This window comes from Luteimonas changyuni (assembly GCF_039548395.1).
Classification (GTDB): domain Bacteria; phylum Pseudomonadota; class Gammaproteobacteria; order Xanthomonadales; family Xanthomonadaceae; genus Luteimonas.
In genome coordinates this window covers 1-57,671 of record NZ_JBCLUZ010000011.1, presented here as the reverse complement: position 1 = coordinate 57,671, position 57,671 = coordinate 1, and the positions used below count along the sequence as shown (strand labels likewise).

The window sequence follows — 57,671 nt, the reverse complement described above, 5'->3', positions numbered from 1 at the left end:
CGGCAGGCCGACGCGGATGTCGTGCCAGTCACCATCGCGCGCCCAGCGGTATTCCGCCTGCAGGTACGCGGCGGCAAGGCGCTCGGCGTCGGCGTCGGAGACGGGAGGCAGGGGCTTCGACATATCCCGGATTTAACGCCAGTCGGAGGCCTGCGTAAACTCGCGTCTCACCGGCAGCGGCCGGATGCGGAGGACATGCGGATGCCGGGTACAAAACTCCCGAAGGTGGGGACGACCATTTTCACCGTGATGTCGCAGCTCGCGGCGGAGCACGGTGCCGTGAACCTCGGGCAGGGCTTCCCCGATTTCGATGTTCCGGCGCGCCTGGTCGATGCCGTCGACCGCGCGATGCGCGCCGGACACAACCAGTACCCGCCGATGACCGGCGTGGCCGCGCTGCGCGAGGCGATCGCCGACAAGACCGCGGCGCTGTACGGGTATCGCCCGGACCCGGACGCCGAGGTCACGGTGACCAGCGGCGCCACCGAGGCGATCTTCAACGCCGTCCACGCCGTGGTCCGCGCCGGCGACGAAGTGGTGGTGCTGGACCCGGCCTACGACTGCTACGAGCCGGCGATCGACCTTGCCGGCGGGCGCGCCGTGCACGTGCCGCTCGACCCGGCCACGTTCGCCCCCGACTGGGCGCGGGTGCGATCCGCGATCGGCCCGAAGACGCGCATGCTGATCGTCAACTCGCCGCACAACCCCTCCGGCGCGATGCTCGACGCCGACGACATGGCCGAGCTTGCCGCCATCGTCGAGGACAGCGGCGTCTGGCTCATTTCCGACGAGGTCTACGAGCACATCGTCTTCGACGGCGCGCGCCACGAGTCGGCGCTGCGCTGGCCGGCGCTGCGCGCGCGCGCCTTCGTGGTGTCGAGCTTCGGCAAAACCTACCACTGCACCGGCTGGAAGCTCGGCTACTGCATCGCACCGCCGGGGCTGTCGCTCGAGTTCCGCAAGGTGCACCAGTACAACGTGTTCTGCAGCTTCGCGCCGGCGCAGCATGCGTTCGCGGAGATGCTGCGCGAGGAGCCGGAGCACTACCTCGGACTGGGGGCCTTCTACCAGTCAAGGCGCGACGCGTTCCGCCAACAGCTGCTGGGCACGCGGCTGCGGCCGCTGCCGGTGCCCGGCGGCTACTTCCAGCTGGTCGACTACTCCGAAGTCAGCGACCTTGCGGACGTCGAGTTCTGCCGCTGGCTGACCATCGAGCACGGCGTCGCCTCGATCCCGCTGTCGCCGTTCTATGAAACCCCGCCGCCCGGGCAGCGCCTGGCACGGCTGTGCTTCGCCAAGACGCAGTCCACGCTGGATGCAGCCATCGAGCGCCTCACCCACCTGTAGGAGCAGCTACAGCTGCGACCGCGACGCCGCCCCGCGGCCATCGTCGCCCGCGGCGTCCGGGCAGACTAAGATCGGGCCATGGACAACCTGCGCATTTCCCTGGTCCAGGGCGAAACGCTCTGGCACGACCCCGCCGGCAACCGTGAGTACTACGGCGGCCTGATCGCATCGCTGCGCGGCATCACCGACCTGGTGCTGCTGCCGGAAACCTTCACCAGCGGCTTCAGCAACGATGCCATCGACCAGGCCGAAGGCATGGACGGGCCGACCGTGCAGTGGATGCGCGACCAGGCCGCGACGCTGGGCGCGGTGGTAAGCGGCAGCGTGCAGCTGCGCGACGGCGGCGATGTCTACAACCGCATGATCTGGGCCGCGCCCGACGGCGGCCTGCAGCACTACGACAAGCGCCACCTGTTCACCTATGCGCGCGAACACGAGCGCTACGCCGCCGGCCGCGACCGCCTGGTGGTGGAGCTCAGGGGCTGGCGGATCAATCCGCTGGTCTGCTACGATCTGCGTTTCCCGGTGTTCGCGCGCAACACGCTCGACGCCGATGGCCGGCCCGCCTTCGACCTGCAGCTGTACGTGGCCAACTGGCCCGCCGCGCGCGCCTATGCCTGGAAGACGCTGCTGCGCGCGCGCGCGATCGAGAACCTCTGTTACGTGGCCGGCCTGAACCGCGTGGGGCGCGACGGCAACGGCCTGGCCTACAGCGGCGACAGCGCGGTGATCGACTTCCTGGGTGCACCGCTCAGCGAATGCGCCGACGAGGAGGTCGTGGTGACCACGACCCTCCTTGCCGACACGCTGGCTGCCCATCGCGAACACTTCCCGGCGCTGCTCGACGGCGACGCCTTCAGCCTCGCGACCGGCTGACCTTTTTCAGGCGCCGCGTCGCCCGCCGCCGCCGCCGCCGCGGGGGCCGCGATTGCCGCCCGGACCCGCACCCGCGGGGCGACCGCCGCCCGGGCGTCCACCCGCGGGGCGTCCAGCGCCAGGCTTGCCACCACCGGGCCTGCCGGCGCCGCCCGGCTTGCCGCCGGGCCTGCCCGCACCGCCAGCTCCACCGGGCCGTCCAGCGCGACCTGCGCCCGGGCCACGGGGGCCGGCACCCGGCGTTGCGTGATCGGAGGGGAACGACGGTGCCTTGCCATACGGATTCCCCGCGCGGGCGGGTCTTCCCGCGCCACCCGGGCGTCCGCCGCCGGCCGGCTTGCGGCCAGCGGGCTTGCCTGCGCCCGGGCCGGCGTTGCGGTGCCCGGTCGGGCCGGTGTCGACGCCATCGGGCACGTACCAGCTGCGGAACGCGGCCGGGTTGCCCTCGGGCAGGGCGCGCTTGTCCTTGCGCTGCTTGAGCGGATTGTTCGACTGTCGCGCGGCTGCCTCGCCGGTGACCGTGAGGCCGCCGGATGGCTTGCGCGGTCCGCCGCCACGACGGCCGCGGTCCTCGCGCACGTTGTCGAAGCGCCGCAGCTCGCGGCCTTCGTCGGCCGTGCTGTGGCCACCGACGTAGCCCTGGCTGCGGTGCTCGCCACCCACCTGCACGGTGGACTTGGCCGCCCGGCGCTGGCCGATCACCGGCAGCAGGGTCAGTGCGGCCGGTGCGCCATCCTCGAGCCCGAGCTTGCTGCGCAGGGCCTGGACCTTGTCATCCACCAGCTCCTGCGACTGCCCGCGCAGCAGCGGCTGCGGCAGCTCGACCGGTCCGTAGCGGACGCGCTTGAGGCGGCTGACCTGGCAGCCCTGCGACTCCCACAGGCGGCGCACTTCCCGATTGCGGCCTTCCTTCAGCAGCACCTGGAACCACTCGTTGGAGTCAGTGCCGCCGATGCGCTTGATCTCGTCGAACTTCGCCGGACCGTCGTCCAGCGCGACGCCGCGCTTGAGCACGTCGACGATGCTTTCCGGCACCGTCTCCTGGCCTTCGGGCGCACGCACGCGGCAGACGTACTCGCGCTCGATCTCGAACGAGGGATGCATCATCGCGTTGGCCAGCTCGCCGTCGGTGGTGAGCAGCAGCAGGCCGGTGGTGTTGATGTCCAGGCGGCCGATCGCGATCCAGCGCGCGCCCTTCAGCGCGGGCAGCGAATCGAAGATCGTGGGCCGGCCCTCGGGATCCTCGCGCGTGGTGACTTCGCCCTCGGGCTTGTTGTAGAGCAGCACGCGCGCCGGCTCGGTCAGCGCGCTGGCAACGAAGCTGCGGCCGTCGAGGTCGACGCGGTCACCGCCGCCGATGCTCATGCCGACCTGGGCGACCTCGCCATTGACCTTGACCAGGCCCTCGGCGATGCGCTGTTCCAGCGCGCGGCGCGAGCCCAGGCCCGCCTGTGCGAGCACCTTGTGCAGGCGCTCCTCCATGCGCGGGGCGTCGGCCGTGGTGGCGGTGTCGGTGGTGCGCTTGAGCGACAGCTTGCGGCCGCCCGTCTTGTCTTCGGTCATTCCTGTTCCACTCCGATGCTGTCGCCGTCAACGGCGAGGGCATCTTCTTGTTGTGCCGCGTCTTGCGGCAGGGAGGATGCAGATCCAGTGGAGTCCACGGTGTCTGCGTCTGGTTCGGTTGGGGTTTCTGTTTCAAGTTCGATGTCGCCGACCGGCATCGCGCCGTCGTCGTCGTTTGCTTCCGGTTCGAAGCGCAGCTGCGGCTCGAGTTCGCCGAAATCCTTCAGCTCCGACAGCGGCGGCAGTTCGTCCAGGCGCTTGAGGCCGAAATAGTCGAGGAAGCCCTTGGTGGTGCCGAGGAGCTCGGGCCGGCCCGGCATGTCGCGGTGGCCGACGACGCGGATCCACTCGCGCTCTTCCAGCGCCTTGATGATGTTGCTGTTGGTGGCGACGCCGCGGACCTGTTCGATCTCGCCGCGGGTGATCGGCTGGCGGTAGGCGATCAGGGCCAGGGTCTCGAGCGTGGCGCGGGTATATTTCACCTGGCGCTCGGTCCAGAGCCGCGCGACCCAGGCGTGGACGTCGGCCTGCACCTGGTAGCGCCAGCCCGAAGCGACCTCGACCAGCTCCACGCCGCGCCCGGCGGATTCATCCTGAAGCGCCGCGAGCGCCTGCGCCACGGCGCCTTCCGGCGCGGGCTCGTCCAGCGGGAACAGGCCGTTGAGCTGCACCACGGTCAGCGGCTGGCTGCTGGCCAGCAGCGCGGCCTCGACGATGCGTTTGATCAGTTGTGGATCCATGTGCGTCCTGTTGCGGAATGCGATGTGTCAGCGCGCCGGGGCGCCGTTGTTCGCGGCGGTGCCTTCGTCGTCGAACTCGCTGGACAACTCCAGCGGCCGGTCGTCCTCGCGGACCAGGGCCAGCGATTTGACGTAGATCGGACCAAGGGCTTCCTCCTGCACCACCTCCAGCAGCTGCTCCTTGGCGAGCTCGAGGATCGACAGGAAGGTGACCACCACGCCGAGCCGGCCTTCGCGCGCTTCGAACAGCTGCTCGAAGCGGTGGAAGGCGCCATCCTCCAGGCGGGCGAGGAGTTCGCCCATGCGCTGGCGCACGCTCAGTGCCTCGCGCTTGATGGCGTGGCCGGTGAACAGCTCGGCGCGCTTGAGCACGTCGTGCAGGGCCATCAGCATTTCGCGCAGGTCCACCGCTGGCGGCAGCCGCACTTCGGCGCGCTCGGGGACGTGCGCGCTGGCAACGCTGGTGTCACGGTCCAGGCGCGGAAGGGTGTCGATGTCCTCGGCAGCCTGTTTGAAGCGCTCGTACTCCTGCAGCCGGCGGACCAGGTCGGCGCGCGGGTCGTCCTCGAGGCCTTCATCCGCCGGAGGCCGCGGCAGCAGCATCCGCGACTTGATCTCGGCCAGGATCGCGGCCATGACCAGGTATTCGGCCGCCAGTTCGAATCGCAGCTCCTGCATCACGTCGATGTAGGCGACGTACTGGCGGGTGATCTCGGCCACCGGTATGTCGAGGATCTCGAGGTTCTGGCGGCGGATCAGGTACAGCAGCAGGTCGAGCGGACCCTCGAAGGCTTCGAGGATGACCTCGAGCGCGTCCGGCGGGATGTACAGGTCCTGCGGCACCTGCAGCAGGGGCTGGCCATGCACCATCGCCAGCGGCATTTCCTGCTGCAGCGGACGGCTCCCGGACGCAGGGGCGTCGGGCGCTGACATGGCGGCGGTGTCTGAACCGGCTTGGGTCATCGGGTCGCGGCCCCCTCCGGGCCACTGGAACTGTGGGACGTCACGCACCCGGTCCTGATATGGAACCGCGGAATACGTCTGTGCAGCGAAAGCCGCGGGTAGTGCAGCCTGACCACTCCACCCGGGCGCGACGGCAGGACCGTGGCGGCGCGTGGTGGCAGTGAAGTCGTGGGCGGGCCGGTGGGGGCAGGACGGGCCGGGATCGCACCGCCCCTGCGTTCCTGCAACCGGAACCGCGGCTCAGGGTACGGGCAGGCAATATCGATTGTCCAGCCCAGAGGGGCCGCGGCTTCATCGCCGGTTGCGGCTAGGATGGCGGCCATTGCCGCGAGTGGAGCGAGTTCGATGTGGTATGCGATCGAAGGGCGTGACGGTGCCGACGTGCTGGACAGGCGTGCCGCCGCGCGCGAAGCGCACCTTGCGCGCCTGCACGCGCTGCGCGACGAAGGCCGCCTGCTGCTGGCCGGCCCGTGTCCGGCAATCGATTCCGAAGACCCGGGCCCGGCCGGTTTCACCGGCAGCATCGTAATCGCGGGCTTCGAGTCGCTCGAGGAGGCGCGGGCCTGGGCCGATGCCGATCCCTATGTCGCCGCCGGCGTCTACGCGAGCGTCGAAGTGCGCCCGTTCCGGCGCGTGCTGCCCTGAGCAGCCGCCGCGTGCGCATGGTCGCCTGCGCGGGCCGCCGGATCGGAAAGCCGCCGCGGCGCAGCATGCGCGGCCTTTGCGGTAGCTGGATGTAAACGTTTACATTTGATCCGTCCAGCACAGGCAAGGGTCGATGGCGGTCACGATCAAGGACGTCGCGCGCGAATCCGGGGTGTCGGTGGCGACCGTGTCGCGCGCCATCAACGGCCACGACAACGTCGCCCCGGCGGTGCGCGAGCGCGTACTCCGGGTGGCGCGGGAGCTCGACTATGCCCCGCACCAGGCCGCGCGAGCGCTCAGCAGCCGGCGCACGCACACCGTGGGCGTGGTGCTGCCCGACCTGCACGGCGAGTTCTTCTCCGAGCTGATCCGCGGCATCGGCCAGGTGGCGCGCGCCAACGGCCTGCACCTGCTGGTATCCAGCGACCATGGCGAGCCGACGGAGCAGGGCGCGGCGCTGCAGGCGATGCGCGGCCGCGTCGACGGCGTGCTGGTGATGGCGCCGACCGACGAAGGCTCGCGGTTCCTGGCCCGTCATCTCACCCCCGCGCTGCCCGCCGTGCTGATCAACACCGTCGACCCCGGGGGCACCCGGCCGGCCGTGGGCGTGGACGGCTACGGCGGCGCGCGGACGATGGTCCGGCACCTGGTTGCCAGCGGCCATCGCCGGATCGCCTTCGTGTCCGGGCCTGCCGACAACCACGATGCCCGCGAACGCCGGCGCGGCTACGAGGACGAGCTGGCCGCGAGCCTTCCCGGCAGTACGCCACACGTGCTGGAAGGAGACTTCAGTGAAGCGTCCGGGCTCCATGCCGCCGGCCGGCTGCTTGCCGGCGCCAGCCGTCCCGACGCCGTGTTCGCGGCCAACGACGCGATGGCGGTCGGCTGCATGCGCGGACTCGTCGATGCCGGCGTGGCGGTGCCGGCCGACATCGCGCTCGCAGGCTTCGACGATATTCCCTTGGCACGCCATCTCCAGCCTGCGCTCACCACCATGCGGGTGGACATCGCCGAGCTGGGGGGCAGGGCGCTGGAGGCGCTGCTCGAGCATCTGTTGACCGGTTCCGGGGCCGCGGAGCCGGCTGCGGCACCGGCTGCGCTGTCGCCCCGCCTGATCGTGCGCGCGTCCACCGCGACCGCGCGTATTCACGCCGTCGCCCGCGACGGTTCCTGAACATCCGGAGACGGCGGCTATCGCCGGTCGCTCATCGTAGACCGCCCTGGGAGGGGACACACCATGACATCGAACCACAACCACCCGCGGAGCCGACACCCGGTCATTTCACCGCGGCGCAGCCTGCTGTGCTGCGCGCTTGCGGCTGCGATGCTGCTGTCCGCGCCGGCCCTTGCCCAATCGACCGCCGCGACGCTGCGCGGCCAGGTCCTGGTCGATTCGGCTCCCGCGACAGAAGCCACGGTGACGGCCACCAATACCGCGACCGGCCTGACGCGCAGCGTTGAGGCCAGCAACGGCAGCTACAGCCTGGCCGGCCTGCCGCCGGGGCCGTACCGGGTCGACGTGGTCGCCGGTGGCGACACCAGCAGCCAGGAGGTGTCCCTGCGCATCGGCCAGACGGCGACCCTGGACCTGCAGGCGGGTGGCCTGGCCGAAGCCGCCCCGTCAGGCGAAGCGACGGAGTTCGACACCGTCGTGGTCACCGCTCCGCCCATGGTTGAAATGCGCACCTCCGAAGTCGCGACCTACGTGTCGCAGCGGCAGATCGAAGCGCTGCCCCAGGCGTCGCGCAACTTCCTCGCCTTCGCCGACACGGTGCCGGGCATGATTTTCGAAACCGGCTCCGATGGCTCCAGCAAGCTGCGCGGCGGATCCCAGAGCTCGAACGGCATCAATGTCTTCATCGACGGCGTGGGCCAGAAGAACTATGTGCTGAAGGGCGGTGTCAGTGGCCAGGATTCCAGCAGCGGAAGTCCGTTCCCGCAGCTCGCCATCGGCGAGTACAAGGTCATCACCTCGAACTACAAGGCCGAGTACGACCAGATCAGCAGCGCCGCGGTCACCGCGGTGACGCGCTCGGGCGGCAACGAGTTTGAAGGCAGCTTCTTCCGCGACTACACCTCCGACAGCTGGCGCTCGCGAACCCTGCGCGAAGAGGCGGACGGCGCGAAGGTGCCTTCGAGCGAGGAGCAGTACGGCGCCGCGTTCAGCGGTCCGATCATCCAGGACCGGCTGTTTTTCTTCGTCACCTACGAGGCCAAGGAGATCGACCGCCCGCGCGACGTCCGCATCGGGGATACCGCGTTCAATCCCGCGCACCTGACGCCGGAGCTCGCGGCGAACCTCGGGTCGTACATCGCCCCGTTCCAGCAGGACATGTATTTCGGCAAGCTCACCTGGTATGCCAACGACGACCACATGGTCGATCTGTCGGTCAGGCGCCGCGACGAAGAGGAGCTGCAGGGGATCGGCGACGGCCCGAACACGCCGTCGTACGGCTCCAGCAAGATCAACGACAGCACCCGCATCGACCTGCGCTGGCAGTGGACGGGTGACGACTGGTTGAACGACTTCCACCTGACGTCCGAGGACGACTACTGGAGCCCGCGGCCGATCACGATCGGCCCGGGCCTGGACATCCGCAACACCCTGGTCAACCAGGTCGATGGCAGCACCATACTCAACCTCGGCGGTGGCCGCGATTACCAGAACAAGGGGCAGAAAGGCTATTCGCTGCAGAACGATTTCACGTTCACCGGATTCGAGGCGCACACGCTCAAGGCCGGCATCAAGTTGAAGTCCGTGGATGTCGAATCACTGGAGCAGCAGCCCTACAACGCCCAGTACCGGGTGGACTACTACGAGAACCTGGAAGCGGGACGCACCAGCGTCGATGCGTTCGTGCCCTGGCGGGTGGAATTCGGGGCGCCACTCGGCGGCGAGGACCGCGCGGTGAAGTCGAACAACAGGCAGTTCGGCATCTACCTGCAGGACGACTGGCAGGTGAACGACAAGCTGATCCTCAACATGGGACTCCGCTACGACTACGAGGAGACGCCGGCGTTCGAGGACTTCGTCACTCCCGCCGATCTTGCGGCTGCGCTCAGGGCATGGCCCAACCTGCAGGGCCCGAACGTGGACTACGACATCGAGGACTACATCAGCAACGGTCGCAACCGGAAGCCGGACAAGGACAACTGGGCGCCGCGGCTGGGATTCTCGTATGACCTCTTCGCCGACCAGCGCCACGTGCTGTTCGGCGGCATCGGGCGGTCCTATGACCGCAACCTGTTCGACTACCTGGCGTTGGAACAGACCAAGAACACCTTTCCCGGCTACACCTGGTTCTTCGATACGCCGGACCATGACTGCTCGGCAGCCGGGCCGACCTGCCTGGAATGGGATCCGTCCTACTACGACATCCAGAACCTCTACTCGCTGGTCGCCGACAGCCCCAACCTGGGCGCCGAGGTCAACCTGATCAACAACGACCTCGAGACGCCGTATTCGGACCAGCTCAGCATCGGCATCCGCAACAGCTTCACGCTCGGCGGCCGGGACTGGAACACGTCGACCACGCTGGCCCACGTGCGCAGCTACGAGGGCATCCTGTTCACCCTGGGCAACCGCTGGCCGGACGGCAGCTTCCGCGACCCCGCCAATCCGGACGCGACCTGGGGCGGCCAGCCCTGGGGCCAGCCGATCCCGGGCTACGGCACCTTGATCATCGCCGACAACGGCATCGAGACGAAGTTGAACTCGCTGCTGTTCTCGCTCGACAAACCATTCACCCGTGATTCGCCCTGGAGCGTCACCGTCGCGTACACATACAGCGACGCGAAGGAGAACCGCTTCAATGCGGCCAATGCGGACGAGCACTACCTCTTCGATAGCCCCGACCTTGACGGGCAGCGGTTCCTGACCGCGGTCGGCGTCCCGAAGCACCGCCTGGTCGCGACCGGCATCGCGGAGTGGGCGGGCGTCACTTTCTCCAGCAAGCTGACCCTGGCGAGCCCGTCGCCAAAGGATTCGGTCAACTGCTACAACGTCGACGTTCCCGGCAACTGCTACTTCGACGAGTTCATCCCCGATGGTTCGATCGGGTTCAAGCAGTTCGACGTCGCCATCCAGAAGGTGTGGGAGACCGGGACCGACATCAGGTTCCGTGTCCGCGGCGACTTCATCAACGTGTTCAACTGGCAGAACCACCTCGACTACAACACCGGCCGCGGCGACCCTGGAAATCCGAACCCCGAGTTCGGCCGGCGCAGCGGCAACGGCACCGTGTGGCCACCGAGGATGTTCAAACTGTCCCTTGGCTTCGACTGGTAGGAGCCGATCAAGGCAATGCGAGCTGTCAGATTCCATCGTTTGAAATGTGTGCTGCCTTTGCTTGCCGTCCTGCTGTTTGCAGGCTGCGGGCGGGAGGCGCCGGAGTCCGAGGTATCACCTCCGCGGCCGGGGCCGATCGAGGAGGTGGTGGTGACCGCGCCGCCTCCCGATGCCGTGGCGCCGGCGGCGGCCGGGCAGCTGCCGCCGCTGTTCGACGACATCGAGAAACGCACCTTCCAGTTCTTCTGGGACACCACCGACGAGCGCAACGGCATGACGCCCGACCGCTTCCCGTCGCGGCCCTTCGCAAGCGTGGCGGCAATCGGCTTCGCGCTGACGGCGTACCCGATCGGGATCGAGAACGGCTGGATCAGCCGGCGGCAGGCGGTGGACCGGACCCTGCTGACGCTGGAGTTCCTGCTCGAGTCGCCCCAGGGGCCGGAAGAGACCGGCACCATCGGCCATCGCGGATTTTTCTACCATTTCCTCGACATGCGTACCGGGCATCGCTACGAGCCCTGGGTGGAGCTGTCGAGCGTCGACACCGGGCTGATGATGCTTGGCGTGCTGTTCGCGCAGAGCTACTACGACGGCGACGGCCCGCGCGAGCAGCGGATCCGCGAGGTCGCCGACGAGCTTTACCGGCGCATCGAGTGGCCCTGGCTGCAGCAGCGGCCGCCGCTGATCTCGATGGGCTGGTATCCGGAACGCGGCTTCATCGAGCATGACTGGACCGGCTACGACGAGGCGATGCTGGTCTACATCCTGGCGCTGGCCTCGCCCACGCACCCGATCGGGCCCGAGGCGTGGGACGCGTGGACACGGACCTACGACGACAGCTGGGGCATTTTCCAGGGCCAGGAATACCTCAGCTTCGCACCGCAGTTCGGCCACCAGTACACGCACGCCTGGATCGACTTCCGCGGCATCCGCGACGCCTACATGCGCGGCCGCGGCATCGACTATTTCGAGAATTCGAGGCGTGCGACCTACGCCCAGCGCTCGTACGCGATCGAGAACCCGATGGGCTGGAAAGGCTATGGAGCCGATGTCTGGGGTTTGACCGCCAGCGACGGGCCGCAGCGAACCGACGAGCTATACCAGGGCGTGGTGCGCGAGTTCCGCCACTACAGCGCGCGCGGTGCCGGCATCGCGGTCGCGTTCGACGACGGCACCATCGCACCGACGGCCGCGATCGCCTCTCTGCCCTTCGCGCCCGAACTGGTGGTCCCGGCCACCCTGGCGCTGGTGGAGCAGCACGGCGACTACCTGTATTCAAGCTACGGCTTCCTGGATTCGTTCAATCCCAGCTTCGAGTACGACATCCCGCTGAAGACCGGACGCATCGTGCCGGGCAAGGGCTGGGTGGCCAGCGACTACATCGGCATCGACCAGGGGCCGATCCTGATCGGGATCGCGAACCACCGGCGCGAGTTCGTGTGGAACGTGATGAAGCGCAATCCCTATATCCGCGCAGGCCTGGAGCGCGCGGGCTTCACCGGCGGCTGGCTGGCGGAGCTGCAGGCGCAGGATGAGGAGGAGGCCCGGGAGGACGCGGAGGCGCGGGCGCTTGAAGCGTCGGACACCGACAGCGCGAAAGCCACGGGCGCAGGCGCGGCGGGCCGCAGCGCTGCGGATTCCGGTGCGGGCGTGGAAAGCCGCCGCGATGTGCCGGCGCGCGCGCCACCTTCGCCGCCCGCGGACTGACCGGCGATGCCACCCATTCGCGCCGGCCTTGCCATCGTCCTGTTGTTGGCGGCAGTGGCCGGCCTGGCGGCAGGCTGCGCGCGCCAGGCTGCCGACGGCCCGACCACGATCCGCTTCTGGGCCATGGGGCGCGAGGCCCAGCTGGTCGCAGCGCTGCTGCCAGACTTCCAGCGCGAGCATCCCGACCTGCGCGTGGAGCTGCAGGCGATTCCCTGGAGCGCGGCGCACGAGAAGCTGTTGACCGCCTATGCCGCCGACGCGATGCCCGACCTGCTGCAGCTGGGCAACACCTGGATCCCCGAGTTCGCGGCGCTGGACGCGCTGGAACCCCTGCAGGAGCGTATCGACGGGTCCGATGCCATCGCCCCGGATGACTACTTCCCCGGCATCCTGGACACCAACGTCGTGGAGGGCAGCGTGTTCGGCGTGCCGTGGTACGTCGACACCCGGCTGCTGTTCTACCGCAAGGACATCCTGCGCGACGCGGGCGTCGCCGCCCTGCCACGCGACTGGGACGACTGGGCGGCGGCGATGGCCGCGGTCAAGCGCCACGTCGGCCCCGGGCGCTACGCGATCCTGCTGCCGCTCAACGAGTTCGAGCCGCAGCTGTCGCTCGCATTGCAGCAGCCCGACCCGCTGCTGCGCGAGCGCGGCACCCGCGGAAACTTCGACAGCCCGGGCTTCCGCAGCGCGCTGGCGTTCTACGCAAGGATGTTCGACGAGGGTTGGGCGCCGGTGCTGTCGGAAACCCAGATATCCAACGTCTGGGACGAGTTCTTCCGCGGCTTCAATGCCTTCTACCTGTCCGGCCCCTGGAACATCCGCGAATTCCGCAGGCGCGCACCTGTGGAGCTTGCGGACGAGTGGGGCACGCTGCCGCTGCCGGGTCCCGACGGTCCGGGCGCAGGGATCGCGGGTGGCACCAGCCTGGTGCTGCCGCGTGGCGGTGCGCATGCGGACGCGGCCTGGAAGCTCGTTGAATACCTCTCGCGGCCCGGCGTGCAGCGCCGGTTCCATGCCATGAGCGGCAACCTGCCGCCGCGTCGCAGCACCTGGGAGCATCCGGATCTGGCCAATGACCCCTTCGCCGCCGCCTTCCGCGACCAGTTGGAGCGCGTGCGGCCCACGCCCAAGGTGCTGGAGTGGGAGCGGATCGCCCAGGAGATGCGCCTGGTGACCGAGCGCGTGGTGCGCGGCGGGCTGGCGCAGGACCAGGCCGTGCGCGAGTTGGATGCCCGCGTCGATGCCATCCTTGCCAAGCGCCGCTGGATCCTGGCGCAGGAGGATGCCGATGCGCGCTGATGCCGCCGGCTGGATCTTCGTGGCGCCGGCGCTTCTGGTGCTGGGCCTGTTCTTCGCGCTGCCGGTGGCCTCGGCGCTGCTGCTGAGCCTGACCGACTTCGACCTCTACGCGCTGGCCGATCCGGCAAACCTGCGCTTCGTCGCGCTCGACAACTACATCGACCTGCTGCGCACGCCGATCTTCTGGAAGGCGTTGTGGAACACGACCTACTTCGTGGTGGTCGGCGTGCCGCTGTCGATCGCGGTGTCGCTGGCCGCGGCCCTGCTGCTCGACTCGCAGCTTGCGCGCGCCAGGCCTTTCTTCCGCACCGCGCTGTTCGCGCCGGTGGTGACCACCCTGGTCGCGGTCGCGGTGATCTGGCGCTACCTGTTCCACACCAGCTACGGCCTGGTGAACTGGGCGCTGGGGCACATCGGCATCGGCCCCGTCGACTGGCTGGGCGACCCGCTGTGGGCGATGCCGACGATCATCGGCTTCGCGGTCTGGAAAAACTTCGGCTACAACATGATCATCCTGCTCGCCGGCCTGCAGGCGATCCCGCGCGAGCTTTACGAAGCCGCGCGCATCGACGGCGCCTCCGCCTGGCGGCAGCTGGTGCACATCACCCTGCCATCGCTGGGGCCGGTGCTGCTGGTGGTGGCGGTGATCACGGTGTCGGGCTATTTCCAGCTCTTCGCCGAGCCCTATGTGATGACCCGCGGCGACCCGCTGCAGTCGACGGTGAGCGTGCTGTATTTGATGTTCGAGGAAGGCTTCAAGTGGTGGAACCTCGGCCGCGCGTCGGCGGTGGCGTTCATGCTGTTCCTGGTGATCCTGGGCGTGACCACGCTGCTGCTGCGCGTCGGGCGCAGGCGGGACCTGGTATGAGCCGGCCGGTCGGCGGCAGGCGCCTGGACACGCTGCTGGTCAACGGTGCGCTGCTGCTGTTCGCGCTGCTGGCGCTGGCGCCGCTGGCGTGGATGGTCTCGGTGTCGTTCATGCCGACGGGCGAAGCCAGCCGCTTCCCGCCGCCGCTGCTGCCCGCCGCGACCACGCTCGACAACTACCGCGAGCTCTTCGCGCGCACCGGCTTCGGTCGCGCCTTCGCCAACAGCCTGGCGGTGTCGCTGGCGATCACGCTCGGCTCGCTGATCGTGAACACCACTGCAGGCTACGCGTTTGCCAAGCTCCGCTTCCGCGGCCGCGAGCGCCTGTTCCAGGTCCTGCTGGCGGCGCTGGTGGTACCGGCGCAGGTGGCGATGCTGCCGCTGTTCCTGCTGTTGAAGGAGCTCGGCCTGGTGAACAGTCTCGGCGGCGTGGTGGTGCCGGCGCTGGCGGGCGTGTTCGGGATCTTCCTCGTGCGCCAGTACGCGCGCTCGATCCCCGACGCGCTTCTGGAGGCCGCGCGCATTGACGGCGCCGGCGAGCTGCGCATCTTCGTGCAGGTGGTGCTGCCGATGCTGAAGCCGGTGCTGGTGACGCTTGCGATCTTCACCTTCATGGCGGCGTGGAACGACTTCATGTGGCCGCTGATCGTGCTGGCCGAACAGCAGCAGTACACGCTGCCGGTGGCGCTCGCGGCGCTGTCGCGCGAACACATCATGGACGTCGAGATGATGATGGCCGGCGCGGTGGTCACCGTGCTGCCGGTGCTGTTGCTGTTCCTGGGACTGCAGCGCTGGTACATGCAGGGGCTGCTCATGGGCAGCGTAAAGGGTTGAGGAGGATGTGCGCGATGGGTGTGCGGAGCGGAAACCGGTGGCCCCGGGGCCGGGTCGGAGCAGTGCTGCTGGCGCTGGCGGCGTTGGCAGGCTGGTCCATGGCGATGCCGGCCTTCGCCCAGGAGGCGTTGACCACGCGCCTGCTCGACGGCTTCGACGATCCGAGTGCGTGGAGCGTGGTGGCATCCGACCAGGTCGGCGCCGAGATCCGCGCCATCGATGGCGAAGAAGGTCGTGGCCTGTGCCTTGACTACGACTTCAACGGCGTCTCCGGCCACGCCGGCATCCAGCGCGCGCTGCCGCTCGAGTATCCCGGCAATTACCGCTTCGACCTGCGCCTGCGCGGCGATGCGCCCGCCAACGACCTGCAGTTCAAGCTGGTCGACGCCAGTGGCGACAACGTGTGGTGGGTGAACCGCACGGACCAGGAACCGCCGTCACGCTGGACGCCGGTGCACTACAAGGCGCGGCACATCGTGAAAGCCTGGGGACCGGATCCGGATCCCGTGCTGCGCGCCAGCGCGAAGCTGGAGTTGGTGGTCTACAACCGCGTCGGCGGCCGCGGCTCGGTGTGTTTCGACCAGCTCGTCTTCAGCGAGCTGGCGCCGACCGACGACAGCCCCCTGGCTGCAACTGCGCTCGGCACCGCGGGAGACGCCGCTGCCATTGTCGACGGCGATCCCGCCAGCGCCTGGCGCGCCCCGGTGGCCACCGGCGGGCAGCGCCTGGTGCTCGACCTCGGCAGCGTCCGCGAGTTCGGCGGCCTGGTGCTCGACTGGCTGCCCGCGGCACAGGCCTCGCGCTACCGCATCCAGCTGTCCGCGGACGGCATGGCCTGGGCCGGCGTGCGCGAAGTATCCGGTGGCGACGGCGGCCGGGACTGGATCGCGCTGCCGGAGTCCGAAGCGCGCTACGTCGCGCTGGACCTCCTGGCCGGCGCCGGCCCGGAATTCGCGCTGGCCGAAGCCACGGTGAAGCCACTGGACTTCAGCGCCCACCCGAACGACTTCGTGCGCGCCGTTGCCGCAGACCTGCCGCGCGGCCGCTATCCGCGCGGCTTCAGCGGCGAGCAGCCGTACTGGACCATCCTCGGCCTCGACGGCGGCCTGCAGCAGGGCCTGATCGGTGAGGATGGCGCGGTCGAAGTGGCCCGCGGCGGCTTCAGCATCGAGCCCTTCGTGATCGCCGACGGCCGCCTGGTGTCCTGGGCCGACGCCACGCCTCGGCAGTCGCTGCAGGACGGCTACCTGCCGATCCCGAGCGTGGACTGGCGGCACGATGGCTTCTCGCTGCGGGTCACCGCGTTCGCCGCGGGCGATGCGGCGCGCTCGCAGCTGGTGCTGCGCTACCACCTGGCCAACACCACGGGCCGTGCGCAGGAGCTGCAGCTCGCGCTCGCCGCGCGGCCGCTGCAGGTGAATCCGCCGGCGCAGTTCCTCAACACCCTGGGCGGCGTCAGCCCGATCAGCGGCATTGCGGTCGACGGCGGCATGGTGTCGGTGGCCGGCGTGCCGCGGGTGTTCGCCAAGCAGGTGCCTACTGTCTCGTTCGCCTCGGCATTCGACGCCGGCGACGCGGTGCAGCACCTCGCCGCCGGAAAGCTGCCCTCGACCACGCGCGTGGTCGACGATCCCACCGGCCTGGCCTCGGCGGCGCTGGTCTACCGCATGAAACTGGGGCCGGGCGAGGTCGGCAGCATCGACGTGATGGTGCCGATGACCGGCGGCAGCGGCCCGGCGCGGCGCTGGTGGGATGCGGAGGAGCTGCAGCACCGGGTCGCGGCGGAGTGGCGCGGCAAGCTCGACCAGGTGCAGCTGGACCTGCCGCCGCAGGGCCAGGCGCTGGCCGACAGCCTGCGCACCGCGCTCGCGCACATGCTCGTTTCGCGCGTCGGTCCGCGGCTGCAGCCGGGAACGCGCTCGTATTCGCGCAGCTGGATCCGCGACGGCGCGATGATTTCCGAAGGGCTGCTGCGGCTGGGACGTGCCGACGCCGTACGCGATTACGTGGACTGGTACGCGCCTTTCCAGTTCGACAACGGCAAGGTGCCCTGCTGCGTCGATGACCGCGGCAGCGACCCGGTGCCGGAGAACGACAGCCATGGCGAGCTGATCTTCAATATTGCCGAGTACTGGCGCTACACCGGCGACGACGCCTTCCTCGAGCGCATGTGGCCGCACGTGCTGGCCGCCTACGAATACATGGATGTCCTGGCCCTGAGCGAGCGCACCGAGGCCAATCGCGCCCTCGACCCCGCCTTCTACGGAATGATGCCGGCCTCGATCAGCCACGAGGGCTATTCGGCCAAGCCGATGCACTCGTACTGGGACAACTTCTGGGCGCTGCGCGGCTACAAGGACGCGGTGCAAGTGGCCGGGGCGCTCGGGAAAGACGCCGATGCCGCGCGCATGGCCGCATCGCGCGACCGCTTCCGCGCCGACCTGTTGGCTTCGCTGGATGCGGCTGCCGCCCGCCATGGCATCGACTTCCTGCCCGGCGCGGCCGAGCTGGGCGATTTCGACGCCACCTCGACCACCATCGCGCTGGCGCCCGGCGGCGAACTCGCCAAGCTGCCGGCCGACCGCGTGCGCAACACCTTCGAGCGCTACTGGCGCGAGTTCGTCCAGCGCCGTGACGGCCTGCGCGAGTGGGATGCATACACGCCCTACGAATGGCGCAACGTCGGCGCCTTCGTACGCCTGGGCTGGCGTGGGCGCGCCTGGGAGGCGGCGCAATGGTTCCTCGACGACCGCGCGCCGCCGGCCTGGAACCAGTGGGCCGAAGTGGTGACGCCGACGCCGCGCACGCCGTTCTTCCTCGGCGACCTGCCGCACGCGTGGGTGGCCTCGGATTTCGTGCGCTCGGCGCTGGACATGTTCGCGTATGCGCGCGAGTCCGATGACAGCCTGGTGCTTGCCGCCGGCGTGCCCGCTGACTGGCTCGACCAGGGTGTCGGCGTGCGCGGCCTGCGCACGCCGCAGGGCACGCTCGCCTATTCGCTGCGACGTACGGAGGACGTGCTGGTGCTGGAGCTTGCGGACGGGCTCGAGCTGCCGCCCGGCGGCCTGGTGTTGCCGTGGCCGTGGCCCGATGGCGCGCCGGGAGCCACCACGATCGATGGCCGTCCGGCCACGTGGGAGGCCGGTGAGCTGCGCATCATGCAGGTCCCGGCGAAGATCGAGATCAGCGGCGCGGGACGCAGGCCCTGAGGCAGGTCCGCAGCGACGGGGCGCGATGGCTCAGGGACACCAGAGGATCCGCAGCGGCGCCCCAGGCGTGAGGAAGGCCATGCGCACCGGGAACTCCATCGGGTCGTCGCCGTTGAGCACGCGGTCGAGGAGCTCGCGCTTGCGCGCACCGCGGATCAGCAGCAGCCGCGTGTGCGCCGGCGCCAGGCCGGTGGGCGTCAGGCTCACCCGGCGCGTCCACGGGCCGGCGCCCGGGCAGCCGCTGGCATCGACGGCAACATAGGGCCGGGGCGAGGCGAGGGCGTCGGCCAGCCCGATCATGTTCGGGAACAGCGAGCCGACGTGGCCGTCTTCGCCCATGCCCAGCACGACGATGCCGGCCGGATGGGCGGCGTGCATGTTCGCGATCGTCACCGCTTCCTCGATGCTTCGCCCGGGCCGGGTGATCGACTCGAAGCGCGCGGCCTCGGCGTGATCGGCAAGCAGCGACTCCCGGACCAGGCGCGCGTTGCTGTCGGGTTCGTCGGGCAGCAGCCAGCGTTCATCGACCAGGGCGACATCGACCCGGTCCCAGCCCAGCGGCGCGCGGGCGAGCGCGGCGTAGACCGGTCCCGGCGTGCGGCCACCGGACAGCAGCAGCCGCGTCCTGCTTTCGGATTCCAGGCTGCGGCGCAGGGCCGCGGCCAGGGTCACGGCCGCCGCCCAGGCCCACTGCGTGCTGTCCTGGAACGCCTGGAACTCGACGCCGGCGCGCAGTTGGACGCCTCCGTTGGCGCCGGTGGCACTCATCCCGCGGCTCCTTGGCGCTGGCTGGGAAATGCATGCATGCCGGGCGCCGGGGTCCTCTAGTAGGGGAGCGGATCGGAGAGCGTGCGCCCGTTGCTGGCGATCACGTCGGAATACCAGCGCGCACTGTCCTTGGGCGTGCGCTCCTGCGTGCCGTAGTTCACATGCACGATGCCGAAGCGCTTCGAGTATCCGAGCGACCACTCCAGGTTGTCCAGCAGCGACCATGCCATGTAGCCGCGCACGTCGACACCGGCGTCGATCGCGTCGTGGATCGCGGTGATGTGCTTGCGCAGGTAGTCGATGCGCAGCGGGTCGCGTATGCGCCCGCCTTCGGCCACCGTCTGGTCGAAGAAGGCGGCGCCGTTTTCGGTGATGTAGACGGGCAGGTCGCCGTAGGTCTGCTTGAACCACAGCAGCAGGTCGGTCAGGCCCTGCGGGAACACTTCCCAGCCGGTCTCGGTATAGGTGCCCAGCGGCTGCCGCACCACGGCGGTCTTCAAGGGATAGCTGTCGCCGGCGGCGGTCACGCTGCGCGTGTAGTAGTTGATGCCGACGAAATCCAGCGGCTGCCGGATCAGTTCGAAGTCCTCCGCCGGCCAGTCCGGCCAGGCGTCGCCGAAGATCTCCGCAAGCTCCGGCGGGTAGTGGCCGAGCAGGGCGGGGTGCAGGAACTGCTCGTTCATGTAGGCATGCGCGCGGCGCACGGCGGCGGCGTCTTCGGCCGAATCGCTGGCGGCGTACTTCGGCTCGATGTTCACCACCAGGCCGATCTCGTGCTTGCCTTCGGCGCGATAGGCCTGCACCGCGGCGCCGTGCGCGCGCATCAGGTTGTGCGCGGCGATCGGCGCTTCGTAGCGACTGCGATGGCCAGGCGCGAGCGCGCCGTGCAGGTAGCCGCCGTCGGTGACGACCCAGGGTTCGTTGATCGTGGCCCACTTCTTCACCCGGCCGTCGAGCGCGCGGTAGAGGGTGCTGCCGTATTCGGCGAACCAGTCGGCGCAGTCGCGGTTGAGCCAGCCGCCGCGGTCATCGAGCGCCGCGGGCAGGTCCCAGTGGAACAGCGTGGCCAGCGGCTCGATGTCGTTGGCCAGAAGTTCGTCGACCAGGCGCGAATAGAAGTCCAGGCCCTTCTGGTTGACGCGGCCGGTGCCCTCGGGATGGATGCGCGACCAGGACACGCTGAAGCGATAGGCCTTCAGCCCGAGCTCCCGCATCAGCGCGACATCGTCCTTCCAGCGGTTGTAGTGGTCGCAGGCGACGTCGCCGGTATCACCGTTGAGGGTCATGCCCGGCGTGTGCGCGAAGCGCGTCCAGATGCTGGGGCCGGCGCCGTCGGCCAGCGGCGAACCCTCGATCTGGTGGGCCGCGGTGGCGGCACCCCAGAGGAAGCCCTCGGGGAAAACCAGGTCTCTTGCAGCGGTGGAATCGGACATGGGGCAGGGGCTCTGTGGGCTGATCGGCGCGCAGGAATGCGTTGAAAACGGTTACATTGCGAGGATAACGCACAGCCCCCGCAGCCGCACGACGGGGATACCCGGAGTGACGATGGCGCAGGTCAGGCTCGAACACGTCCGCAAGGTCTATCCCGACGGCTTCATCGCCGTCCACGACGCCAGCTTCGAAGCCGGCGACGGCGAGCTCCTTGTGCTGGTCGGACCGTCGGGCTGCGGCAAGTCGACCCTGCTGCGGATGATTGCCGGCCTGGAGACGGTCGACGGCGGCACGATCAGCATCGGCGACCGCGTGGTCAACGACGTCGCCCCGCGCGACCGCGACATCGCCATGGTGTTCCAGAACTACGCCCTGTACCCGCACATGAGCGTGGCCGGGAACCTGGCCTTCGGCCTGAAGCTGCGCGGCATGGACAAGGCGGCGATCGCGGAGCGGGTCGCGGGCGCGGCGAAGACGCTGGGGCTGGAGGACATGCTGGAGCGCAAGCCGGCGGCGCTTTCGGGCGGCCAGCGCCAGCGCGTGGCGCTCGGGCGCGCACTGGTCCGGCAGCCGCAGGTGTTCCTGCTCGACGAGCCGCTGTCCAACCTCGACGCCCGCCTGCGCGCGGCGATGCGGGTGGAGATCGCGCGCCTGCACCGCAGCCTGGGGACCACGATGGTCTACGTCACCCACGACCAGGTGGAGGCGATGACCCTCGGCCAGCGCATCGTGGTGCTCGACGGCGGCCGCATCCAGCAGGTCGACACGCCGATGGCGCTGTACGAGCGGCCGGCGAACCTGTTCGTGGCCACGTTCCTGGGCAGTCCGGCGATGAACGTCATTCGCGGCCGCCTGGTGTCGGTTGACCGCGCGCCCGCGCTGGTGGCCGCTGGCGATCTGCGCCTGCCGCTGCCCGGGCTGCGGGTGCCCGGCGACTGGGAGGGCCGGGAGCTGGACGTGGGCCTGCGGCCCGAGCACCTGCTGCGTGCGGACGGCGCTGCAGCGGTGGATGCCGGTACTCGAGGCGAGGCGGACTTCGAGGCGCGGGTGGAAGTGGTGGAACCGGTGGGCAGCGAGGTATTCGTGAACCTGGAGCTGGCCGGGCATGCGCTGGTGGCGCGGCTGCCGCCCGGTGACCTGCCGCGTCCGGGGGAGTTGCTGTCGCTTCGGGTGGCGGTCGGGCAGCTGCATTTTTTCGATATCGACGATGGGCGCCGATTGGACCCGATGCGGCAGTCCCAACACCTTTGAACGGGTCTCCTCCCGACAGCGGGGAGAGAGCCGCACCGCCAGCTCGGGCCTGATCCCGCTGAAGCGGCGCATCCCGACCCTGTGCCTGTGGGAGCGGCTATAGCCGCGATCGGCGACAGCGCCAGGCAGGTTGCCGCGGCGCTCGTAGACCGCCTTGCCGCAACTGCCGGGAAACCAGGAAGCCAAGAAGCGGGATGTTTGGCGGCACTGCGGCACGATGCCTGCTGCCGCTCATGTCCCCCGGCTCCGGCCTTGGGCCGGAGCCTCCTCCTTGACTTCCCGTCAGCAGGCATCGCACTACAGGTCGTTACGCTGTCGGCTGCCGGATGCAGGGTGGCCGCCGCTGCCGCGTAAGGGCGACCGCTCTTGATCTTCGTCCCGAAGTAGAAAGACGCCACGGCCCGTCCCGTGCACAGGGGGTGTGCGTACAGCCGGCCATGGATGGCCGGCGGCCGGCCTTGGGAGCAGGATGCGGACAGGCCGGGGGAGCACACCCCCTGTGTGCGGGACGGGCAGCGCGGACCGCAACGGAGGTTCACGCCGCAACAAACTGGCCCGGCGCTGTCGCTGATCGCGGCTATAGCCGCTCCCACAGGGGTCGGGTTGCGCCGCTTCAACGGGATCGGGGCCAGGGCGGCGTGCGAACCTTCAGTTGCCGGCTCCAGGGCCGGCTCCAGGGCCGGCTCCAGGGCCAGGGCCGGGGCCGGGGCCGGGGCCAGGGCCGGATCCGGGGCCGGCACCGGGCGGCGGCTCGCGCAGGCGCATGAAGCGTGCGAAGCGCGGCAATCCATTGATGGTCAGGCCGTTGTAGCGATAGGTCACCAGGCTGCCGAGCGGCGGCGGCGTGCCGCGTTCGGCGTCGCTGAGACCGCTGCCGAGGCGGAAACGTGCGCCGTCTTCGCGCTCCACCAGCAGGGCGCCGACCATGCCGGCGTACTTGCCGCGACCCGGCAGGTGCGCGACCACGCGGGCTTCGGCGTCGTCGTGCGGCTTGAGCTTCAGCAGACCGTCGCTGCGGCCGGACGTGTAGTGGACATCGCGGTGCTGCAGCATCAGGCCCTCGCCGCCGGCGTCGAGCACTGCGCGCAGGCGGGCCTGCAGCTGTCTGTCGTCAGCGACCCGGGACTGCGCCACCGGCCGCAGCCAGGGGGCAGTGTCCGGACCGGCGAGCGCGCGCATGGCCTGGACCCGCAGTTCGAAGGGCCCGGCATGGGCCGGCAGGTCGAACACGAGGAAGCGCATCGCGCGCCACGGCGCGTCATCGGCCGGCGGATTGCGTACCAGGCTGCTGGCCTCCTCGAAGCGGCCGCGGCCCAGCCACAGTTCGCCGTCCATCGGCTCCTCGGGCCAGCCCGCGGTGAACCAGGGCGGCGCGTCCACCGGCAGGCCGCCGCGCGTCCACAGCCGCCGACCGTCCCAGCGCCCGCGGACACCGTCGAGCTTTTCGCTGACCCAGTACTCGGAGACCGGGTGCGCGGTGCCGAGCTTGATCCCGGCCGGCGGCGTGGTCGCATGCATCAGCAGTGCGCGGGTGTCCTGCATGGCACGCGGCGGGGTACCGCTGTCCCGCGCCGGGAGTGGCGACGCGGCGCAGATCGCAGCCAGGGCCAGGGCCAGGGCAGACGCGCGGAATCCGGACGCGGGCCCGGTGGATGGAGCGGGGGGCAGGGCGTGGTGAGGTCTCATGGGCACATCGTCACCCCCGGGTCGCGGGGCGGGCATCGGCGCCGGTCGCGGCCTGCCATCAGTGCAGGCCCCGCGCAACCGTAGGGTCCGCGGTCGGCGCGGAGTCCGCCGGCCGGCAGCGCCGCAGACCTGCCCGGTCGCGCCTGCGGCGGCCTGGAAGCGCCCGGTCCCGCCCGCCGCCTGCCGTTATACTTCGGTCGATGCGGCCCGGCGCCGCATTCTTCCTGTCCGTCCCTGCAACCGACCGCCGCCACGGCCCGCCCGTGCGCCGCCGAGGCAACCGACCGCCGCATGCGCCTGTCCACGATCAAGCTCTCCGGCTTCAAGTCATTCGTCGATCCGACCACGCTCCACCTGCCGACCAACATGACCGGCGTGGTGGGCCCCAACGGCTGCGGCAAGTCGAACATCATCGACGCCGTGCGCTGGGTGATGGGCGAAAGCTCCGCCAGCCGCCTGCGCGGCGATTCGCTGACCGACGTGATCTTTTCCGGCTCGACCTCGCGCAAGCCGGTCTCGCAGGCGACCGTCGAGCTGATCTTCGACAACAGCGACCACACCATCACCGGCGAGTTCGCGGCCTTCAACGAGATCTCGGTCAAGCGCCTGGTCTCGCGCGATGGCCAGAGCAACTACTACCTCAACGGCGCCAAGTGCCGCCGGCGCGACATCACCGACCTGTTCCTGGGCACCGGCCTGGGCCCGCGCAGCTACTCGATCATCGAGCAGGGGATGATCAGCCAGATCATCGAGGCCCGGCCCGAGGACCTGCGCGTGTACCTGGAGGAGGCCGCCGGCATCTCCAAGTACAAGGAGCGGCGCAAGGAAACCGAGACCCGAATCCGCCACACGCGCGAAAACCTCGATCGTCTCAATGATCTGCGCGAAGAGGTCGGCAAGCAGCTCGGCCACCTCGCGCGGCAGGCGCGCCAGGCCGAGCAGTACACCGCCATCCAGGCCGAACGCCGGATCCGCGAGGCCGAGTGGAAGGCGCTGGAATTCCGGGCGCTGGATGCGAAGCTGACGCGGCTGCGCGAGGGGCTGTCGCAGGAAGAAACCCGCCTGCAGCAGCTGATCGCCGAGCAGCGCGAGGCCGAGCGCGCGCTTGAAGAAGGCCGCGTGGAGCGCGAGGACGCGATGGAGGCGCTCAACCGCGCCCAGGCGGCGGGCTACGAGGTTGGCGGCACGCTGGCGCGCATCGAGCAGCAGATCGCCCACCAGCGCGAGCTGTCGCAGCGCCTGCTGCGCGCCCGCGAAGAGGCCGAGGATGCGATCGCCGAGCTGGCGCAGCACATCAGCGGTGACGAGGAGCGACTGGCGATCCTGGAGGAGTCCGTCGCCGAGGCCGAGCCCGCGCTGGACGCCCTGCGTGAAAGCGACGAAGCCCGCCAGGACGCCCTGCGCGAGGCCGAGGCCGCGCTGGCCGACTGGCAGGAGCGTTGGGACGCCCACAGCCGCGAGTCCGCCGAGGCCGCGCGCGCGGCCGATGTCGAGCGCACCCGCGTCGACTACCTCGACCGCCAGTCGCTCGACGACGACCGCCGCCGCGGCGTGCTGTCCGCCGAGCGCGCGGGCCTGGACCTGGACGCGCTGGCGGAAGCCTTCGCAGGCGTTGCCGAAGAACACGAGACGCAGAAGCTCGCGCTGGAAGGCCTCAACGAAGGCCTGGACGTGCGCAAGCAGGCCGCGCTCGACCTGCAGGACCAGCAGCGCGCCAGCCAGCAGGAGATCTCCGACGTCCGCAAGCAGGCGCAGGAAGCCCGCGGCCGGCTGTCCTCGCTCGAGACCCTGCAGCATGCCGCGCTCGGGCAAGAGCAGGGCGCGGCCATGGCCTGGCTGCGCCAGCACGGTCTGGATTCGGCCACCCGCGTGGGCGAAGCGCTCGAGGTCGAGGCCGGCTGGGAGAACGCGGTCGAGGGCGCGCTGGGCCAGATGATCGAAGGCGTGCTGGTCGAAAACCCGGAGGCGCTGGTCGACGCGCTGGCCGATCTCGGCGACGGCCGCCTTGCGCTGGTGTCGTCGGCGCAGGCCGCCGGCGGCGAGGCCGCGTTCGCGCCCACTTCGCTGGCCGCGCGCGTGCGCGGGCCGCTGGCGATCCGCCGGCTGCTGTCGCGGCTGCACGTGGCCGACTCGCTGGCCGAGGCCCGCGAACTGCAGGCGCGACTGGATCCGGGTGATTCGGTGATCACGCAGGATGGCGAGCGCCTCGGCGCCGGCTGGCTGCGGGTGCTGAGATCGGGCGCCGCGCGCCAGGGCGCACTGCTGCGCGAGCGCGAAATCCAGGCCCTGCGCGAGCGCATCGAAACGCTGCAGGGCCGCGAAGCGGAACTGGAAGAAGCGCTGGCCAGCGGCCGCGAGCGCCTGCTTGCGGCCGAACAGGCGCGCGAGGACACGCAGCGCCAGCTGTACCACGCGCATCGCAGCGTGTCGGAGCTTGCCGGTCGGCTGCAGGGCCAGCAGGGCCGGCTGGACGCCGCCCGCAACCGCATCGAGCGCATCGATGCCGAACTCGTCCAGCTTGGCGAGTCCATCGCCGGCAGCGGCGAGCAGGCGCGCGAGGCGCGCGGCGTGCTCGAGCAGGCGGTGTCGCGCATGGCCGAACTCGAAGGCGCGCGCCGGGAGTTCGAGGCCGAGCGTGCGCGCCTGGCCACGGCCCGCGACCAGGCCCGCACCGCGGCGCGCGAATCGCGCGAACAGGCCCACGCCCTGGCGCTGCAGCTGGAAACCCAGCGCACCCAGGCCAGCGGACTGCGCCAGGCCCTGCAGCGCATGGGCGGCCAGCGCGGGCAGCTCGACAGCCGCCTGGGCGAGATCAGCGCGCAGCTGGCAACCGGCGACACCCCTGTCGATGAGCTCGAACAGCAGCGCCAGGCCGCGCTTTCCCAGCGTGTCCACGCCGAAGAGGTCCTGGCGCAGGCGCGCACCGCGCTCGACGGGGTCGATGCCGTGATGCGCGGCAACGAACAGCTGCGCCACCAGCGCGACGAGCAGGCGATCGCCCAGCGCGAGGCCATCGCCCAGCGCCGCCTCGACCAGCAGGCGCTGGTGATCCACGCCGAACAGCTGACCGCCGCCGTGGTCGAGGCTGGCTTCGTGCTCGACGACGTGGTCTCGGGCCTGGCCGACGACGCCGAAGCCGGCGCCTGGGGCCGCATGGTCACCGACTTCGACGCCAAGCTGCGCCGCCTGGAGCCGGTCAACCTGGCCGCGATCCAGGAGCATGCCGAAGCCGCCCAGCGCAAGGAATACCTCGACAGCCAGGACGCCGACCTGACCTCGGCGCTGGACACGCTGGAGGACGCGATCCGCAAGATCGACCGCGAGACACGCGGCCGCTTCAAGGACACCTTCGACCGCGTCAACTCGGGCGTGCAGGAGATCTATCCGCGTCTGTTCGGTGGCGGCCACGCCTACCTGGAGCTCACCGGCGAGGACCTGCTCGACACCGGCGTCGCGATCATGGCGCGGCCGCCGGGCAAGCGCGTGTCCAACATCTCGCTGCTGTCCGGCGGCGAGAAGGCAATGACCGCGGTGGCGCTGGTGTTCGCCATCTTCCAGCTCAACCCGGCGCCGTTCTGCCTGCTCGACGAGGTCGACGCACCGCTGGACGAGGCCAACGTCGGCCGCTTCAGCGCGCTGGTCACCGAGATGAGCGAGAAGGTGCAGTTCCTGTTCGTGACCCACAACAAGTCGACGATGGAGGCCGCGAAGCAGCTTTCGGGCGTTACCATGCGCGAGCCCGGCGTCAGCCGGCTGGTGTCGGTCGACCTTGCGGAAGCCGCACGCCTGGTCGGCGCCGCCTGAACCAACAAGGGAGAGCACGATGAGCGACGTTTGGCTGCTGCGGATCGGGATCCTGCTCGCGGGCGTCCTGCTGTTCGGCGCGATCTGGTACTTCGGCACCAGGCCGCGCAGTCCGCAGGGACGCCGCGTGCCGGCCAGGTCCACGCCGGCGGCGCGCGAGGAGCGCCTGGAGCCGACCCTGGGCGCGCAGCTTGAGCGCGAACTGGGCGAGGGTGGCGAGACGCCGGTCGATGACGCCGTGCAGGCCGAGATGGACCTGCTCGACGGCGCCGTCGGCGGCACCGCCGGCGCGACCGTCAGCCAGTACGGCCAGCGCGTCAGCGACGACTTCGACAAGATCGTGACCCTCTACATCGCCGCGCGCGCGGGCCACGTGCTGCGCGGCCCTGACATCGTGGTCGCTGCCGAAAAGGCGGGGCTGACCTATGGCCACCTCAATGTGTTTCACCGCCTGGTGGCCGGTCATCCCGAGCGCGGCCCGGTGTTCAGCGTCGCCAATATCCGCCGTCCCGGCAGCTTCGAGATGGCGGAGATCCAGGCGCTGGAAACGCCTGCGATCGCCTTCTTCCTGACCTTGCCCGCGCCGATGTCCGCGCTCGACGCCTGGGACGCGATGCTGCCCACGGCCGAGCGCATGGCCGAACTGCTTGACGGCGTGCTGCTCGACGAACAGCGCAACGCCCTCGGCCGCCAGCGCATCTCGCACCTGCGCGAAGAGCTGCGCACCTACGACCGCGAGCAGGACGTGCCGATCACCCGCAGCCCCGACTGGTAACCCCGATCCGCTGCAGGAGCAGCTATAGCTGCGACCAGGCCGTGCCGACACCCGCCGCCGCAGCCGGGTCGTAGCGCAATCGCCGCTATAGCGGCTCCCACAATGATGGCTCCCACAGATGGCTCCCACAGTGGTGGGTTCGGCCATGGCCGCGATTCCCTCGTGGGAGCGGCTATAGCCGCGATCGCCGCTGTGGCGGCGGCCACACCAGCGGCTCCTCCAGTAGCGGCCTCCACAGCTTCCGGGGGACAATCCGGGCATGCCCGAGACTGCCCAGCAGCGCGCCGCCGAACTGCGCCGCCTGATCGACGACGCCAACCACCGCTACCACGTGCTCGACGACCCGGCACTTCCGGACGCCGAGTACGACCGGCTCATGCTCGAGCTGTCCGCGCTTGAGGCCGCGGATCCATCGCTGCAGACCCCTGATTCGCCGACGTTGCGCGTGGGCGGACTGCCTTCGGGCAAGTTCGCCGAGGTCGGCCATGCGGTCCCGATGCTGTCGCTGGCCAATGCCTTCAGCAACGACGAGGTCGCCGAGTTCGTCGCCCGCATCGTGCGCGAAGCCGATGAGGACGCACCGGTGTTTTCCGTCGAGCCGAAGTTCGACGGCCTGGCGATCAGCCTGCGCTACGAGCATGGCCTGTTCGTGCGTGGCGCCACCCGTGGCGACGGCGCCACCGGCGAAGACGTCACCGCAAACCTGCGCACGGTGAAGGCGATACCGCTGCGGCTGCGGGACCCGGACGGCGCCGACGCGGGCGAAAGCGGTGGCGCCAGGGCCATGCCCGGCGTTCCCGAGGTGCTCGAGGTGCGCGGCGAGGTCTACATGCCGCGCGCCGGCTTCAAGGCCTACAACGACTGGGCGCTGGCGCACGGCGCCAAGCCGCTGGCCAATCCGCGCAACGGCGCGGCCGGCTCGCTGCGGCAGCTGGATCCTTCGATCACCGCGAAGCGCCCGCTGGCGTTCTTCGCCTATTCCCTCGGCGAAGTCGTGGGCGCGCGCGTCCCGGCCACCCATTCCGGCGTGCTCGACTGGCTCCGCGCCCTCGGCCTGCCGGTGGCGCCGCTGGTCGAATGCGCGACCGGCCTGCACGGCGTGCTCGACTACTACCGCCGCATCGGAGAGGCCCGCGACACGCTGCCCTACGACATCGACGGCGTGGTCTACAAGCTCGACAGCCACGAGCTGCAGGCCGACCTCGGCTTCGTATCGCGCGCCCCGCGCTGGGCGATCGCGCACAAGTTCCCGGCGCAGGAGGAAGCCACGATCGTCGAGGCGATCGAGGTCAACGTCGGCCGCACCGGCGCGGTGACGCCGTGGGTCCTGATGCAGCCGGTGCACGTGGGCGGCGTGACCGTGACCCGCGCCACCCTGCACAACGCCGACCAGGTCGCGCGCCTGGACGTGCGCGTGGGCGACAGCGTGATCGTGCGCCGCGCCGGCGACGTGATCCCCGAGGTGCTGCGGGTGATCCCCGAGCGCCGGCCGGACGGGGCCACGCCCTGGCGGATGCCGGAAAACTGCCCGGTGTGCGGCTCGGAGATCGTGCGCGAAGAGGGCGAGGTGGTCGCGCGCTGCAGCGGCGAACTGGTCTGTCCGGCGCAGCGCGTGCAGGGCCTGTTCCACTTCGCCTCGCGGCGCGCGATGGACATCGAAGGCCTTGGCGAGCGGCTGATCCAGGCGCTGGTGGATTTCGACTGCGCGAAGAGCGTCGCCGATCTCTATCGCCTCGGCGTCGATGATTTCGTCGAGATGAAGCGCCGCGCCGACGAGCGCGACGGCACCACGCCGGAAACGGTGAAAGCGGGCAAGGTCGCGACCAAGTGGGCGGAAAACCTCGTGGCCGCGATCGACCGCAGCCGCGAGACCACGCTGGAGCGTTTCCTGTTCGCGCTCGGCATCGAGAACGTCGGCGAGAGCACGGCCAAGGCGCTGGCCGCGTGGTTCGGTGATCTCGACCGCATCCGGCGCGCGCCCTGGCCGCTGTTCAAGCGCGTACCCGACATCGGCGACGAGGTCGCGCGCGCGCTTGGGCATTTCCTCGACCAGCCCGGCAACCAGGCGGTGATCGATGCGCTGCTGGACGCCGGCGTGCGCATCACCGACGCGCACCCGCCTTCGCCGAAGCTGCGCGAAGGGCTGGTGCTCGCCACGCTGCTTGCCGATCTCGGCGTTCCAAAGCTGACGCCGCTGCGCGCGAAGCAGCTGGCCGACAGTTTTGCCGATGCCGCGACGCTGCTCGACCAGGAGCGGCACAACTTCGTGATCGCCGGGCTGCCCGACGAGACCGCCACCGCAGTGGCGGAGTGGCTGTCCGACGAGGCCAACGCGCGCACGCTGCTCGCCGCCGCGGCGATGCAGGCCGAGCTGCTGGCGGCGCTGCCCGAAAGCGGGGCGGCGAGCGCCGGTCCGCTCGATGGCGTGACGGTGGTGATCACCGGCACGCTCGACGCCATGGGGCGCGACGAAGCCAAGGCGAAGCTGGAGGCGCTCGGAGCCAGGGTCTCGGGCAGCGTTTCGAAGAAGACCGGTTTCCTGGTCGCCGGCGCCGAGGCGGGCTCCAAGCTGGCCAAGGCCACCGGACTCGGCGTCGAAGTCTGGGACGAGGCCCGACTGCTGGCGTTCCTGGGAGAGCATTCGTGAGCGCGGCGGCCAAAGGGACGCTGGCACTGCGCCCGGTCGGAGGCGACGGAGGCGGGGACGCATGAGCCACGAGGCCTTGCGCCTGCGCGCGCGCCTCAATCGCATGGTGCGCGACTTCTTCGACGCCCGCGGCGTGCTCGAGGTCGAGACCCCGGTGATGTCGCGTGCCGGCAACACCGATCCCAACATCGACTCGTTCACGGTCGACTTCGGCGGCCGCACCGAGGGTGCGCCGCGCAAGCGCTGGCTGCGCACGTCCGCCGAATACCCGATGAAGCGCCTGCTCGCCGCCGGCATCGGCGACTGCTACGAACTTGGCCGCGTGTTCCGCGACGGCGAGGCCGGTGGTCGCCACAATCCCGAGTTCACCATGCTCGAGTGGTACCGCGTGGGCTGGACGCTGGACCCGCTGATCGACGAGACCGCGGAGATCGTGCGCGCCGCCCTCGCCCTGGTCGGCCGCGACGCGACCCTGCGCAAGGCCTCGTTTCGCGAGGTCTACCTGGAAGCGCTCGATCTCGATCCGTTCACCGCGCCTGTCGACCGGTTGCAGGCGGCGTTCCCCGGCCAGGTCGACCCGCAAGGCCTGACCCGCGACGACTGGCTTGACCTGTTGATGACCCATCGCATCCAGCCGGCGTTCCCGCCGGGGCAGCTGCTGGCGATGCACGACTATCCCGCTTCGCAGTGCGCGCTGGCGAAGGTCGTGCGCCGGGGCGACGTCGATGTCGCCGAGCGCTTCGAGCTCTATCTCGGCCCGCTCGAGCTTGCCAACGGCTACCACGAGCTGACCGATGCCGCGGAGCAGCGCGCGCGCTTCGAGCGTGATCGCGCAGTGCGCGCCGCGCGCGGGATCACGCAGCCCCCGCTCGACGAGGCCCTGCTCGACGCTCTGGCCGCCGGCATGCCCGAGTGTTCCGGCGTGGCGCTGGGCATCGACCGGCTGCTGATGGCGATGCTGGGTACCGGCGCGATCACCGACGTGCTGGCCTACGACTTCAGCCGTGCCTGAACGCGATCGCAGCTATAGCTGCTCCCACACAATGGGCGGCGCGATAGCAGCTATAGCTGGTCCTACAGAATGGCCGGCGCGACAGCAGCTATAGCTGATCCCACAGAATGGCCGGGCGGTTGTGGGAGCAGCTATAGCTGCGATCGCTCCGACCCGCACCGCCAGCCGACAGCCCCAGATTTGCCACAACCGCCGTCTTCCCTGGAATCAAGGCATGACCGACACCATCGACTACGCCCGCTACGACCGCATCCGCCCCATCCGCTGGACCGGCGACGCGCTGGAGCTCTTGGACCAGCGGAAGCTTCCCTTCGCCACCGAATACGTCACCTGCGCCGACAGCGACGCGGTGGCCGCCGCGATCCATGCGCTTGCGGTGCGCGGTGCGCCGGCGATCGGTATCGCCGCCGGCTGGGGCGCGGTGCTCGCCTCGCGCGACATCGAAGCCGATGATGCCGCGCAGGCGGCCGAGCGGCTCGAGCCCGCACTGCAGCGGCTCAACGCGGCGCGGCCCACGGCGGTGAACCTGGCCTGGGCCCTGGGGCGGATGCGCGCGGCGCTGTTTCGCGCGCAGGCGGGCGAGGGCAGCGACTGGCGCGCCGCGCTCGAGGCCGAGGCGCGGGCCATCGAGACCGAAGACCTCGCAGCCAATCGCGCGATGGGCGTGCTGGGCGCCTCGCTCATCGCTGCCGGCAGCGGGGTGCTCACGCACTGCAACACCGGCTCGCTGGCCACCGCCGGCTTCGGCACCGCGCTGGGCGTGATTCGCGCCGGCGTCGCCCAGGGCCGCGTCGGGCGCGTGTTCGCCGGCGAGACCCGACCCTGGAACCAGGGCGCGCGACTGACGGTGTGGGAGCTGCAGCAGGACGGCATCGACGCCACCCTGATCGCCGACGCCGCGGCCTCGCACCTGATGAAGGGCGGCGCCGTGCAGTGGGTCGTGGTGGGCGCGGACCGCATCTGCGCCAACGGCGACGTCGCCAACAAGATCGGCACCTACCAGCTGGCGATCTCCGCGCGCCACCACGGGGTGAAGTTCATGGTGGTGGCACCGTCATCGACGGTCGACATGGCCACCGCATCGGGCGATCTGATCGATATCGAGGAGCGTGACCCGGGCGAGCTGCTGGGCGCGGGCGGCAATCGCACGGTTGCCGAAGGCGTGCAGGCCTGGAACCCGGTGTTCGATGTCACGCCCGCCGCACTCATCGACGCCATCGTCACCGAGAAGGGCATTGTCGAGCGCCCGGACGAAGCATCGATGCACGCGCTTTTCGGCCATTGAGCGCGCGCCTCATGGCGCTGTCGCAGCGATCGCTGCTCCCACAAAAGCGCCGGTGATGGCGGGGGTGTCCGGTACGTTCGCAAACCACCCCCGATTCTCTCGCAAGCTATTGATTTTTGGCAGGATCGGGCGGGCAGGGATCGGTCCGATGTGATAGAATCCCGAGGTTCTGCCGAGACATGCGCGCGGACCTCCGCGCAGCGTTTGCAGGCAGTCTTCCGAACCATTCTGAAGGGTCGCAATGGCTGAGCTCGCCAAGGAAATCATCCCGATCAATCTCGAGGACGAGATGCGTCGCAGTTACCTCGATTACGCCATGAGCGTGATCGTGGGCCGCGCGCTCCCCGACGTCCGCGACGGGCTCAAGCCGGTGCACCGCCGCGTGCTGTTCGCGATGCACGAACTCGGCGCGCACAGCAACAAGCCCTACTACAAGTCGGCGCGAATCGTCGGTGACGTGATCGGTAAATACCATCCGCACGGCGACCAGTCGGTCTACGACACCCTGGTGCGCATGGCGCAGCCGTTCTCGCTGCGCTACATGCTGGTCGACGGCCAGGGCAACTTCGGTTCGGTCGACGGCGACCCCGCCGCGGCGATGCGCTACACCGAGGCGCGCATGTCGCGCATGGCGCACGAGCTGATGGCCGACATCGACAAGGACACCGTCGATTTCCAGCCCAACTACGACGAAAAGGAACACGAGCCGACGGTCATGCCGACCCGGTTCCCGAACCTGCTGGTCAACGGCTCGGCCGGCATCGCGGTCGGCATGGCGACCAACATCCCGCCGCACAACCTGGGCGAGGTGATCGATGCGCTGATCGCGCTCATCGCCGACCCGGACATCGACATCGACGGCCTGATGGAATACATCCCGGGCCCGGATTTCCCCACCGGCGGCATCATCAACGGCGTTGGCGGCATCCACCTGGGCTACCGCACCGGCCGCGGCCGCGTGCGCATGCGCGCGAAGGCGGACATCGAGGTGGCCGACAACGGCCGCGAATCGATCATCGTCACCGAGCTCCCCTACCAGGTGAACAAGGCGCGGATGATCGAGAAGATCGCCGAGCTGGTGAAGGAGAAGAAGCTCGAGGGCATCAGCGAGCTGCGCGACGAGTCCGACAAGGACGGCATGCGCATCTACATCGAGATCAAGCGCAGCGACTCCGCCGACGTGGTGCTGAACAACCTGTACCAGCAGACCCAGATGGAGTCGGTGTTCGGCATCAACATGGTGGCGCTGGTCGACGGCCGCCCGCGGCTGCTGAACCTCAAGGAGTTCCTCGAGGCCTTCCTGCGCCATCGCCGCGAAGTGGTCACGCGCCGGACGATCTTCGAGCTGCGCAAGGCGCGCAGCCGCGCCCACATCCTCGAAGGCCTGACCGTCGCGCTCGCCAACATCGACGAGATGATCGAGCTGATCAAGACCTCGGACAATCCGCAGGAGGCGAAGGAACGCATGCTCGCGCGCCTGTGGCAGCCGGGCCTTGTCGGCAGCCTGCTGGCCGCGGCCGGCGCCGAGGCCTCGCGCCCCGAAGACCTGCCCGGTGGCGTCGGCCTGCTCGAGGGCGGCTACCAGCTGACCGACGTCCAGGCGCAGCAGATCCTCGAGATGCGCCTGCACCGCCTGACCGGGCTGGAGCAGGAAAAGCTCACCGAGGAATACCGCCAGCTGCTCGAAGCCATCCGCGCCCTGATCGAGATCCTCGAGGATCCGGAAGTGCTGCTGGAAGTGATCCGCACCGAGCTGCGCAACATCAAGGAAGAATACGGCGACCCGCGCCGCAGCGAGATCCGCGCCAGCGAGGAAGACCTCGACATCCTCGACCTGATCGAACCCGAGGACGTGGTGGTCACGGTGTCCCAGGCCGGTTATGCCAAGCGCCAGCCGGTCAGCGCCTACCGTGCGCAGAAGCGCGGCGGCCGCGGCCGCAACGCCGCGGCGACGAAGGACGAGGACTTCATCGCGCAGCTCTGGCTGGTCAATACCCATGACACGCTGCTGGCCTTCACCAGCAAGGGCCGCGTGTTCTGGCTGCCCGTGCACCAGCTGCCGGAGGCCGGTGCCAACGCGCGGGGCCGCCCGCTGGTCAACTGGATGCCGCTGGAAGAGGGCGAGAAGGTCCAGGCCGTACAGCCGGTGCGCGAGTACCGGGACGACCAGTACGTGTTCTTCGCCACGCGCCGCGGCACCGTCAAGAAGACCCCGCTCACCGAGTTCGCCTACCGCCTTGCGCGCGGCAAGATCGCGATCAACCTCGAGGATGGCGATGCGCTGATCGGCGCGGAGCTGACCGACGGCAGCCGCGACATCATGCTGTTCGCCAGCAACGGCAAGGCCGTACGCTTCGACGAGTCCGCCGTGCGCGCCATGGGCCGCACCGCCACCGGCGTGCGCGGCATCCGCCTGGCCGAGGGCGAATGCGTGGTCGGCCTGATCGTGGCCGATCCCGCCGACAACGTGCTCGAGCAGGACGACGAGGACGTGGTCGCCGAGGGCATGGAGGTCGAAGGCGAGCGCGACGGCGAGCCCGATGCCTACATCCTCACCGCCACCGCCAACGGCTACGGCAAGCGCACGCGGCTGGCGGAATATCCGCGCAAGGGCCGCGGCACCCAGGGCGTGATCGGCATCCAGACCACCGAGCGCAACGGCGCCCTGGTGGCGGCCGTGCTGCTCAGCCGCGCCGATGAAGTGCTGCTGATCTCCGACGGCGGCACCCTGGTCCGCACCCGCGCCGCCGAAGTCTCGGTGGTCAGCCGCAACACCCAGGGCGTGACCCTGATCCGGCTGGGAGAGGGCGAGCGCCTGCAGGCGATCGAGCGCGTTGACGGTTCGATCGTCGATGGCGACGGTAGCGATGATGGCGACGAAAGCGCTGGAAGCACCGAGGTCGCTGAGGTCATTGCAGGTGTTGCAGGTGCCGATGCCGCTGGCAGCGATGTCGATGGCGAAGGCGAAGGCGACGCTGCACCGGGCGGGACCGCGGCCGACTGAGGCATCGACCCGCCGCTGCCCCGCCCGTCTGTCGCCCCGGCCCGCCGCCTCCTGTAGGAGCAGCTATAGCTGCGACCCACGCCCCGACTTCGGTCAGGCATCCGGTCCATCCGCGGCCTGCGGCAATCGCAGCTATAGCTGCTCCCACAGTTGCGGGCAGCGGTAGCGGTAGCGGGCAGCGGACGGCAGGCGTCAGACGGTAGACGGTAGACGTTAGACGACAGGCATCACCGGATACGGGCAGGGCGGAACCCCGTTTCGATCCGTGGTGCGTTGTCGTCGGGACTGCCGGCGCTTCTATACTGCCGGCGACTCCTGACGGCGGACTGGCAATGACGAGAAGCAATCGTTCGGTAGGACTGCGGCTCCTCGCCGGGGCCCTGGTGCTGGTGCTTCTGATGCTGCTGCCGGCGGGCTGCAAGCGGAACGAAGGCGGCCAGATGCCGTCGCCCAGCGGCGAGGCCATCGTCGCCGAGCGCGCGGAGGTGCAGGGGTTCGGCCTGGTGCGGGCCTGGCCGGACCAGACCGAAGGATCGCTCGCGCTGGCGGTCGAGTTCTCGCAGCCGCTGGTCGGCACCCAGGACTTCGACGCGCTGCTGACCTTCGCCGAACCCGTGGCCGCCGACAGCGGCTGGACCCTGGACGAAGAAGGCCGCGTGCTGCGCTTCCCCTTCGCCGAGGCCGATCGCGACTACACGCTGCGCATCTCCGCCGCGCTCACCGCCGCCGACGGCAGCACGCTTGGCCGCGACATCGAGCAGAAGGTCCATACCGGGGAGCTGGAGCCCGCCGCCGGCTTCGCCTCCCAGGGCAGCGTTCTGCCCGCGCGCGAATCGCGCGGCCTGCCCGTGGTATCGGTGAACGTGGAGGAGGTCGACGTCGAGTTCCTGCGCGTGCGCGACTCCGAGCTGGCGCGCTTCTTCTCCGAGTACCAGCGCGGTGGCCGGCGCAGCGGATGGGAGCTGGACAACCGCTACAACGGCGATCGCAGCGTGTCGCGGATGGCCGAGCCGGTGTACGTCAACCGCTTCGTTCTGGGCGGCGAGCGCAACGAGCGCGCGGTCACCTACCTGCCGCTGCAGGACATCGCCGAACTCCAGCAGCCCGGCCTGTACTTCGCCACCATGAAGCGCGCCGGCAGCTTCGAGGGCATGTACGACACCGCCTTCTTCACCGTCAGCGACATCGGCCTGCACGTGCGCGCGTACGCCGGGCAGCTGTTCGTGCACACCGCGTCGCTCCAGGGCGGCGGCGCGCTTGGTGGCGTCGAGCTGCGCGTGCTCGACGGCAAGGGCGAGGCCGTGTTCAAGGCCGAGACCGACGGCAACGGCAACGCCGTGCTCAAGCACAAGCTCGATGCCGCCCAGGTCCTGGTGGCGACGCGCGGCAACGACGTCTCGCTGCTGCCGTTCAACCAGCCCGCGCTGGATCTTTCCGAATTCGCGGTGGCGGGCCGCAGGCAGGCCTGGTTCGAGGTCTTCGCATGGTCGGGTCGTGACCTGTACCGCCCGGGCGAAACCGTGCGCGTCTCGGCCCTGCTGCGCGACGCCGATGGCAAGCCGGTGCCCGCCGCGGCCGATGGCAAGGCGCAGCCGCTGTTCGCGCGCCTGAAGCAGCCCGACGGCAAGACCTTCGTGGAGTCGCGGCTGGAGGCCGGCGCGCAGGGCTACTACCGCTTCGAGCGGGAGATCCCGGTCGAGGCGCCCACCGGGCGCTGGCAGGTCGAGTTCCGTACCGATCCCGCGGACAAGGATGCCGTGCAGGGCATGGCGCTGCGGATCGAGGAGTTCCTGCCCGAGCGCATGAAGCTCGAGCTCGACAGCGTGCAGGCGCGCCTGGCCAAAGGCGAGCCGCTGCGGCTGGCGGCCACCGGTGCCTATCTGTACGGCGCGCCGGCCGCGGGCAACCGCTTCACGGCACGCCTCGCGGTCGCGGTGGAACAGCACCCGGTGGAGTCGCTGCCGGGCTACTTCTTCGGCGATCCCACCGTGTCCCTGCCGCGCGAGGCACGCGACGTGATCGACGCCACGCTCGACGATGCCGGCAGGCTCGCGCAGGCGCTGCCGCTGCCCGCCGAAGTGCGCGGGGACACGCCGGTGTCGGTGGTGCTGGCCGGCAGCCTGTACGAAAGCGGCGGCCGCACGGTGAACCGCAGCCTGGAGCGCGTGCTCTGGCCGGCCGACGCGCTGGTCGGCGTGCGTCCCCTGTTCGACGACAAGGACGGCAGCGATGCCAACGCGCGGGCCGGCTTCGAGATCCTCCGCGTCGACGCCGATGGAGCGCCGCGGCCGCTCGCCGGGCTCGAGCTGAAGCTGGTGCGCGAGCATCGCGACTACCACTGGAACTTCGACGACGACGCCGGCTGGGACTACAGCCACACCAGCCGCTTCGAGATGGTGGAAACGCGGACCATCGACGCCGGCCAGTCCGCCGTTCGGGTCGATCTTCCGGTGGAGTGGGGCGGCTACCGCGTCGAGGTCCGCGACCCGGAAACCGGCCTGGTCACGCGCTATCCCTTCAACGCCGGCTGGAGCTGGAACGACGACAACCGCGGCCTGGACGCGCGGCCCGACAAGGTCAAGCTGGCGCTGGACCGCACCGGCTATCGCGCCGGCGACACGATGGAAGTCACGGTCACGCCGCCGCACGCCGGCAAGGGCCTGCTGCTGGTGGAGAGCGACCGCCTGCTCTACGTACAGGCGATCGATGCCAAGGCCGGGAGCAAATACAGCATCCCGGTGACCGCCGACTGGGAGCGCCACGACGTCTATGTGACCGCGCTGGTGTTCCGCGGCGGCAGCGCGGCAAGCAAGGTGACGCCGGCGCGCGCGGTCGGCGTGGCCCACGTGCCGATGGAACGCGGCGACCGGCGCGTGGCGGTGGGTCTGTCGCTGCCGAAGCAGGCAAAGCCCGATGACACCCTGCGCGTGACGCTCGCGGTGCCGGCGCTGGCCGGCCAGGCCGCGCATGCGACGGTGTCCGCGGTCGACGTCGGCATCCTCAACATCACCCGCTATCCGGTGCCCGATGCCAACCGCCACTTCTTCGCCCAGCGCAGGCTGGGCGTGGACGCCTACGACATCTACGGACGCGTGATCGAAAGCCTGGAGGGCGGCACCGCGCGCCTGCGCTTTGGCGGCGACCAGGGCCTGGAAGCGCTGCCGCAGGCGCGCCGTCCAACCGCGCGCGTGCAGACGGTCGACCTGTTCTCGGGACCGGTGAAGCTCGACGGCAAGGGCAATGCCACCGTCGAGTTCACGCTGCCGGACTTCAACGGCACCCTGCGCGTGTCGGCGCTGGTGTTCGGCGACGAGGCCTACGGAAGCCGCGACGCAGAGCTGCTGGTGCGCGCGCCGCTGGTCGCCGAAGCCAGCATGCCGCGGGTGATGGCGCCCGGTGACCGCGGCACGATGACGCTCGACCTGGCCAACTTCACCGGCAAGCCGGGCGACTTCCGGGTGCGCGTGGAGGGCATCGGGCCGCTGCAGGTGGAGGAGGGCGTGCGCAGCGTGACGCTCGCGGCCGACGGGCGTTCGACCCGGTCCTTCCCGCTGCGCGCGCTCGACGGCCATGAGGTCGGCAAGGTGCGCGTGCGGGTGGACGGGCCGGGCGTGGCGGTCGATCGCAGCTACGACCTGCCGGTGCGCGCGCCCTGGCCGCAGGTGCTGCGTTCGCGCAGCCTGGTGCTGGATCCCCTGGCGCCGGTGGTGCTTGACGCCTCGCTGGCCGAGGGCATGCTGCCTTCATCGGTGAACGCGCGCCTGGGCCTCAGCGCCACGCCGCCAATCGCCTTTGCCGCGGCGCTGGAGGGTGCACTGCGCTATCCCTACGGCTGCGCCGAACAGACCGCCAGCAAGGGCTATGCGGCGCTGATGCTGGATGCGCCCACCGCCGAGGCCTACGGCATGTCGCCGCTGCCCGGCGACGATCGCCTGCGGCGGATGGAGGGCGCGCTCGGGCGGCTGGCCGCGCTGCAGTCCAGCTCGGGGCATTTCGCGATGTGGGGTGGCAGCGGCGGCACCGAGGCGATGCTGACGCCGTATATCGCCGAGTTCCTGCTGGATGCGCGCGACGAGGGCTTCCAGGTGCCCGACGCGATGCTGCAGAAAGCGCTGTCGCGGATGGCGGAAGACCTGCTCTCCGACGGCCAGCAGTTCTACGGCCGCGACAACCGCGAGCACCTGCGCCTGGCCTACAAGGCCCACGCCGGCTACGTGCTCGCACGCGTGAACCGCGCGCCGCTCGGGACGCTCCGCGCACTGTACGACGGCGGACGCGACGCGGCGCGCAGCGCCATGCCGCTGGCGCATCTCGGGCTTGCGCTCTCGCTGCAGGGCGACGCCGCCCGCGGCGGCAAGGCGCTGGACGCGGCCTTTGCGTGGAAGCGCGACCGGCCCGGCTGGCTGGGCGACTACGGCACGCCGCTGCGCGACGCCGCGCTGATGCAGGCCCTGGTGCGCGAGCACGACCTGGCCACGCCGCAGCGCAGCGCCGGCCTGCGCACGCTCGGGCTTGAGCTCGATGCCCGCCGCAAGGCGCGATGGTTCCATTTGAGTACGCAGGAGCAGTCGGCGCTGGCGCGGCTTGGACGCGCGCTGGCAGGCACGCCCGGACGCACGTTCTCCGGCACCCTGGTCGAGGCCGGCGTGGAGGAGGCGCTGGAACCGATGCGCCGCTTCTCTCGCGGCTACGGCCACCAGGCCTTGGCCTCAGGCGTGCGCCTGCTGCCCGAAGGCGAAGCACCGCTGTACGCGAGCATGGACGTCGCCGGCATTCCCCGCGCCGCGCCGGAGCCCGACGACAGCGTGCTGCGCGTCGAGCGCCGCTGGTACACCACCGACGGCAAGGCCTGGACGCCGCGCGCGCTGCGCGAGGGCGAGGCGCTGGTGGTCCGCGTCACCGTCACCGCCGACCGCGACATGCCGGACGCACTGCTCACCGACCTGCTGCCGGCGGGCCTCGAGATCGAGAACATGAACCTGGGCGATGCGTCTGCGTGGGCCGACGTGGTCGTCGGCGGCATCCGCCTGGACGAACGCGGCAGCGCCGCCGAGCTGCTGCACGAGGAGTTCCGCGACGACCGCTACGTCGCCGCCATCAAGCTCGACGCCGGGCGCAGCGCGGACGTGTTCTACCTGGTGCGCGCGGTCACGCCGGGCGAGTACACCGTGCCGCCGCCGCTGGTCGAGGACATGTACCGGCCCGAGCTGCGCGGCGTGGGCCGCGCGCAGCCGGCGCGGATGACGGTGGTGCAGCCGTGAGCCTGTGGTGGAGTCGGGAGTAGGCGGCGGGGTTGCCCCCACCCGCCCTTCGTGCAGGCCGGGCGCCGACGGGCCGCGCCGGCCGCTGCCTTGGCTGGCGATCCTGCGCTGGGGGACTGTCGGGCTGCTGGTCCTGCTGCTTGGACTCGACGTTGCGTTCCCGCCGCCGCTGCCCGAAGCGCGCGATCACGCCACCCTGGTCACCGCGCGCGACGGCACGCCGCTGCGCGCCTTCGCGGACGCCGACGGCGTGTGGCGCTACCCGGCCTCCGAAGCCACCGTTTCGCCGCTGTACGTCGATGCGCTGCTCACCTATGAGGACCGCTGGTTCCGCCGCCATCCCGGCGTGAATCCGCCGGCCCTGCTGCGCGCCGCCTGGCAGGCCGCGCGCAGCGGCCGCATCGTCTCCGGCGGCTCCACCCTGACCATGCAGGTCGCGCGCATCCTCGAGCCGCACCGGCGCACGCTGACGGGCAAGACGCGGCAAATGCTGCGTGCGCTCCAGCTCGAGGCGCACCTGTCGAAGGACCAGATCCTCAGCCTGTACCTGGAGCGCGCGCCCTTCGGCGGCACCATCGAGGGCGTGGAGGCGGCGAGCTGGGCCTACCTCGGCAAGCCCGCCGCGCGGCTGTCGCACGCCGAGGCCGCGCTGCTGGCGGTGTTGCCGCAGGCGCCCACGCGCCTGCGTCCCGACCGCGAGCCCGAGGCGGCACGTCGCGCCCGCGACAAGGTGCTTGAACGCATGGTCACCAGCGGGCGCTGGAGTCGCGCCGAAGTCGACGACGCGCTGGTCGAGCCGGTGGTCGCGCGCGCCCTGCAGCCGCCGCTGTCCGCGGCGCTGCTGGCCCAGCGCCTGCGCTCGCGCCATCCGCGCGCCGATCGCATCGAATCGACCATCGACGCCGCCCTGCAGCGCACGCTGGAGGAGCGCCTTGGCAACTACGTCGGCCAGCTGCCGGAACGCACCTCGGCGGCGCTGCTGGTGGTCGACAACGACACCATGCAAGCGCGCGCCTACCTCGGCACCGCCGCCTTCGGCGACGCCGCGCGCCTGGGCCACGTCGACATGGTGCGCGCGTGGCGCTCGCCGGGCTCCACGCTCAAGCCCTTCGTCTACGGCATGGCGATCGATGACGGCCTGGTGCATTCGCAGAGCCTGCTGGTCGACGCGCCGCAGTCCTTCGGCGGCTATCGACCTGCCAATTTCGATGCCGCCTTCAACGGGCCGGTGTCGGTGGCCGACGCCCTGCGCCTGTCGCTCAACGTACCGGCGGTGGACATGCTCGACCGCGTCGGCCCGGCGCGCTTTGCCGCGCGGCTGGACCACGCGGGCATCGGCCTGCGCTTCCCGCGCGGCGCGCAGCCCAACCTCACCCTGATCCTCGGCGGAACCGGCGCGCGGCTGGAGGACCTGGTGGGCGCGCAGGCGGCGCTCTCGCGCGGCGGCATCGCCGGGCGGGTGCGCTACGCCGCCGGCGAGCCGCTGGTCGAGCGCCGCCTGCTGTCGCCGGGCGCGGCCTGGATCGTGCACGAGATCCTCGCCGCCAATCCGCGCCCGGGCGAGCGCGCCGATACCTTCGACACCGGCCGGCGCCCACGCGTGGCCTGGAAGACCGGGACCAGCTACGGCTATCGCGATGCCTGGGCGCTCGGCACCACGCGCCGCTACACCGTGGGCGTGTGGGTCGGGCGTCCGGACGGCACGCCGCTGCCGGGCCAGTACGGCGCGGTCACCGCACTGCCGCTGATGTTCGAAGTGGTCGACAGCCTGCCGCAGCGTCCCGGCGATGGCGCACGCTTGCCGTCGCCGGCAAACGTCGCCGAGCGCGAGGTGTGCTGGCCGCTGGGCACTGCGGCCGAGGCACAGCCCGAAGGCGCGTGCCATCGGCGGATGCAGGCCTGGGTGCTCGACGGCGCGGTGCCGCCCACGCTGCCCGAGCGCGACGCGCGCAGCTGGGCGCCGGTGCTCGAACGGATCGAAGTGGATGCCGCCAGTGGTCTTCGGCTGACCGCCGGTTGCGCCGGAACGCACGCGCGACGCATGCGCCACATCGCGCGCTGGCCGGCGCTGGCGTCACCGTGGCTGGGCGCGGCCGAACGCGAGGCCTCGCGCCTGCCGCCCTTGGCCGCCGGCTGCAGTGATGACGGCCGCGGCCAGGCCGTGGCGATGCGGATCGAAGGCGTCAACGACGGCGCGCTGCTGCTGCGCGCCCCCGGCTCGGCCAAGCCGCCGCGGCTTGCCCTGCGCGCGGTGGGCATCGATGGCGATGTGCAGTGGCTGCTCAACGGCCGCTGGGTCGGTGAGACCCGCGGCCGCCAGCTGCTGTGGCGCGAATTCGGCGAGCCCGGCCGCCAGCAGCTGACCGCGCTGGCCGAAGGCGGCGCCTGGGCCAGCCTGGCCTTTGACGTCGGGCGCTGAGGCCTCAGATCGCGCCGAGCACGTGCTCCGCCGACGAGACCTTGAACTCGCCCGGGGCCTCGACGAACAGCTGCTTGACCACGCCGTCTTCGGCGTAGAGCGCGAAGCGCTTGCTGCGCATGCCCATGCCGAAGGCGGTGCCGTCCATCTCCAGTCCGAGCGCGCGGGCGAAGTCGCCGTTGCCATCGGACAGCATGCGCATGCCCGAAGGGACGCCCTGGCTCTCGCCCCAGGCCTGCATCACGAAGGGGTCGTTGACGGCCATGCACGCGACTTCGATCCCGCGCTCGCGGAAGGCCTGGAAATGCTCGATGAAGCCGGGCAGGTGGCGCTCGGAGCAGGTCGGCGTGAACGCGCCGGGCACCGCGAACAGCACCACGTTCTTGTGTGCGAACAGGGTCGGGGTGTCGATGGTCTGCACGCCGTCGTCGATGTGCTTCAGCGTGACCTCGGGGATGGCGTCGCCGGTCTGGATGGTCATGGGGAGGGCTCCGTGTTCGCGTGGGTGGCGGGGAATCGCCGCCGCTCGCACCATGGTGCCACGCCGTGGCCGGCACGGGCTTGTGTCACCCGTCGTTCGTCCCGATATTGCTACCCTGCCGCGGCCGGCACCAGGGTCGCGCACGTGGAGATCGCATGCAGTTCAAGGATTACTATGCCGTGCTTGGCGTCGAGGCCAGCGCCGGCGAGGCCGAGATCAAGACCGCCTACCGGCGGCTGGCGCGCAAGTACCACCCCGACGTCAGCAAGGAAGCCGGGGCCGAGGACAAGTTCAAGGCCGTCAACGAGGCCTACGAGGCGCTGCGCGACCCCGAACGCCGCAAGGCCTACGACCAGCTGCGCGGGCGCGGCTACCGGCCGGGCGACGAGATCCATCCGCCGCCGGGCGGCTTCCGTGGCAATGGCGGCGGTCCGGACTTCGACCATGAAGAAGTCTTCGGCGGCGGCAACAACGGCGGCTTCAGCGACTTCTTCGAGAGCCTGTTCCGCCGCCAGGCGCAACAGCAGCAGCGGGGCGGGCCGGGCTTCGGCAATCCCCCTCGCGGCGATACCCGCGCGCGCTTGGCCGTGCCCGTGGAAACCGTATACCGCGGCGGCGCGATGCGCATCGCGGTCAACGGCCGCACGCTGGAGGTCAAGGTTCCGCGCGGGATCCGCCCGGGACAGGTGATCCGCCTGGCGGGCCAGGGCGGGCAGGGCGGCAACCTGCTGCTGGAGGTCGAGTACGCAACGCATCCGCGCTTCGAGGTCGACGGCCGCAACATCGTCTATGCGCTGCAGGTCGCGCCCTGGGAGGCGGCCCTGGGCGCGGCCGTCAGCGTGCCGACGCTGGGCGGCACCGTGGAACTCAAGGTGCCGGCCGGGTCCGAGGCCGGGCGCCGGCTGCGCCTGCGCGGCCGCGGCCTGCCGGGAACGGGCGGGCAGGCCGATGGCGACCAGATCGTCGAGCTTGAGGTGCAGGCGCCGGTGCCGCAGGGCGAAGCGCAGCAGGCGGCCTACGAGGCCCTGCGCGAGGCGTTTTCAGGGGAGTGGAAGCGCGAGTAGCGCCGCCGCAGCGCCGTGACCCGGGGCGCCGGCTCAGGCGGCCGCGGGCGGCGTCGGTTCGGTCGCGATCGCCTCGACAATGGTCGCCGACAGCTCGGTGTCGCTGAAGGGCTTGGTGAGATAGGCGCGTGCGCCCTGGCGCATGCCCCAGACCTTGTCGGTCTCCTGGTCCTTGGTCGTCACCAGGATCACGGGGATGTGCTTCGTGCTGGGGTCGCGGGTGATCGAGCGCGTGGCCTGGAAGCCGTTGAGGTTCGGCATCACCACGTCCATCAGGATCAGGTCCGGGAGCTCGCGCTTGGCCACCTCGACGCCGGCGGCGCCGTCTTCCGCGGTCAGTGCCTCGTGGCCGAGGCTTTCGACGATGCGGCGGATGCCCATCAGCTGTGACGGCGAGTCGTCGACGATCAGGATGCGCGCCATGGTGTTCCCCGTTCAGTTCTCGCGATTGTAGCCCGCGGCGGCGGGCCTGCAAGCCGGGCGCGCGGGCTTGGGCGTGTTCTCAGAGCGTGACCAGCGTCCTCCCGTGGGATCCGCCGGCAAGCATGCCTTCGAATACCTCGGGCAAACCGCCGAGGGTGACCTCGCGGGTGCAGATCCGCTCGAGGTGGCGCGGCTTCCAGTCGCTGGCCAGGCGGCGCCAGACCTCGTCGCGGATGTCGCGCGCGGTGCCCGCGGACGCGACCCCCAGGAGCGAGACGCCGCGGATGATGAAGGGCATGACCGTGGCGGACAGGTCGTGGCTTGCGGCAAGTCCTGCGCTTGCGACGTTGCCATAGGGGGCGGTCTGCGCCAGCAGGCTCGTGAGCATCGCGCCACCGACGTTGTCGAGTCCGCCGCCGAAGCGGGCCGACTCCATCGGCCGGGTCGTGGCGAGCGCATCGCGCCCGAGCACCTCGCTGGCGCCGATCTCCTTCAGGTAGGCGGCCTGTTCCGGCTTGCCGCTGATCGCGTGCACGTCGTAGCCCGCGCTTGAAAAGATGTCGACCGCAAGCGAGCCGACGCCGCCGGTGGCGCCGGTAACCGCCAACGGGCCAAGCCCGGGCTGCTGCCGGTTCTCGCTCATGCGCAGCAGCGCCAGTGCGGCGGTGAAGCCGGCGGTGCCGAGGATCATCGATTCGCGCAGCGACAGGCCGGCCGGCAGCGGGATGGCCCACTTCGACTCCACGCGCGCGTATTCGGAGTAGCCACCGTCACGGGTCTCGCTCAGGCCGCAGCCGGTGACCAGCACCTGGTCGCCTTCGCGGATGGCGGGATCGGTGGAGGCGACGACGTGGCCGGCGACGTCGATGCCGCCCACCAGCGGGAAGCGGCGCAGGATCCTGCCCTTGCCGGTGCCTGCCAGTGCGTCCTTGAAGTTGACGGACGAGAACGCGGTCTTCAGCACGACCTCGCCGGGCGCAAGCTGCTCGATGCCGACCTGTTCGATGCCGCTGCGGTAGCCGGCGTCGTCGCTGTGGATGCGGAAGGCGCGGAAAGTGTCGGGAATGCTCATGCCGTCTCCTTTGAAATGCCGCCAGGACTGCGGCCCGGTTCGATTATCCGCGATGCAGCCCGCGACAGGCCGGCTGTCGCACAACCGGCTGTTGCGGGGCCGGCTTTTGTGGGAGCCGCTATAGCGGCGATCGCGCTGCCAGGGCTTTCGCCGCTATAGCGGCTCCCACAAGAGCAGTGGCGCTGCAGGAAGGCTGGAGGGCGGCCAGGGGGCGACCAGAAGACGACCAGAAGGCGACCAGAAGACGACCAGAAGACGACCAGAAGACGACCAGAAGACGACCGCAGTAGAGGGTCCGCTCTCAGCGCAGCTCGCGGCTGCGCTTCTCGTCGAGCCACTTCGAGGCCCGAGCGGGCTGGTAGCCGCGCATCCATTCGAACATGGCGTCGATGTTGTCGCCGGTCCACATGTCCTCGCGCTGGCCGGGATGCAGGAAGCGTTCCTCGACCATGCGGTCCATCATCGCGACCAGCGGCTGGTAATACCCGTTGATGTCGAGCAGGGCGCAGGGCTTCTCGCTGATGCCGAGCTGCCGCCAGGTGAACATCTCCACGATCTCTTCGAGCGTGCCGAAGCCGCCGGGCATCGCCACGAAGGCGTCGGCCAGGTCGAACATGCGCGACTTGCGCTGGTGCATCGAATCGACGACTTCGAGCTCGGTGAGGCCGCCGTGCGCGACTTCCATGTCGACCAGGTGCTTCGGGATCACGCCCACCACCTCGCCGCCCGCGGCCAGCACGGCGTCGGCGATCGTGCCCATCAGGCCGATGTTGCCGCCGCCATAGACCAGGCGGATGCCGTCACGGGCCATGCGCGTGCCGAGTGCGATCGCGCCCTCGATGTAGGCGGGATGTGCACCGCTGTTGGAGCCGCAGTAGACGCAAAGGCTTTTCATGGGCAGTGATTCTTCGAAGACTGGAAAGGACGGCGCCGGGCAGTGCCCGGCGCTTTGCGGCAGCAGAAGGTGCGGGGCCGGGCATGCGCCGGCCCGCGCCTTCAGTTCGCCTTGTGGATCGCGCGCTTGTCGACGGCCATCGCCGCGTCGTGGATCGCTTCCGACAGGCTCGGGTGGGCGTGGCAGATGCGCGCGAGGTCGTCGGCGGAGCCCTTGAACTCCATCGTCAGCACGCCCTCGTGCACCAGCTCCGACACGTTCGCGCCGACCAGGTGCATGCCGAGCACGCGGTCGGTCTCGGCGTGCGCCAGCACCTTCACGAAGCCCGCCGGCTCGACCATTGCCACCGCGCGACCATTGGCGGCGAAGGGGAAGCTTCCGGACTTGTACGGAATGCCTTCTTCCTTGAGCTGCTGTTCGGTCTTGCCGACCCAGGCCAGCTCCGGCTCGGTGTAGATGACCCAGGGAATGGTGTCCATGTTGACGTGGCCGGGCAGGCCCGCGATCAGCTCGGCCACGGCGATGCCTTCCTCGAAGCCCTTGTGCGCCAGCATCGGGCCGCGCACGCAGTCACCGACCGCCCAGACGCCGTCGACGCCGGTGTGGCAGTGCCCGTCGACCTCGATCTGGCCGCGTTCGCTCAGCTTCACGCCGCTGCCCTCGGCCAGCAGGCCCTTGGACGCGGCCCTGCGGCCCACGGCGACCAGCAGCTTGTCGACGGTGATCGTCTCCTCGCCCTTCTTGTCGGCGAAGGTGACCTGCACTTCCTTCTTCTTGCCCTTGCCGGTGACCTCGGCCTTCGAGACCTTGGCGCCCAGGCGGATGTCCAGACCCTGCTTCTTGAACTCGCGCGCGGCGACCTTCGACACTTCGGCATCGGCCGCGGCGAGGAAATCGGGCATCGCCTCGAGGATCACGACCTCGGCGCCCAGGCGCTTCCACACGCTGCCCAGCTCCAGGCCGATGACGCCGGCACCGATCACGGCCATGCGCTTGGGCACCTCGGCGAAATCGAGCGCGCCGACGTTGTCGACGATCGTGTCGCCATCGAACTTGGCGAACGGCAGCTCGATCGAATCCGAGCCCGCGGCGATGATGACGTTGGTGCCGGTCAGCTCGACCTCGCTGCCGTCGTGCTGCTTGACCTTCACCAGACGGTCGGCATGCAGGGTGGCGAAGCCGTAGTACGGCGTGACCTTGTTGGCCTTGAACAGCTGCGCGATGCCACCGGTGAACTGCTTCACGATCGCGTCCTTGCGGCCGACCATCGTGCCGACGTCGATCTTCGCGTCCTTGGCGGTGATGCCGTGCTGTCCGAAGACATGCTGCAGGTTGTGGAACTGGCGCGAGCTGTCGAGCAGCGCCTTGGACGGGATGCAGCCCACGCGCAGGCAGGTGCCGCCCAGGGCGGGCTTGCCGTCCTTGCCGACGCCGGCGTCGATGCAGGCGACCTTCATGCCCAGCTGGGCGGCGCGGATCGCGGCGTGGTAGCCGGCGGGGCCGGCACCGATCACGACAACATCAAACTGTTCAGCCATTTCGTTTCCTCGATTCCCTTCCCGCGCAAGGCGGGGAAGGTGCCCCGAAGGGGCGGATGGGGGCAACCCCGCGGGCATGCAGTGCGGGTTCGAGGCGAGGTCGCCCCGGCGCTCCCCCGCTGCGCGGGGGAGGGGGATCGTCACATCCCCAGCAGCATGCGGTGCGGATTCTCCAGCTGGTCCTTGATGTCGACCAGGAACTGCACCGCGTCCTTGCCGTCGATGATGCGGTGGTCGTAGCTGAGCGCGATGTACATCATCGGCGCGGCGACCACGGCGCCGTTCTCGACGATCGGGCGCTCCTTGATGGTGTGCATGCCCAGGATCGCGGACTGCGGCGGGTTGACGATCGGCGTCGACATCAGCGAGCCGAAGGTGCCGCCGTTGGTGATCGTGAAGGTGCCGCCCTGCAGGTCGTCCAGCGACAGCTTGCCGTCGCGTGCCTTGGTGGCGTAGTCGGCGATCGCCTTCTCGACGTCGGCGAAGCCCATGCGTTCGACGTTGCGCAGCACCGGCGTCACCAGGCCGCGGTCGGTGGAGACAGCGATCGAGATGTCGGCGTAGCCGTGGTAGATGATGTCGTCGCCGTCGACCGAGGCGTTGACCACGGGATACTTCTGCAGCGCGTTGGCGGCGGCCTTGGCGAAGAAGCTCATGAAGCCGAGCTTGATGCCGTGCTGCTTCTGGAAGCTCTCGCCGAGCTCCTTGCGCATCGCCATGACCTTGCCCAGGTTGACCTCGTTGAACGAGGTCAGCATGGCGATCGATTCCTTCGACTGCATCAGGCGCTCGGCGATGCGCTTGCGGATGCGGGTCATCGGCACGCGCTCTTCAGGACGCGCGCCGCCGGACACGCCCGGCGTCTTGCCCGAGGCGTAGTTGACCAGGTCTTCCTTGGTCACCGCGCCACGGCGGCCGGTGCCCTCGACCTGCGACGGGTCGATGCCATCCCTGGCGGCGGTGAAGCGCGCGCCCGGAGGCAGCTCGCCGGTGCCGCCAGCGGCGGGCGCGGGGCGGGTCGACGCAGGCGCCTTGGCCTCGGCCTTCGCGGCGTCGGCCTTGGGCTGCACTTCCTGGGCGCCCGCGGCCGGCTCGGCCTTGGCCTTGCCAGCGTCGCCATCGTCGGCCTTGGCCGGCGCGGCGCCTTCCTCGATCACCGCCAGCACCTGCTGGCTGGTGACGGTGTCACCCTCGGCGTACTTCAGCTCCTTGATCACGCCGTCGACGAGCGAGGGCACTTCGAGCACGACCTTGTCGGTCTCGAGGTCGACGATGTTCTCGTCGCGTGCAACCGCGTCGCCCACCTTCTTGTGCCAGGTGGCGATGGTGGCGTCGGAAACGGATTCGGGGAGTACCGGTACCTTGATCTCGGTGGCCATGGTCTTGATGCGTCCTGGTCGTTGCTGTCAGCGTTGTGGGGGTCAGTCGGCGGCGAAAACGCTGCCGGCCTTGGAAGTGAGTGCGTCGGCGACCAGCTGCTGCTGCTCGGCGACATGGTCGGCGAAGTGGCCGACGGCGGGCGAGGGCGAGCGCGAGCGTCCGGCGTAGTGCAGCTCCAGCGCGTCCGGAACGCAGTACTGCAGGTGGTGGCGGATCTGGTACCACGCGCCCTGGTTCTGCGGCTCTTCCTGGCACCAGACCACCGAGGTGGCCTTGCCGTACTTGCCGAGCTCGGCGACCAGCGCCTCGCGCGGGAAGGGATAGAGCTGCTCGACGCGCACCAGCGCCACGTTGTCCTGGCCGCGCTTTTCCCTGTCTTCGAGCAGGTCGTAATAGACCTTGCCCGAGCACAGCACCACGCGCTCCACCTTCTTCGGATCCGCCGAAGCGTCGCCGATCAGGTGCTGGAATTCGCCCTTGGCGAGTTCGTCCAGCGTGGAGACGGCGAGCTTGTGGCGCAGCAGCGACTTCGGGCTCATCACCACCAGCGGCTTGCGCGTGGTCATGCGCATCTGCCGGCGCAGCATGTGGAAGGCCTGGGCCGGCGTGGATGGCACGCAGACCAGCATGTTGTCGAGCGCGCACAGCTGCAGGAAGCGCTCCAGGCGCGCCGAGCTGTGCTCGGGGCCCTGGCCTTCGTAGCCGTGCGGCAGCAGCAGGGTCAGGCCGTTGATGCGGCCCCACTTGGCCTCGCCCGAGGCGATGAACTGGTCGATCACCACCTGCGCGCCGTTGGCGAAATCGCCGAACTGGCCTTCCCAGATGCACAGCGTGTTGGGATCGGTGGTGGAGAAGCCGTACTCATAGGCCATCACCGCTTCTTCGCTGAGCAGCGAGTCGATGATGGTGGCCCGCTCCGGCGAATCGACCAGCTGCTGCAGCGGCAGGTAGTAGTTGTCGGTCTTCTGGTCGTGCAGGATCGCGTGGCGGTGGGTGAAGGTGCCACGCCCCACGTCCTGGCCCACCAGGCGCAGGCCGAAGCCCTCGTCGAGCACGGTCGCGTAGGCGAGGTTCTCGGCGAAGCCCCAGTCGGCGGGGATTTCACCGGCGGCCATCCTGCGGCGGTCCTCGTAGACCTTGGAGACGCGCGAGTGCAGCTGCACGCCTTCGGGAATGGTGGTGATGGCCTTGGCCAGCGCCTTCAGCTTCGCCGGCTTCACCACGGTGCTGGCCTTGTCGGCCAGCGTGCCCGCGACCAGGGCGCCCCAGTCCACGAACAGGCGGCTCTCCGGCGGGGTCTTTTCCACCTGTGCCAGTTCGGTCGTGACCTCGCCGGCGTCGAGCCGGTCGCGGTAACGGTCGACCAGCGCCTGGCCGCCCTTCGCGGGCAGCACGCCGGCGGACTCCAGCTGGTTGGCGTAGAGCTCGCGGGTGGTCTTGTGCTTGCGGATCACCTGGTACATCACCGGCTGGGTGATCGCCGGCTCGTCGGCCTCGTTGTGGCCGTGGCGGCGGTAGCAGACCAGGTCGATCACCACGTCCTTGTTGAACTCCTGGCGGAAGTCATAGGCCAGGCGCGCGGCAAAGGCCACGGCTTCCGGATCGTCGGCGTTCACGTGCAGCACCGGTGCGCCGATCATCTTGGCCACGTCGGTGCAGTACAGCGTGGAGCGTGCGTCCTCGCGGGCGCTGGTGGTGAAACCCACCTGGTTGTTGACCACCACGTGCAGCGTGCCGCCGACCGCGAAGCCGCGCGCCTGCGACATCTGGAACAGCTCCATCACCACGCCCTGTCCGGCAAAGGCGGCATCGCCGTGGATCAGGATCGGCATCACCTGGCGGCGGGCGGTGTCCTGGCGGCGCTCCTGGCGCGAGCGCACCGAACCGGTGACCACCGGGTCGACGATCTCCAGGTGCGACGGGTTGAAGGCCAGCGCCAGGTGCACCGGGCCGCCATCGGTGGCGACGTCGGCGGAGAAACCCATGTGGTACTTCACGTCGCCGGCGTGGGCGAGGTCGTTGTGCTCGAACTTGCCCTCGAACTCGTCGAACAGCCTGCGCGGGCTCTTGCCCAGCGTATTGACCAGCACGTTCAGGCGGCCGCGGTGGGCCATGCCGATCACGATGTCCTTGACGCCTTCGTTGCCGGCGCTGCGGATCACGGTGTCGAGCAGCGGGATCAGCGAGTCGCCGCCCTCCAGCGAGAAGCGCTTCTGGCCGACGTACTTGGTGTGCAGGTAGCGTTCCAGGCCCTCGGCCGCGGTCAGGCGTTCGAGGATGCGGCGCTGTTCGTCGGCGCTGTGGCTGTAGCGGCCACCCGCGGTTTCCATGCGCTCGTACATCCAGCGCCGCTGTTCGGCCTGCGGGATGTGCATGAATTCCGCGCCGATCGGGCCGGCGTAGGTCGAGCGCAGCAGGGCGAAGAGGTCGCGCAGGCGCATGCGCGGGGCACCGCCGAAGGTGCTGGTGCCGCCGGCGGCGGGCCCGGTCGCGAACTCGGAGTCGAGGTCGGCGTCGGACAGGCCGTGGAAGGGCAGGTCCAGGTCGGGCGCGTCGATCTTCTCGGCCATGCCCAGCGGATCGGTGTCCGCCTGCAGGTGGCCGCGCGAGCGGTAGGCGGTGATCAGCTTCAGCACCGAGCCCTGCTTGCGCTGGGCCTCGAGGTCGCCGCCACCGGAGGCCACCACCACGCCGGCCCTGGCTTCCCGGCCGGCGCGGGCGACCGCGTCCATGACCACCGAGTGCGGGACGTCGCCGGCCTCCCGGCCCTGGAAGCCGTCGAACCAGGCCTTCCATTTATCGCCGACGCTGTCGGGGTCAACGAGATACTGCTCGTACAGGTCCTCGATGAAGGCGGCATTGGCGCCGAGCTGGGAGGACTGCGCAAACTGCTTCAATAGATTGGCCACGATGGCGTCGGAAAGCTCAGGAAATGGGGGGGGAGGGTCCGCTTTCGCGGGACGGATGCCTGTTCAGGCACCCGATCCGGGCAATTATAGCCCTCCGGGCGGGGTTGAGGCGCCCGCACCCCGGTTCGAAACGCATTGTTTCCCGGGCGGCGGAAGCTCGGGTGCCGCCGCAGCCGCTCAGATGCCGAGGGCGCGGTATTCCGTGCAGGGCCGGGCGCGCTCCCAGAAGGGGTCGAACACGCCGCGCAGGTGGCGCGCGCGGCCGGCGCCGTCGAGCCGCGTCTCGCCCTCCCATCGCTGGCCCAGCGGCCGGAAGAAATGGCCGCCGCCATCGTTGGCGATGAAGGCGGAGGCATAGGAACGGTCGACCTGCTCCTCCACGGCGCGGAAGGCGATGGCGCTGGGCAGGCGTTGGCCGAGCGCGATCAGCGGCGCGAACGCGCGCCGGGGCGCAGCCGGCTCCTGCAGCAGGATCCGGATCGCGCACTCGCCGCCGGTGGCGCAGCGGCGGATCGCGGCGACGATCTCCGGCTGGTCGAGCAGGCCCGGATCGAGCTCGCGGCTGTAGATGTCGAGATGGCGGCGGGCGCCCGCGATGACGCCCGACGTGGCGGCAATCGCCGCGTCGCGCGAGTCGACGGGGTTGAGTGCACCCGGCAGCAGGCGCATGCCCTGGTGTTCGATGCCGGCTTCCTGGAAGCGCCCGCCGACGGGCAGGAAACCGGCGCGCGCGTAGAAGCCGACCGCCGCGGCCTGGGCGTGGAGGGTGACTTCCGGCCAGCCCAGCGTCCGGGACTGCTCGAGCAGGGCCTGCAGCAGCGCGTCGCCGACGCCGCGGCCGCGCCATTCCGGCAGGACCGCCATGCGGCCGATGCCGCGCGCCGGCGTGAGCCGGCCGGTGCCGATGGCATCGCCGGCGCCATCGCGGGCAACGACGTGGTGGCAGACCGGGTCGAGTTCGTCCCACTCCAGCGCCAGCGGCACGCCCTGTTCCTGGACGAACACCGCCTCGCGCACGCTGCGCAGGTCCGGCAGGCCTTCTTCGTAGCCGACCGCATGGATGGTGAATGCCCGCGCCTGTGCCTGGGCCATGGACCTACTCCCCGTCTTCGCTGTCGCCGTCGTCGTCGTCTTCCAGCACCAGCTGGTAATGGCCGGCTTCCAGCAGGGCCAGCACGCAGCCGCGCGCATGCGGCGTCAGGGCGGCATAGGCCGCGTCGCCAAGCACGGGCGCATTGGCGATGGCCGCGGCGTCCCCGGCCGGCATCGCGTAGGCCTCGCCGTTGACGTAGAGCTGTGCATCGTCGCCGGACCGCCGCCAGGCCATGCGCGAATACGGATGGCGGTGGAGGCTGGCGCCGTGCTCGAGGTCCCACTCGACCTCGATCCGTGAGCGCGGCGGGGCGTCGCCCCCGTCGGGGGCGGCGACTTCACCGCCGTTGCGATACAGGGTGATGAAGCGGCCGAACCAGTCGCCCATGCGCTGCGGATCGTCGCTGCGCAGCAGGTCCAGGGCGTGGATCACGCGCGCCATCGCGGCGTCGTCGATTTCCGCCGGGTCATCGGGCAGTGCGAGGTCGGGGTCGGCGTAGCGCAGGGTGTCGTCGGCGTCGGCCAGCAAACTGTCGGCCAGGTCGCCGAGCAGCTCGGCCGCGGACGGGGCGCGCATGCCGACCGAGAACGTCAGGCAGGCATCCTCGGCCACGCCGTGGTGCGGGACGTTGGGGGGCAGGTAGAGCATGTCGCCTGGGCCGAGCACCCAGTCGTGGGTGGGCGTGAACTCGCGCAGCAGCTTGATGTCGACGTCGTCGCGGAAGTCCAGCGGCGGCTCCGTGCCGCCCATGGCCACGCTGGCGTCGATCGTCCAGCGGCGGTGGCCGTGGGCCTGCAGCAGGAACACGTCGTACTGGTCGACGTGCGCGCCGACCGAGCCGCCCGGCGCGGCGAACGAGACCATGATGTCGTCCAGCCGCCAGCGCGGCAGGAAGCCGAAGTGCCGCAGCAGGCCGGCGATGTCCGGATCCCACTTGTCCACGTCCTGCACCAGCAGGGTCCAGTCCTGGTGCGGCATCGCCGGGAAGGCGTCCTCGGCGAATGGACCCTGGCGCACGGTCCAGGCATCGGAGGCACGGTCGTGTTCGATGATGCGGGCGAGCACGCCGTCCTCGCAGGCCAGGCCGGCGAGGTCCTCGGGCGCGATCGGCGAGGTGTAGCCGGGGAAGGCGTTGCGGATCAGCAGCGGGCGCTTCTGCCAATAGTCGCGCAGGAAGTCGGCCGGTGGCATGCCCAGCGGACCCTTGCCGGCGGCGTCGATCTCGAGCGGCAGATCGTGGATGGCGGCCGGGGGCGTCGCGTCGGCGGGCTGCGACGCATCGGCAGCGCGGGTCGCCCCACGGCTGGCGGGCGGTTTCCCGCTGCTGGAGGCCTTGCGTCCGGAGGGTGCCTTGCGGGTCGTCATGGTGCTGGTCTCGTGCGGTTCGCGACTGCGTGGAGAGGGCGTGGGAGAGGGCGTGGAGAGGGCGATTTTTGTGGGAGCGGCTATAGCCGCGATTCGACCGCCTCGCGACTGTAACCGCGACCCGATTCAATCGCGGCTATAGCCGCTCCCCCAGGTCCGCGGGTCCCACAGGTCCCCCGGGTCGTCGGGTCCCACAGGTCCCCGGGTCAGACCTTTCGGGCAAGTGTTTCCGCGTGGCCTGAATAGCTGCCGGGCGTCATGTCGAGGAGACGTTGCTTGGCGTCGTCCGGCAGCTCCAGCCCGCCGATGAACGCGCGCATCGAGTCCGCGGTGATGCCCTGGCCGCGGGTCAGCGCCTTGAGCTGTTCGTAGGGACTCGGCAGGCCGTGGCGGCGCATCACCGTCTGCACCGCTTCGGCCAGCACTTCCCAGGAGGCGTCGAGGTCGGCGGCCAGGCGCTCCGGATTCGCACTGAGCTTGCCCAGTCCGCGCGCCAGCGCGTCGAAGCCGACCAGCGCGTGGCCGAAGGCGGTGCCGAGCGCGCGCAGCACGGTGGAATCGGTGAGGTCGCGCTGCCAGCGGCTGATCGGAAGCTTGGTCGCGAAGTGCTCGAACAGGGCAACGCTGATGCCGAAGTTGCCCTCGGCGTTCTCGAAGTCGATCGGGTTGACCTTGTGCGGCATGGTCGAGCTGCCGACTTCGCCGGCCTTCACCGCCTGCTTGAAATAGCCCAGCGAGATATAGCCCCAGACGTCGCGCGACAGGTCGATGAGGATGGTCGCGATGCGCTTCTGCACGTCGGCGATCTCGGCGATGCAGTCGTGCGGCTCGATCTGGGTGGTGTAGGGATTGAAGTCCAGCCCCAGCGATTCGACGAAGCGGCGCGAGAACGCAGGCCAGTCGACGTCGGGATAGGCGGCCAGGTGCGCGTTGTAGTTGCCGACCGCGCCGTTGGCCTTGCCGGTCAGCGACACCGCGACCAGCTGCGCGCGCTGGCGCTCCAGCCGTGCCACCACGTTCGCGAGCTCCTTGCCGACCGTGGTCGGTGAGGCGGTCTGGCCATGGGTGCGCGAGAGCATCGGCAGCGCGGCGAATTCGTGCGCCATGCCGCGCAGGGTGGCCGTGGCGCCGTCCAGCGCCGGCAGCATCACGTCGCGACGGGCGGCGTCGAGCATCAGGCCGTAGGAGAGGTTGTTGATGTCTTCGCTGGTGCAGGCGAAGTGCACGAACTCCAGCGCCGGGCCGAGCGCGCTGTCGCCGGCCAGTCGCTCCTTGATGAAGTACTCGACCGCCTTGACGTCGTGGTTGGTGGTGCGTTCGATCTCTTTGACGCGCGAGGCGTCGGCGGGCGAGAAGCCATCGGCCAGGGCGCGGAGGCTGGCGGTGGCGCCTTCGTCGAAGGGGGCCAGTTCGGGAATGCCGGGTTCGGCGGCCAGGGCCAGCAGCCATTCAATCTCGACGCGCACGCGGGCGTGGATCAGCCCGAACTCGGAGAACACCGGTCGCAGCGCCTCCACCTTGCCGGCGTAGCGGCCGTCGAGGGGGGAGAGGGCGAGCAGCGGGTCGAGGGCGGGCATGGCGGGCTTCGGCGTGGGCGGCCGGACATTCTACCCGGCGGGTGCTTTGGGTTGCCGGGTGGGGGCCTTGCGGCTTCGTGGCGGAGCGTGCCCCTGCGAGGGGGGTATGGACCGGCGACGCAGCCATCCCTGGCTGAATCGCCTACCGCGCACATCCATGTGCGCTGTCCATACCCCCCTCGCAGGAGCA

36 protein-coding genes and 1 pseudogene (1 of these 37 running past the window's edge) are annotated in these 57,671 nt (G+C 70.1%); 20 read left to right on the top strand and 17 right to left on the bottom strand.

Features of this window, described 5'->3' with window-relative positions; all coding sequences use genetic code 11:
- Positions 1-123: the beginning of a DUF3293 domain-containing protein gene (locus WCD84_RS06435; RefSeq protein WP_343280806.1), read on the bottom strand. It extends 363 nt beyond the left edge of the window; only the first 123 of its 486 coding nucleotides appear in the window; the start codon lies at positions 121-123; its stop codon lies off the left edge, out of view.
- 78 nt (positions 124-201) lie between these two features.
- Between WCD84_RS06435 and WCD84_RS06430 the strand changes: the two genes are divergently transcribed.
- Together WCD84_RS06430 and WCD84_RS06425 are read left to right on the top strand one after the other, a co-directional pair.
- Entirely contained in the window at positions 202-1,347 is a 1,146-nt protein-coding gene (locus tag WCD84_RS06430) for a pyridoxal phosphate-dependent aminotransferase (RefSeq protein ID WP_343254410.1), read from the top strand.
- 78 nt (positions 1,348-1,425) lie between these two features.
- Positions 1,426-2,223: an amidohydrolase gene (locus tag WCD84_RS06425; protein WP_343254409.1), complete on the top strand. Its 798-nt coding sequence runs from the start codon at positions 1,426-1,428 to the stop codon at positions 2,221-2,223.
- A 6-nt stretch (positions 2,224-2,229) separates the two neighbouring features.
- Here WCD84_RS06425 and WCD84_RS06420 read toward each other — a convergent pair whose 3' ends face one another.
- The 3 genes and pseudogenes from WCD84_RS06420 to WCD84_RS06410 form a co-directional block, all read right to left on the bottom strand.
- On the bottom strand, positions 2,230-3,786 hold the full coding sequence (locus WCD84_RS06420) for a pseudouridine synthase (protein WP_343254452.1): 1,557 nt from the start codon (positions 3,784-3,786) through the stop codon (positions 2,230-2,232).
- Between the two features lie 190 nt (positions 3,787-3,976).
- A pseudogene (gene scpB, locus WCD84_RS06415) lies at positions 3,977-4,526 on the bottom strand (SMC-Scp complex subunit ScpB); the annotation flags it as partial.
- A gap of 27 nt (positions 4,527-4,553) precedes the next feature.
- Complete coding sequence (locus WCD84_RS06410) at positions 4,554-5,459, bottom strand: segregation and condensation protein A (RefSeq protein WP_343254408.1); 906 nt, start codon at positions 5,457-5,459, stop codon at positions 4,554-4,556.
- 375 nt (positions 5,460-5,834) lie between these two features.
- Between WCD84_RS06410 and WCD84_RS06405 the strand changes: the two genes are divergently transcribed.
- The 8 genes from WCD84_RS06405 to WCD84_RS06370 all read left to right on the top strand — a co-directional run bounded on the left by WCD84_RS06405 (position 5,835) and on the right by WCD84_RS06370 (position 18,341).
- The gene (locus WCD84_RS06405; RefSeq protein WP_343254407.1) at positions 5,835-6,134 is read left to right on the top strand and encodes a YciI family protein; all 300 of its coding nucleotides are present in this window, start codon (positions 5,835-5,837) and stop codon (positions 6,132-6,134) included.
- Between the two features lie 133 nt (positions 6,135-6,267).
- On the top strand, positions 6,268-7,308 hold the full coding sequence (locus tag WCD84_RS06400) for a LacI family DNA-binding transcriptional regulator (protein WP_343280805.1): 1,041 nt from the start codon (positions 6,268-6,270) through the stop codon (positions 7,306-7,308).
- Between the two features lie 63 nt (positions 7,309-7,371).
- Positions 7,372-10,422 (top strand): TonB-dependent receptor, encoded by a 3,051-nt coding sequence (locus WCD84_RS06395; protein ID WP_343280804.1) that lies wholly within the window; start codon positions 7,372-7,374, stop codon positions 10,420-10,422.
- Positions 10,423-10,437: 15 nt separating this feature from the next.
- Positions 10,438-12,129 (top strand): glucoamylase family protein, encoded by a 1,692-nt coding sequence (locus WCD84_RS06390; RefSeq protein ID WP_343280803.1) that lies wholly within the window; start codon positions 10,438-10,440, stop codon positions 12,127-12,129.
- A 6-nt stretch (positions 12,130-12,135) separates the two neighbouring features.
- On the top strand, positions 12,136-13,431 hold the full coding sequence (locus WCD84_RS06385; protein ID WP_343280802.1) for a sugar ABC transporter substrate-binding protein: 1,296 nt from the start codon (positions 12,136-12,138) through the stop codon (positions 13,429-13,431).
- Positions 13,421-14,299 (top strand): carbohydrate ABC transporter permease, encoded by an 879-nt coding sequence (locus WCD84_RS06380; RefSeq protein WP_343254402.1) that lies wholly within the window; start codon positions 13,421-13,423, stop codon positions 14,297-14,299. The genes WCD84_RS06385 and WCD84_RS06380 overlap by 11 nt, the downstream gene beginning before the upstream one ends.
- Positions 14,296-15,132: a carbohydrate ABC transporter permease gene (locus tag WCD84_RS06375; protein WP_343280801.1), complete on the top strand. Its 837-nt coding sequence runs from the start codon at positions 14,296-14,298 to the stop codon at positions 15,130-15,132. The genes WCD84_RS06380 and WCD84_RS06375 overlap by 4 nt, the downstream gene beginning before the upstream one ends.
- Positions 15,133-15,230: 98 nt before the next feature.
- On the top strand, positions 15,231-18,341 hold the full coding sequence (locus tag WCD84_RS06370) for a discoidin domain-containing protein (protein ID WP_343280800.1): 3,111 nt from the start codon (positions 15,231-15,233) through the stop codon (positions 18,339-18,341).
- A gap of 30 nt (positions 18,342-18,371) precedes the next feature.
- On the opposite strand, the gene pgl is transcribed toward WCD84_RS06370, so the two are convergent.
- Positions 18,372-19,109, bottom strand: a complete 738-nt coding sequence (gene pgl, locus WCD84_RS06365; protein WP_343280799.1) for a 6-phosphogluconolactonase — start codon at positions 19,107-19,109, stop codon at positions 18,372-18,374.
- A gap of 56 nt (positions 19,110-19,165) precedes the next feature.
- Complete coding sequence (locus tag WCD84_RS06360) at positions 19,166-20,542, bottom strand: GH1 family beta-glucosidase (RefSeq protein ID WP_343280798.1); 1,377 nt, start codon at positions 20,540-20,542, stop codon at positions 19,166-19,168.
- 112 nt (positions 20,543-20,654) lie between these two features.
- Here WCD84_RS06360 and WCD84_RS06355 point away from each other — a divergent pair, with 112 nt between their 5' ends.
- The gene (locus WCD84_RS06355) at positions 20,655-21,791 is read left to right on the top strand and encodes an ABC transporter ATP-binding protein (RefSeq protein ID WP_343280797.1); all 1,137 of its coding nucleotides are present in this window, start codon (positions 20,655-20,657) and stop codon (positions 21,789-21,791) included.
- Positions 21,792-22,439: 648 nt separating this feature from the next.
- Here the strand turns inward: WCD84_RS06355 and WCD84_RS06350 are convergent.
- Positions 22,440-23,333, bottom strand: a complete 894-nt coding sequence (locus tag WCD84_RS06350; RefSeq protein WP_343280796.1) for a DNA ligase — start codon at positions 23,331-23,333, stop codon at positions 22,440-22,442.
- Positions 23,334-23,768: 435 nt separating this feature from the next.
- On the opposite strand from WCD84_RS06350, the gene smc reads away from it, so the two are divergent.
- The 8 genes from smc (at position 23,769) to pbpC (ending at position 43,684) form a co-directional block, all read left to right on the top strand.
- On the top strand, positions 23,769-27,281 hold the full coding sequence (gene smc / locus WCD84_RS06345) for a chromosome segregation protein SMC (RefSeq protein WP_343280795.1): 3,513 nt from the start codon (positions 23,769-23,771) through the stop codon (positions 27,279-27,281).
- A 19-nt stretch (positions 27,282-27,300) separates the two neighbouring features.
- A complete protein-coding gene (gene zipA / locus WCD84_RS06340) occupies positions 27,301-28,056 on the top strand; it encodes a cell division protein ZipA (protein WP_343254394.1) in 756 nt (251 codons plus the stop codon).
- A gap of 259 nt (positions 28,057-28,315) precedes the next feature.
- Complete coding sequence (gene ligA, locus WCD84_RS06335; protein WP_343280794.1) at positions 28,316-30,703, top strand: NAD-dependent DNA ligase LigA; 2,388 nt, start codon at positions 28,316-28,318, stop codon at positions 30,701-30,703.
- A gap of 61 nt (positions 30,704-30,764) precedes the next feature.
- Positions 30,765-31,715: an EF-P lysine aminoacylase EpmA gene (epmA, locus tag WCD84_RS06330; protein ID WP_343280793.1), complete on the top strand. Its 951-nt coding sequence runs from the start codon at positions 30,765-30,767 to the stop codon at positions 31,713-31,715.
- 214 nt (positions 31,716-31,929) lie between these two features.
- On the top strand, positions 31,930-33,000 hold the full coding sequence (gene mtnA, locus WCD84_RS06325; protein WP_343280792.1) for an S-methyl-5-thioribose-1-phosphate isomerase: 1,071 nt from the start codon (positions 31,930-31,932) through the stop codon (positions 32,998-33,000).
- Between the two features lie 241 nt (positions 33,001-33,241).
- Positions 33,242-36,004, top strand: a complete 2,763-nt coding sequence (gyrA, locus tag WCD84_RS06320; RefSeq protein WP_449280072.1) for a DNA gyrase subunit A — start codon at positions 33,242-33,244, stop codon at positions 36,002-36,004.
- Positions 36,005-36,336: 332 nt separating this feature from the next.
- On the top strand, positions 36,337-41,265 hold the full coding sequence (locus WCD84_RS06315; protein WP_449280071.1) for an alpha-2-macroglobulin family protein: 4,929 nt from the start codon (positions 36,337-36,339) through the stop codon (positions 41,263-41,265).
- An 85-nt stretch (positions 41,266-41,350) separates the two neighbouring features.
- Positions 41,351-43,684, top strand: a complete 2,334-nt coding sequence (gene pbpC, locus WCD84_RS06310) for a penicillin-binding protein 1C (RefSeq protein ID WP_343280840.1) — start codon at positions 41,351-41,353, stop codon at positions 43,682-43,684.
- A 4-nt stretch (positions 43,685-43,688) separates the two neighbouring features.
- On the opposite strand, the gene WCD84_RS06305 is transcribed toward pbpC, so the two are convergent.
- The gene (locus tag WCD84_RS06305; protein ID WP_343254390.1) at positions 43,689-44,165 is read right to left on the bottom strand and encodes a peroxiredoxin; all 477 of its coding nucleotides are present in this window, start codon (positions 44,163-44,165) and stop codon (positions 43,689-43,691) included.
- 155 nt (positions 44,166-44,320) lie between these two features.
- Here WCD84_RS06305 and WCD84_RS06300 point away from each other — a divergent pair, with 155 nt between their 5' ends.
- The gene (locus WCD84_RS06300; RefSeq protein WP_343280791.1) at positions 44,321-45,229 is read left to right on the top strand and encodes a DnaJ C-terminal domain-containing protein; all 909 of its coding nucleotides are present in this window, start codon (positions 44,321-44,323) and stop codon (positions 45,227-45,229) included.
- A gap of 33 nt (positions 45,230-45,262) precedes the next feature.
- Here the strand turns inward: WCD84_RS06300 and pilH are convergent, their stop codons facing one another.
- The 9 genes from pilH to purB all read right to left on the bottom strand — a co-directional run bounded on the left by pilH (position 45,263) and on the right by purB (position 57,481).
- On the bottom strand, positions 45,263-45,652 hold the full coding sequence (pilH, locus tag WCD84_RS06295) for a twitching motility response regulator PilH (RefSeq protein WP_343254388.1): 390 nt from the start codon (positions 45,650-45,652) through the stop codon (positions 45,263-45,265).
- Positions 45,653-45,731: 79 nt separating this feature from the next.
- On the bottom strand, positions 45,732-46,724 hold the full coding sequence (locus WCD84_RS06290) for a YhdH/YhfP family quinone oxidoreductase (RefSeq protein WP_343254387.1): 993 nt from the start codon (positions 46,722-46,724) through the stop codon (positions 45,732-45,734).
- A gap of 301 nt (positions 46,725-47,025) precedes the next feature.
- Entirely contained in the window at positions 47,026-47,619 is a 594-nt protein-coding gene (locus WCD84_RS06285; RefSeq protein ID WP_343254386.1) for an LOG family protein, read from the bottom strand.
- Positions 47,620-47,720: 101 nt separating this feature from the next.
- The gene (gene lpdA / locus WCD84_RS06280; protein ID WP_343280790.1) at positions 47,721-49,157 is read right to left on the bottom strand and encodes a dihydrolipoyl dehydrogenase; all 1,437 of its coding nucleotides are present in this window, start codon (positions 49,155-49,157) and stop codon (positions 47,721-47,723) included.
- 140 nt (positions 49,158-49,297) lie between these two features.
- Positions 49,298-50,536: a dihydrolipoyllysine-residue succinyltransferase gene (gene sucB, locus WCD84_RS06275; RefSeq protein WP_343254384.1), complete on the bottom strand. Its 1,239-nt coding sequence runs from the start codon at positions 50,534-50,536 to the stop codon at positions 49,298-49,300.
- 42 nt (positions 50,537-50,578) lie between these two features.
- A complete protein-coding gene (locus WCD84_RS06270; protein ID WP_343280789.1) occupies positions 50,579-53,446 on the bottom strand; it encodes a 2-oxoglutarate dehydrogenase E1 component in 2,868 nt (955 codons plus the stop codon).
- A gap of 177 nt (positions 53,447-53,623) precedes the next feature.
- Positions 53,624-54,538 carry a GNAT family N-acetyltransferase gene (locus WCD84_RS06265; protein WP_343280788.1) on the bottom strand — a complete coding sequence of 305 codons (915 nt, stop codon included), beginning with the start codon at positions 54,536-54,538 and terminating at the stop codon, positions 53,624-53,626.
- A 4-nt stretch (positions 54,539-54,542) separates the two neighbouring features.
- Positions 54,543-55,904: a cupin domain-containing protein gene (locus WCD84_RS06260; protein WP_343280787.1), complete on the bottom strand. Its 1,362-nt coding sequence runs from the start codon at positions 55,902-55,904 to the stop codon at positions 54,543-54,545.
- Between the two features lie 206 nt (positions 55,905-56,110).
- Positions 56,111-57,481: an adenylosuccinate lyase gene (purB, locus tag WCD84_RS06255; RefSeq protein WP_343280786.1), complete on the bottom strand. Its 1,371-nt coding sequence runs from the start codon at positions 57,479-57,481 to the stop codon at positions 56,111-56,113.
- Between the last annotated feature and the right edge of the window lie 190 nt (positions 57,482-57,671).

Excerpts from the sequence above, each read along its gene's own strand:
- smc (WP_343280795.1), top strand. The coding sequence starts at position 23,769 with ATGCGCCTGTCCACGATCAAGCTCTCCGGCTTCAAGTCATTCGTCGAT.
- WCD84_RS06355 (WP_343280797.1), top strand. The coding sequence starts at position 20,655 with ATGGCGCAGGTCAGGCTCGAACACGTCCGCAAGGTCTATCCCGACGGC.
- WCD84_RS06425 (WP_343254409.1), top strand. The coding sequence starts at position 1,426 with ATGGACAACCTGCGCATTTCCCTGGTCCAGGGCGAAACGCTCTGGCAC.
- WCD84_RS06260 (WP_343280787.1), bottom strand. The coding sequence starts at position 55,904 with ATGACGACCCGCAAGGCACCCTCCGGACGCAAGGCCTCCAGCAGCGGG.
- pgl (WP_343280799.1), bottom strand. The coding sequence starts at position 19,109 with ATGAGTGCCACCGGCGCCAACGGAGGCGTCCAACTGCGCGCCGGCGTC.
- WCD84_RS06290 (WP_343254387.1), bottom strand. The coding sequence starts at position 46,724 with ATGAGCATTCCCGACACTTTCCGCGCCTTCCGCATCCACAGCGACGAC.
- WCD84_RS06285 (WP_343254386.1), bottom strand. The coding sequence starts at position 47,619 with ATGAAAAGCCTTTGCGTCTACTGCGGCTCCAACAGCGGTGCACATCCC.
- WCD84_RS06400 (WP_343280805.1), top strand. The coding sequence starts at position 6,268 with ATGGCGGTCACGATCAAGGACGTCGCGCGCGAATCCGGGGTGTCGGTG.
- WCD84_RS06265 (WP_343280788.1), bottom strand. The coding sequence starts at position 54,538 with ATGGCCCAGGCACAGGCGCGGGCATTCACCATCCATGCGGTCGGCTAC.
- purB (WP_343280786.1), bottom strand. The coding sequence starts at position 57,481 with ATGCCCGCCCTCGACCCGCTGCTCGCCCTCTCCCCCCTCGACGGCCGC.
- WCD84_RS06315 (WP_449280071.1), top strand. The coding sequence starts at position 36,337 with ATGACGAGAAGCAATCGTTCGGTAGGACTGCGGCTCCTCGCCGGGGCC.
- zipA (WP_343254394.1), top strand. The coding sequence starts at position 27,301 with ATGAGCGACGTTTGGCTGCTGCGGATCGGGATCCTGCTCGCGGGCGTC.
- WCD84_RS06395 (WP_343280804.1), top strand. The coding sequence starts at position 7,372 with ATGACATCGAACCACAACCACCCGCGGAGCCGACACCCGGTCATTTCA.
- WCD84_RS06375 (WP_343280801.1), top strand. The coding sequence starts at position 14,296 with ATGAGCCGGCCGGTCGGCGGCAGGCGCCTGGACACGCTGCTGGTCAAC.
- WCD84_RS06405 (WP_343254407.1), top strand. The coding sequence starts at position 5,835 with ATGTGGTATGCGATCGAAGGGCGTGACGGTGCCGACGTGCTGGACAGG.
- WCD84_RS06430 (WP_343254410.1), top strand. The coding sequence starts at position 202 with ATGCCGGGTACAAAACTCCCGAAGGTGGGGACGACCATTTTCACCGTG.
- WCD84_RS06390 (WP_343280803.1), top strand. The coding sequence starts at position 10,438 with ATGCGAGCTGTCAGATTCCATCGTTTGAAATGTGTGCTGCCTTTGCTT.
- WCD84_RS06370 (WP_343280800.1), top strand. The coding sequence starts at position 15,231 with ATGGCGATGCCGGCCTTCGCCCAGGAGGCGTTGACCACGCGCCTGCTC.
- sucB (WP_343254384.1), bottom strand. The coding sequence starts at position 50,536 with ATGGCCACCGAGATCAAGGTACCGGTACTCCCCGAATCCGTTTCCGAC.
- mtnA (WP_343280792.1), top strand. The coding sequence starts at position 31,930 with ATGACCGACACCATCGACTACGCCCGCTACGACCGCATCCGCCCCATC.
- pilH (WP_343254388.1), bottom strand. The coding sequence starts at position 45,652 with ATGGCGCGCATCCTGATCGTCGACGACTCGCCGTCACAGCTGATGGGC.
- epmA (WP_343280793.1), top strand. The coding sequence starts at position 30,765 with ATGAGCCACGAGGCCTTGCGCCTGCGCGCGCGCCTCAATCGCATGGTG.
- lpdA (WP_343280790.1), bottom strand. The coding sequence starts at position 49,157 with ATGGCTGAACAGTTTGATGTTGTCGTGATCGGTGCCGGCCCCGCCGGC.
- gyrA (WP_449280072.1), top strand. The coding sequence starts at position 33,242 with ATGGCTGAGCTCGCCAAGGAAATCATCCCGATCAATCTCGAGGACGAG.
- WCD84_RS06300 (WP_343280791.1), top strand. The coding sequence starts at position 44,321 with ATGCAGTTCAAGGATTACTATGCCGTGCTTGGCGTCGAGGCCAGCGCC.
- WCD84_RS06420 (WP_343254452.1), bottom strand. The coding sequence starts at position 3,786 with ATGACCGAAGACAAGACGGGCGGCCGCAAGCTGTCGCTCAAGCGCACC.
- WCD84_RS06380 (WP_343254402.1), top strand. The coding sequence starts at position 13,421 with ATGCGCGCTGATGCCGCCGGCTGGATCTTCGTGGCGCCGGCGCTTCTG.
- WCD84_RS06360 (WP_343280798.1), bottom strand. The coding sequence starts at position 20,542 with ATGTCCGATTCCACCGCTGCAAGAGACCTGGTTTTCCCCGAGGGCTTC.
- WCD84_RS06350 (WP_343280796.1), bottom strand. The coding sequence starts at position 23,333 with ATGCAGGACACCCGCGCACTGCTGATGCATGCGACCACGCCGCCGGCC.
- WCD84_RS06305 (WP_343254390.1), bottom strand. The coding sequence starts at position 44,165 with ATGACCATCCAGACCGGCGACGCCATCCCCGAGGTCACGCTGAAGCAC.
- WCD84_RS06385 (WP_343280802.1), top strand. The coding sequence starts at position 12,136 with ATGCCACCCATTCGCGCCGGCCTTGCCATCGTCCTGTTGTTGGCGGCA.
- ligA (WP_343280794.1), top strand. The coding sequence starts at position 28,316 with ATGCCCGAGACTGCCCAGCAGCGCGCCGCCGAACTGCGCCGCCTGATC.
- WCD84_RS06410 (WP_343254408.1), bottom strand. The coding sequence starts at position 5,459 with ATGTCAGCGCCCGACGCCCCTGCGTCCGGGAGCCGTCCGCTGCAGCAG.